Annotated in this window: 62 protein-coding genes, 1 tRNA gene and 2 pseudogenes (1 of these 65 cut by a window edge); 31 read left to right on the forward strand and 34 right to left on the reverse strand. The window is 60.1% G+C overall.

Features of this window, described 5'->3' with window-relative positions:
* The 4 genes from VF436_RS15625 to VF436_RS15640 all read left to right on the forward strand — a co-directional run.
* Positions 1-206 (forward strand): hypothetical protein (locus VF436_RS15625; protein WP_330904956.1); only part of this gene is annotated, 206 nt, incomplete at its 5' end.
* A gap of 40 nt (positions 207-246) precedes the next feature.
* Positions 247-1,383 (forward strand): polysaccharide deacetylase family protein, encoded by a 1,137-nt coding sequence (locus VF436_RS15630; protein WP_330904957.1) that lies wholly within the window; start codon positions 247-249, stop codon positions 1,381-1,383.
* Between the two features lie 140 nt (positions 1,384-1,523).
* Positions 1,524-2,222 carry a DUF4386 domain-containing protein gene (locus VF436_RS15635; protein WP_330904958.1) on the forward strand — a complete coding sequence of 233 codons (699 nt, stop codon included), beginning with the start codon at positions 1,524-1,526 and terminating at the stop codon, positions 2,220-2,222.
* Between the two features lie 22 nt (positions 2,223-2,244).
* Positions 2,245-2,667, forward strand: coding sequence for a DUF6326 family protein (locus VF436_RS15640; RefSeq protein ID WP_330904959.1), 423 nt, complete (start codon positions 2,245-2,247; stop codon positions 2,665-2,667).
* Positions 2,668-2,719: 52 nt separating this feature from the next.
* On the opposite strand, the gene VF436_RS15645 is transcribed toward VF436_RS15640, so the two are convergent.
* Entirely contained in the window at positions 2,720-4,021 is a 1,302-nt protein-coding gene (locus tag VF436_RS15645; protein WP_330904960.1) for a porin, read from the reverse strand.
* Positions 4,021-5,370, reverse strand: a complete 1,350-nt coding sequence (locus tag VF436_RS15650; protein ID WP_330904961.1) for an MFS transporter — start codon at positions 5,368-5,370, stop codon at positions 4,021-4,023. Before VF436_RS15650 ends, VF436_RS15645 begins: the two co-directional genes overlap by 1 nt.
* Positions 5,371-5,616: 246 nt before the next feature.
* Between VF436_RS15650 and VF436_RS15655 the strand changes: the two genes are divergently transcribed.
* From VF436_RS15655 to VF436_RS15680, 6 genes are read left to right on the forward strand one after another with little or no spacing between them, the layout of a single operon-like run.
* Positions 5,617-6,387, forward strand: coding sequence for an IclR family transcriptional regulator (locus VF436_RS15655; protein ID WP_330904962.1), 771 nt, complete (start codon positions 5,617-5,619; stop codon positions 6,385-6,387).
* A 31-nt stretch (positions 6,388-6,418) separates the two neighbouring features.
* Positions 6,419-7,579 carry a CoA transferase gene (locus VF436_RS15660; protein ID WP_330904963.1) on the forward strand — a complete coding sequence of 387 codons (1,161 nt, stop codon included), beginning with the start codon at positions 6,419-6,421 and terminating at the stop codon, positions 7,577-7,579.
* On the forward strand, positions 7,572-8,297 hold the full coding sequence (locus VF436_RS15665) for an enoyl-CoA hydratase/isomerase family protein (RefSeq protein ID WP_330904964.1): 726 nt from the start codon (positions 7,572-7,574) through the stop codon (positions 8,295-8,297). Before VF436_RS15660 ends, VF436_RS15665 begins: the two co-directional genes overlap by 8 nt.
* A gap of 13 nt (positions 8,298-8,310) precedes the next feature.
* Positions 8,311-9,132 carry a CoA transferase subunit A gene (locus VF436_RS15670; RefSeq protein ID WP_330904965.1) on the forward strand — a complete coding sequence of 274 codons (822 nt, stop codon included), beginning with the start codon at positions 8,311-8,313 and terminating at the stop codon, positions 9,130-9,132.
* The gene (locus VF436_RS15675; RefSeq protein ID WP_330904966.1) at positions 9,125-9,874 is read left to right on the forward strand and encodes a CoA-transferase subunit beta; all 750 of its coding nucleotides are present in this window, start codon (positions 9,125-9,127) and stop codon (positions 9,872-9,874) included. Before VF436_RS15670 ends, VF436_RS15675 begins: the two co-directional genes overlap by 8 nt.
* Positions 9,871-11,376: a class I adenylate-forming enzyme family protein gene (locus VF436_RS15680; RefSeq protein ID WP_330904967.1), complete on the forward strand. Its 1,506-nt coding sequence runs from the start codon at positions 9,871-9,873 to the stop codon at positions 11,374-11,376. Before VF436_RS15675 ends, VF436_RS15680 begins: the two co-directional genes overlap by 4 nt.
* 25 nt (positions 11,377-11,401) lie before the next feature.
* Here the strand turns inward: VF436_RS15680 and VF436_RS15685 are convergent, their stop codons facing one another.
* Both VF436_RS15685 and VF436_RS15690 read right to left on the reverse strand, forming a co-directional pair.
* Entirely contained in the window at positions 11,402-12,022 is a 621-nt protein-coding gene (locus VF436_RS15685; protein WP_330905078.1) for a flavin reductase family protein, read from the reverse strand.
* A gap of 128 nt (positions 12,023-12,150) precedes the next feature.
* Complete coding sequence (locus VF436_RS15690) at positions 12,151-12,936, reverse strand: ATP-grasp domain-containing protein (protein WP_330904968.1); 786 nt, start codon at positions 12,934-12,936, stop codon at positions 12,151-12,153.
* A gap of 254 nt (positions 12,937-13,190) precedes the next feature.
* Between VF436_RS15690 and VF436_RS15695 the strand changes: the two genes are divergently transcribed.
* From VF436_RS15695 to VF436_RS15705, 3 genes are read left to right on the forward strand one after another with little or no spacing between them, the layout of a single operon-like run.
* Positions 13,191-13,601: a helix-turn-helix domain-containing protein gene (locus tag VF436_RS15695; RefSeq protein ID WP_330904969.1), complete on the forward strand. Its 411-nt coding sequence runs from the start codon at positions 13,191-13,193 to the stop codon at positions 13,599-13,601.
* Positions 13,598-14,458 carry an alpha/beta fold hydrolase gene (locus tag VF436_RS15700; RefSeq protein WP_330904970.1) on the forward strand — a complete coding sequence of 287 codons (861 nt, stop codon included), beginning with the start codon at positions 13,598-13,600 and terminating at the stop codon, positions 14,456-14,458. Before VF436_RS15695 ends, VF436_RS15700 begins: the two co-directional genes overlap by 4 nt.
* Positions 14,448-14,813 carry a DUF4180 domain-containing protein gene (locus VF436_RS15705; RefSeq protein ID WP_330904971.1) on the forward strand — a complete coding sequence of 122 codons (366 nt, stop codon included), beginning with the start codon at positions 14,448-14,450 and terminating at the stop codon, positions 14,811-14,813. Before VF436_RS15700 ends, VF436_RS15705 begins: the two co-directional genes overlap by 11 nt.
* 105 nt (positions 14,814-14,918) lie before the next feature.
* Here VF436_RS15705 and VF436_RS15710 read toward each other — a convergent pair whose 3' ends face one another.
* Together VF436_RS15710 and VF436_RS15715 are read right to left on the reverse strand one after the other, a co-directional pair.
* Complete coding sequence (locus VF436_RS15710; protein WP_330904972.1) at positions 14,919-15,248, reverse strand: hypothetical protein; 330 nt, start codon at positions 15,246-15,248, stop codon at positions 14,919-14,921.
* Between the two features lie 366 nt (positions 15,249-15,614).
* Positions 15,615-16,220 carry an NUDIX domain-containing protein gene (locus tag VF436_RS15715; RefSeq protein ID WP_330904973.1) on the reverse strand — a complete coding sequence of 202 codons (606 nt, stop codon included), beginning with the start codon at positions 16,218-16,220 and terminating at the stop codon, positions 15,615-15,617.
* Positions 16,221-16,302: 82 nt separating this feature from the next.
* Here VF436_RS15715 and VF436_RS15720 point away from each other — a divergent pair, with 82 nt between their 5' ends.
* Positions 16,303-17,058 carry a DeoR/GlpR family DNA-binding transcription regulator gene (locus tag VF436_RS15720; protein ID WP_330904974.1) on the forward strand — a complete coding sequence of 252 codons (756 nt, stop codon included), beginning with the start codon at positions 16,303-16,305 and terminating at the stop codon, positions 17,056-17,058.
* A gap of 15 nt (positions 17,059-17,073) precedes the next feature.
* Here the strand turns inward: VF436_RS15720 and VF436_RS15725 are convergent, their stop codons facing one another.
* Positions 17,074-17,991, reverse strand: coding sequence for an aldo/keto reductase (locus VF436_RS15725; protein WP_330904975.1), 918 nt, complete (start codon positions 17,989-17,991; stop codon positions 17,074-17,076).
* A gap of 77 nt (positions 17,992-18,068) precedes the next feature.
* Here VF436_RS15725 and VF436_RS15730 point away from each other — a divergent pair, with 77 nt between their 5' ends.
* Positions 18,069-18,641 (forward strand): TetR/AcrR family transcriptional regulator, encoded by a 573-nt coding sequence (locus VF436_RS15730; protein ID WP_330904976.1) that lies wholly within the window; start codon positions 18,069-18,071, stop codon positions 18,639-18,641.
* 427 nt (positions 18,642-19,068) lie between these two features.
* Positions 19,069-20,232: a M23 family metallopeptidase gene (locus VF436_RS15735; protein WP_330904977.1), complete on the forward strand. Its 1,164-nt coding sequence runs from the start codon at positions 19,069-19,071 to the stop codon at positions 20,230-20,232.
* A 968-nt stretch (positions 20,233-21,200) separates the two neighbouring features.
* Here the strand turns inward: VF436_RS15735 and VF436_RS15740 are convergent.
* Entirely contained in the window at positions 21,201-22,115 is a 915-nt protein-coding gene (locus VF436_RS15740; protein WP_330904978.1) for an AraC family transcriptional regulator, read from the reverse strand.
* A 98-nt stretch (positions 22,116-22,213) separates the two neighbouring features.
* On the opposite strand from VF436_RS15740, the gene VF436_RS15745 reads away from it, so the two are divergent.
* On the forward strand, positions 22,214-23,092 hold the full coding sequence (locus VF436_RS15745) for an NAD(P)H-binding protein (protein ID WP_330904979.1): 879 nt from the start codon (positions 22,214-22,216) through the stop codon (positions 23,090-23,092).
* Between the two features lie 84 nt (positions 23,093-23,176).
* Here VF436_RS15745 and VF436_RS15750 read toward each other — a convergent pair.
* Both VF436_RS15750 and VF436_RS15755 read right to left on the reverse strand, forming a co-directional pair.
* Positions 23,177-23,449 (reverse strand): annotated as a pseudogene (locus VF436_RS15750) (IS3 family transposase); the annotation flags it as partial.
* A gap of 25 nt (positions 23,450-23,474) precedes the next feature.
* Complete coding sequence (locus tag VF436_RS15755; RefSeq protein ID WP_330904980.1) at positions 23,475-24,032, reverse strand: helix-turn-helix domain-containing protein; 558 nt, start codon at positions 24,030-24,032, stop codon at positions 23,475-23,477.
* A gap of 96 nt (positions 24,033-24,128) precedes the next feature.
* On the opposite strand from VF436_RS15755, the gene VF436_RS15760 reads away from it, so the two are divergent.
* Entirely contained in the window at positions 24,129-24,869 is a 741-nt protein-coding gene (locus VF436_RS15760) for a glucose 1-dehydrogenase (RefSeq protein WP_330904981.1), read from the forward strand.
* A gap of 199 nt (positions 24,870-25,068) precedes the next feature.
* Positions 25,069-25,191, forward strand: a complete 123-nt coding sequence (locus tag VF436_RS15765; RefSeq protein WP_414649875.1) for a hypothetical protein — start codon at positions 25,069-25,071, stop codon at positions 25,189-25,191.
* A gap of 258 nt (positions 25,192-25,449) precedes the next feature.
* On the opposite strand, the pseudogene VF436_RS15770 reads toward VF436_RS15765, so the two are convergent.
* Positions 25,450-26,187: pseudogene (locus VF436_RS15770) on the reverse strand (DUF3800 domain-containing protein); the annotation flags it as partial.
* Between the two features lie 668 nt (positions 26,188-26,855).
* Between VF436_RS15770 and VF436_RS15775 the strand changes: the two are divergent.
* The 3 genes from VF436_RS15775 (at position 26,856) to VF436_RS15785 (ending at position 29,175) form a co-directional block, all read left to right on the forward strand.
* Entirely contained in the window at positions 26,856-27,068 is a 213-nt protein-coding gene (locus tag VF436_RS15775) for a hypothetical protein (RefSeq protein WP_330904982.1), read from the forward strand.
* Between the two features lie 251 nt (positions 27,069-27,319).
* Positions 27,320-27,952: a hypothetical protein gene (locus tag VF436_RS15780; RefSeq protein ID WP_330904983.1), complete on the forward strand. Its 633-nt coding sequence runs from the start codon at positions 27,320-27,322 to the stop codon at positions 27,950-27,952.
* Between the two features lie 2 nt (positions 27,953-27,954).
* On the forward strand, positions 27,955-29,175 hold the full coding sequence (locus tag VF436_RS15785) for an XRE family transcriptional regulator (protein ID WP_330904984.1): 1,221 nt from the start codon (positions 27,955-27,957) through the stop codon (positions 29,173-29,175).
* Positions 29,176-29,237: 62 nt separating this feature from the next.
* Here the strand turns inward: VF436_RS15785 and VF436_RS15790 are convergent, their stop codons facing one another.
* From VF436_RS15790 to VF436_RS21735, 3 genes are all read right to left on the reverse strand, one after another.
* Positions 29,238-29,987 (reverse strand): hypothetical protein, encoded by a 750-nt coding sequence (locus tag VF436_RS15790; RefSeq protein ID WP_330904985.1) that lies wholly within the window; start codon positions 29,985-29,987, stop codon positions 29,238-29,240.
* A 10-nt stretch (positions 29,988-29,997) separates the two neighbouring features.
* Entirely contained in the window at positions 29,998-30,699 is a 702-nt protein-coding gene (locus VF436_RS15795) for a hypothetical protein (protein WP_330904986.1), read from the reverse strand.
* A gap of 134 nt (positions 30,700-30,833) precedes the next feature.
* Positions 30,834-31,154, reverse strand: a complete 321-nt coding sequence (locus VF436_RS21735) for a helix-turn-helix domain-containing protein (protein ID WP_414649872.1) — start codon at positions 31,152-31,154, stop codon at positions 30,834-30,836.
* 177 nt (positions 31,155-31,331) lie between these two features.
* Between VF436_RS21735 and VF436_RS15800 the strand changes: the two genes are divergently transcribed.
* The 6 genes from VF436_RS15800 (at position 31,332) to VF436_RS15825 (ending at position 36,886) form a co-directional block, all read left to right on the forward strand.
* Positions 31,332-31,679 (forward strand): hypothetical protein, encoded by a 348-nt coding sequence (locus tag VF436_RS15800; RefSeq protein ID WP_330904987.1) that lies wholly within the window; start codon positions 31,332-31,334, stop codon positions 31,677-31,679.
* Positions 31,680-31,689: 10 nt separating this feature from the next.
* Entirely contained in the window at positions 31,690-32,385 is a 696-nt protein-coding gene (locus VF436_RS15805; RefSeq protein ID WP_330904988.1) for a hypothetical protein, read from the forward strand.
* Positions 32,386-32,447: 62 nt separating this feature from the next.
* Complete coding sequence (locus tag VF436_RS15810; protein WP_330904989.1) at positions 32,448-32,828, forward strand: hypothetical protein; 381 nt, start codon at positions 32,448-32,450, stop codon at positions 32,826-32,828.
* Positions 32,829-33,119: 291 nt separating this feature from the next.
* Positions 33,120-34,640 (forward strand): IS21 family transposase, encoded by a 1,521-nt coding sequence (gene istA, locus VF436_RS15815; protein ID WP_330904990.1) that lies wholly within the window; start codon positions 33,120-33,122, stop codon positions 34,638-34,640.
* Complete coding sequence (locus tag VF436_RS15820) at positions 34,634-35,356, forward strand: ATP-binding protein (RefSeq protein ID WP_330904991.1); 723 nt, start codon at positions 34,634-34,636, stop codon at positions 35,354-35,356. Before istA ends, VF436_RS15820 begins: the two co-directional genes overlap by 7 nt.
* A gap of 585 nt (positions 35,357-35,941) precedes the next feature.
* Positions 35,942-36,886, forward strand: coding sequence for a hypothetical protein (locus tag VF436_RS15825; protein WP_330904992.1), 945 nt, complete (start codon positions 35,942-35,944; stop codon positions 36,884-36,886).
* Here VF436_RS15825 and VF436_RS15830 read toward each other — a convergent pair.
* The 4 genes from VF436_RS15830 to VF436_RS15845 form a co-directional block, all read right to left on the reverse strand.
* Positions 36,883-37,380 (reverse strand): hypothetical protein, encoded by a 498-nt coding sequence (locus tag VF436_RS15830; RefSeq protein ID WP_330904993.1) that lies wholly within the window; start codon positions 37,378-37,380, stop codon positions 36,883-36,885. The genes VF436_RS15825 and VF436_RS15830 overlap by 4 nt on opposite strands.
* 4 nt (positions 37,381-37,384) lie before the next feature.
* Entirely contained in the window at positions 37,385-38,434 is a 1,050-nt protein-coding gene (locus tag VF436_RS15835; protein ID WP_330904994.1) for an ImmA/IrrE family metallo-endopeptidase, read from the reverse strand.
* 65 nt (positions 38,435-38,499) lie between these two features.
* Positions 38,500-38,919, reverse strand: coding sequence for a hypothetical protein (locus VF436_RS15840; protein ID WP_330904995.1), 420 nt, complete (start codon positions 38,917-38,919; stop codon positions 38,500-38,502).
* Between the two features lie 291 nt (positions 38,920-39,210).
* Positions 39,211-40,917, reverse strand: a complete 1,707-nt coding sequence (locus VF436_RS15845) for a MobA/MobL family protein (protein ID WP_330904996.1) — start codon at positions 40,915-40,917, stop codon at positions 39,211-39,213.
* A gap of 376 nt (positions 40,918-41,293) precedes the next feature.
* Here VF436_RS15845 and VF436_RS15850 point away from each other — a divergent pair, with 376 nt between their 5' ends.
* Positions 41,294-41,539 (forward strand): hypothetical protein, encoded by a 246-nt coding sequence (locus VF436_RS15850; protein WP_330904997.1) that lies wholly within the window; start codon positions 41,294-41,296, stop codon positions 41,537-41,539.
* Positions 41,540-41,555: 16 nt separating this feature from the next.
* Here VF436_RS15850 and VF436_RS15855 read toward each other — a convergent pair whose 3' ends face one another.
* The 5 genes from VF436_RS15855 to rplM all read right to left on the reverse strand — a co-directional run bounded on the left by VF436_RS15855 (position 41,556) and on the right by rplM (position 44,665).
* Complete coding sequence (locus tag VF436_RS15855) at positions 41,556-42,125, reverse strand: hypothetical protein (RefSeq protein WP_330904998.1); 570 nt, start codon at positions 42,123-42,125, stop codon at positions 41,556-41,558.
* Positions 42,122-43,612, reverse strand: a complete 1,491-nt coding sequence (locus tag VF436_RS15860; RefSeq protein ID WP_330904999.1) for a site-specific integrase — start codon at positions 43,610-43,612, stop codon at positions 42,122-42,124. Before VF436_RS15860 ends, VF436_RS15855 begins: the two co-directional genes overlap by 4 nt.
* Before the next feature lie 79 nt (positions 43,613-43,691).
* A tRNA-Gln gene (locus tag VF436_RS15865) sits at positions 43,692-43,765 on the reverse strand.
* 69 nt (positions 43,766-43,834) lie between these two features.
* Entirely contained in the window at positions 43,835-44,227 is a 393-nt protein-coding gene (gene rpsI, locus VF436_RS15870) for a 30S ribosomal protein S9 (protein ID WP_330905000.1), read from the reverse strand.
* Between the two features lie 9 nt (positions 44,228-44,236).
* Positions 44,237-44,665: a 50S ribosomal protein L13 gene (gene rplM / locus VF436_RS15875; protein ID WP_330905001.1), complete on the reverse strand. Its 429-nt coding sequence runs from the start codon at positions 44,663-44,665 to the stop codon at positions 44,237-44,239.
* Positions 44,666-44,961: 296 nt separating this feature from the next.
* Between rplM and coq7 the strand changes: the two genes are divergently transcribed.
* Positions 44,962-45,606: a 2-polyprenyl-3-methyl-6-methoxy-1,4-benzoquinone monooxygenase gene (gene coq7 / locus VF436_RS15880; protein ID WP_330905002.1), complete on the forward strand. Its 645-nt coding sequence runs from the start codon at positions 44,962-44,964 to the stop codon at positions 45,604-45,606.
* A gap of 209 nt (positions 45,607-45,815) precedes the next feature.
* Here the strand turns inward: coq7 and speD are convergent, their stop codons facing one another.
* Complete coding sequence (gene speD / locus VF436_RS15885) at positions 45,816-46,601, reverse strand: adenosylmethionine decarboxylase (protein ID WP_330905003.1); 786 nt, start codon at positions 46,599-46,601, stop codon at positions 45,816-45,818.
* Positions 46,602-46,887: 286 nt separating this feature from the next.
* Here speD and crp point away from each other — a divergent pair, with 286 nt between their 5' ends.
* The gene (gene crp / locus VF436_RS15890) at positions 46,888-47,583 is read left to right on the forward strand and encodes a cAMP-activated global transcriptional regulator CRP (RefSeq protein ID WP_330905004.1); all 696 of its coding nucleotides are present in this window, start codon (positions 46,888-46,890) and stop codon (positions 47,581-47,583) included.
* 146 nt (positions 47,584-47,729) lie between these two features.
* Here crp and VF436_RS15895 read toward each other — a convergent pair whose 3' ends face one another.
* From VF436_RS15895 to VF436_RS15940, 10 genes are all read right to left on the reverse strand, one after another.
* Complete coding sequence (locus VF436_RS15895; RefSeq protein WP_330905005.1) at positions 47,730-48,194, reverse strand: GNAT family N-acetyltransferase; 465 nt, start codon at positions 48,192-48,194, stop codon at positions 47,730-47,732.
* Between the two features lie 9 nt (positions 48,195-48,203).
* The gene (locus VF436_RS15900; RefSeq protein ID WP_330905006.1) at positions 48,204-48,899 is read right to left on the reverse strand and encodes an HAD family hydrolase; all 696 of its coding nucleotides are present in this window, start codon (positions 48,897-48,899) and stop codon (positions 48,204-48,206) included.
* A gap of 5 nt (positions 48,900-48,904) precedes the next feature.
* On the reverse strand, positions 48,905-49,699 hold the full coding sequence (gene trpC, locus VF436_RS15905; RefSeq protein ID WP_330905007.1) for an indole-3-glycerol phosphate synthase TrpC: 795 nt from the start codon (positions 49,697-49,699) through the stop codon (positions 48,905-48,907).
* A gap of 52 nt (positions 49,700-49,751) precedes the next feature.
* Complete coding sequence (gene trpD / locus VF436_RS15910; RefSeq protein ID WP_330905008.1) at positions 49,752-50,828, reverse strand: anthranilate phosphoribosyltransferase; 1,077 nt, start codon at positions 50,826-50,828, stop codon at positions 49,752-49,754.
* Complete coding sequence (locus VF436_RS15915) at positions 50,825-51,424, reverse strand: aminodeoxychorismate/anthranilate synthase component II (RefSeq protein ID WP_330905009.1); 600 nt, start codon at positions 51,422-51,424, stop codon at positions 50,825-50,827. The genes trpD and VF436_RS15915 overlap by 4 nt, the downstream gene beginning before the upstream one ends.
* Positions 51,425-51,781: 357 nt before the next feature.
* Positions 51,782-52,447, reverse strand: coding sequence for a nucleotidyl transferase AbiEii/AbiGii toxin family protein (locus VF436_RS15920; RefSeq protein ID WP_330905010.1), 666 nt, complete (start codon positions 52,445-52,447; stop codon positions 51,782-51,784).
* The gene (locus tag VF436_RS15925; protein ID WP_330905011.1) at positions 52,444-52,941 is read right to left on the reverse strand and encodes a helix-turn-helix transcriptional regulator; all 498 of its coding nucleotides are present in this window, start codon (positions 52,939-52,941) and stop codon (positions 52,444-52,446) included. Before VF436_RS15925 ends, VF436_RS15920 begins: the two co-directional genes overlap by 4 nt.
* A gap of 193 nt (positions 52,942-53,134) precedes the next feature.
* Complete coding sequence (locus VF436_RS15930; protein ID WP_330905012.1) at positions 53,135-54,448, reverse strand: type II toxin-antitoxin system HipA family toxin; 1,314 nt, start codon at positions 54,446-54,448, stop codon at positions 53,135-53,137.
* Entirely contained in the window at positions 54,448-54,696 is a 249-nt protein-coding gene (locus VF436_RS15935; RefSeq protein ID WP_330905013.1) for a helix-turn-helix transcriptional regulator, read from the reverse strand. Before VF436_RS15935 ends, VF436_RS15930 begins: the two co-directional genes overlap by 1 nt.
* A gap of 151 nt (positions 54,697-54,847) precedes the next feature.
* A protein-coding gene (locus VF436_RS15940) for a hypothetical protein (RefSeq protein ID WP_330905014.1) crosses the window boundary here: on the reverse strand, positions 54,848-55,201 show its 3' portion. The gene runs 168 nt beyond the window's last position; only the last 354 of its 522 coding nucleotides appear in the window; the start codon falls outside the window, past its right edge — the gene reads right to left on this strand; its stop codon occupies positions 54,848-54,850.

Raw genomic sequence — 55,201 nt, forward strand, 5'->3', positions numbered from 1 at the left:
GCGCATTGGTTTCAACGGCAACCACCATCGGCACGGCCAAAGGAGTCCATTGCTGGTTTATGGCCGCCACCAACGCACGAGATGGCGTTCATGGGGATCCGTGGCTTGATGAGGCGAACTGGAAAATCCAAGCCTCGACGAACTATCGTGCTGCCTGCCGCGAGATGGCCACGCCGGCTTGTTACGAGGCCGTGGCGCGCATTTAAGGCCTTGCCTACCCGGCCTGCTCATCGACCAGGATTGTCCATGTACAAAAAAATCTTTCTGATCGGGCTGCTGGTGCTGGCATCCTTGCCCACCCATGCGGCGGGCCCGAGCCGGGTGGCTGCGCCACAAAGCGACCTGTGGCCCGAGTCGGTCAATTCGACGGAGGCTTTTGATCGCGCGTCGCGCGCGCACATCCTGGTCTTCGCTCGCGAACTGGCCGCCAGCGAACTACTAAGCGACAAACAACTGGCGACCACGCTAAAAATCAAGCACGTCGACCACCGACCCCTCGACGCCATCCGCACCAAGTTCTGGCAACGCCTGGCTTCCAACTACGCGATGGCAACCGCCCATTGCCGGGCGGGAGAGGATTTCTGCACCCCGGCAGCCGATGCCGATGCGTTGCGCAAGGTGGCAGCGGCTCTCGACTCACCACCGGCTCCCCGCTACCAGGCCTGGTTCACCGACGCGCAGTCGTTTCATCGCACCTATCTTGATGAATTGCTGCGCCTGGCCGCGCTGTTCCCACGCACCAGCAGTGAAGTAGATACCTTCTCGCTGCGCGAAATCAGTGGCAACGAACTGCCCGATCGCCATTTCCTGCTGACCTTCGACGACGGTCCCACGCGTGCGGGTGGCGATACCGACCAGACCTTGGCGATGCTGCGTGCCCTGCACATGAATGCCATCTTCTTCACGCTCGGTGGCAATTTGCAGGCGCGCCTGCATCAGCGTACACAGGTTGCCACCGCGAACGACTATGCCGGCATGTGCGTAGGTTCGCATGGCTGGGAACACAAGCCGCACAGCACCTGGCCGCAATGGCGCGATTCGGTCACGCGTAGCGTCGCGCAAGTCCGCGACTCGCTTCCCGACAGTTTCACGCCCTTGTTCCGCCCGCCTTATGGCCAGCGGCTACCCGACAGCGGCAGCTTCTTCGACGCGCACGATATACGCGTCACGCTGTGGAACATCGATTCACAGGATTGGAACAGCAAGGTTGATGCCGACCAGGTGAAACAACGAGTACTGGCGTTGATGCTGCTGTGGCGCCACGGCATCGTCCTGTTCCACGATATTCATCCCAAGGCGCAGGTCGCAGTGCCCTGGATCATGGCGCAGACCCGCGATGCCGGCATCCAATGGATCGACTGCCACGGTTTCCCGGCGCCCTGAACAGTCCGGCCACCATGGCGCGGCGCATGCCGAATGGCACACGCGTCCTGGCCCGGGAGTTTGGCCTACTTCGCCCACGGAAAGGAGAATGCGCCAGTGCATTCATCGGCGAGGCATCGCATCTTGGGGGCAAGGATCGGATGGTCAGCGAACAACGGCTCGGTCGAACGGCGGGCGCGCTCTATGTGGTGACGATCATTACCGGCTTGTTCAGTCTTGGCTACGTTCCCGCCCAGCTCAGTGGTCATGGCGATATCCATGTCACCTTGGCGCGCATGGCCGCCGCGCCGGGGCTGTTTCGCTGGGGCCTTGCCTCGTTCGTGATTGAGCAAGTCGCCTTCCTGCTCTTGCCGCTGGTGTTGTTCCAGTTGTTACGAGCTGCCGGACAGCGTGCGGCGGTGGTGATGGTCGTATTGGCCGTGACCGGCGTTCCCCTGGCCTTGATCGCGCTGGCGCATCGCCTGGATCTACTGCCATTGATCGACGCGCAGGCCGGTGGAAATCCGCTGCCACAAGCCGATCAACTCGCCCAACAGGCGCTGGATGCCTATACCCATGCGTTGTTGATGGCCAGCCTGTTCTGGGGCTTGTGGTTGATGCCATTGGGTTACCTGGCCCATGCCAGCCGAGCCTTGCCGCGCATACTCGGCTTTTTGTTGACCCTGGGCGGAGCCAGCTACGTCGCCGATGTCTTCTGCACCCTGCTCGCACCGCATTATGGCGATACCGCGTTGTCGGACTACATGACCACGCCGGCCGCCATCGGCGAGATCGGCACGGGCTTGTGGCTATTGCTGGTCGGCGTGCGGCGCCCGGTACGCCAGGCCGCAGTCGCCTGATCGATTCAACGAGGAACTCCACATGGCCACCCCGCTTCACGACGCTCCTGTCCCGATCCGCCTCAAGCTGGCCGCACTCTGGACCAGCCTGATGTTCTGCTACATCTACGGCGACTATTTCGACCTGTTCCGCCCTGGCAATCTACAGGACATGCTCGCCGGCAATATGGGACCGCTGGGTCCGGTGACGCAGAACATCTTGCTGGGCACCACGGTCCTGCTGGCCATACCGGCCGTGATGATCTTCCTGTGCGTATCGCTGCCGGCCACGTGGAATCGCTGGGTGAACATGCTCCTGGGCGTGCTTTACGCGATGGTCATGGCCGTATCGATGCCCGGATCGTGGCATTTCTACCAGCTACTTGGCGTTATCGAAATCGTGATCTCGCTGCTGATCACCGGCTATGCATTTCGCTGGCCGCGGGCTTCGATCGCGGCCACTTGAGTCCATCCGTCTGACGGGGAGCCGCTCAAACCGGGCCACCTGCCAGACCACCTCAGAACTTGTACGCAATCATCAGGCGATTGTTGACCCATGGCTGGTTGCCTGGGTTGAGATTGTTGCGGCCGCCGACGGTACGTTCCCAACGATCACGCAACTGCAGCCCCTTGAGGATGTAGTCAAGCTTATAGACCACATCGACATACACATCGTGGCTTGCGCCGCGCAGGTCGGTTTCATAATGCGCATACGACGCCGTCAGCTGCAGGGTGTCGTTGAAGAAGCTGTAACTTGCCCTGGCCTTCCAGGCGTGTCCTGGCCCCTGCTCCACCAAGCCGCGGAGCATGGATGTCGTATACAGCGGATCGGTGGCATACGTGTTGGTGTATGGCGAGATGATCGCGCCATCACCCACGGCCCCCGCCGCGCTATCGAGCTTGTTATACGACACATCGTATTTGCCCTTGCCGATGGTGACACCCGCATCAACGCCCCAGGCATTGGCATCAATGCGATGGCCTGCGACCCCGGTGATCTTGGTGCGCGTCTGCACCAGCACGTTGTCGCTGCCACTGGTCTGACGTAGCGCCTGCACGCCCAGGAATGGCTTGATCGCCGAATCGGTGTGAAAGGTGTACATGCCATCCACATAACCCATGCGTGCGAAGTGCTCGAAGTCGTAGAACCATGCCTGCGCCTTCAGCCCGTTGGCGACATAGGTACTGCCAATGGCGGTTGTACCGTCCGCTTCATGGGCATTCAAAGGCAGCGAGCCATTGTTGCCATACATGCGATCGCCGTGATACTTCGATGGGTAATACACGTTGTCGTCGTTGTAACCATCAGACGTGCGGCTTTTCCAGCGCAGTTCGCGAATGGCGTAGATGTCCCAGCCCTTTGCCGGTTTGAAGTCCACCATGCCGGCCTGATACGAGGCAGGAATCACCCGCGAATCGGATTGTCCCATCCACGGCGTGGCCAGGTACTGATCACCGGCCCGCACCGTCACCCATGGATTGGCATATTCCACATAGGCCTGGCTGAAGCCACTGATCGAATTGTTCGGCCCCATCAACGTCGAATCGATACGGGTCGTGTCCCGCGATTGCGTGCCGAACGACTGCGCGGAAAACGCCGTGACACCGACTCCGAAGCCGCCGACATGTCCGCTTTTGAGCGTGAACAGCCCGGCCAGCGAATTGGCGCGCGAGTCATGCGTGGTCGGCGCCTCGTAGTTGCGGTCGAAACGATAGAGGCGCAATTCGCCGTCGAATGTGCCGTCGCGGAAGAAATCGTCGGCATGAGCCGCCCCGGCCACGCATGCCAGCGCAGCCACTATCCAATGACGTGTACTCATCAGTGCACCAGTCGCGCAGTGTGGTTGGTATTGGGCGCCTTCAACCCCGCCCCATCCCGATGACCTTTGCTCACGGGCGCCTTGGTCCCGTGCAGCATCCATACCCCCAGACAGCTGATAATCGCTGAGAGGGCCAACCACGCACCCGGCATCGCCTTGTCGCCCGTGGTGTGGATCAACCAGGTGCTGACCGCTGGCGTGAAGCCCCCGAAGATCGCCTGCGCCAGGCTATAGGCGATGGAGAAGCCCGAAGCACGCACATGGGCCGGCATCATTTCGGTAAGGCTCACCACCATGACGCCCTGGTAGCCGCCATAGAGGAACGACAGCCACAGCAATACCATCAACATGCGCTCGAACGAAGGCTCGGCCACCAGCCATGCCATAGCCGGATAAGCCGTCAGCGCCACCAGCACAGCGAATACGATGAGCGTACGCACACGACCGAAGCGATCGGATACCGCACCCATGACCGGCACGAAGATGAAGTTGGAGATGCCCACGCATACCGTTACCACGAAGGCATCGCGTGCGGTGAGCTTGAGCACTTCCTTGCCATAGGTGGGTGTATAGGCTGTGATCAGGTAGAACATCACGCTGGTGAGCGTTACCAGCAACACCGCATTGAGCACCAGCCGCCAGTGGGTCAGCAGCCCGACGTAGATGTCGCGCAAGCTTGGGGCATGCCCGGTAACGCGCTTCTGGAACGATTCGGTCTCCTGCAGGGTGCGGCGGATATAGAACAACACCGGCACGATCAGCGATCCCACGATGAAGGGAATGCGCCAGCCCCAATCCATGATCTGCTCTTCTGACAGAACCAGGCGCAACACCACGCCCAGCACCGCGGCGAAGATCACGGCGACCTGCTGGCTTGCCGACTGCCAGGCCACATACAGGCCGCGCTTGCCCGGTGGGGCAATCTCGGCCAGATACACCGACACACCACCGGATTCGGCGCCGGCGGAAAAGCCCTGCAACAACCGTCCCACCAATACCAGCAGGGGCGCTGCCATCCCGATGCGCTGATAGGTCGGCGTCAAGGCGATGATCAGAACACCCACCGACATCAGTGCCAGGCTCACGATCAAGCCCTTGCGGCGACCGTGACGATCAATATAGGCGCCAAGCACGAGCGCGCCGATCGGGCGCATCAGGAAACCCACGCCAAAGGTCATCAACGACATCATCAGCGACACGTAGCCGCTGGCGTTGGGAAAAATCGCATGCGCGATGGCCGACGCATAGAAGCCGTAGACCATGAAGTCGAACATCTCAAGGAAGTTGCCGCTGACTACCTTGAAGACCCGACCAAACTTCGTACCACCTCGTTGCTGCACTGTGCTCATGCCGTAATCCCCCGAGGACGTTTGCAGAATGCCACGGTCTGCGCGTGTTCCATATAATGAAACGCCATACCGATATTCAAAACATACAAGCAGATCGTTCGCGAGCACGTCAACAAGAAATTTCGCCCCGTATCAACATGTATGACGTTGATACATAAAGCTTTTTTGACGCATCGCAACATCGCTTGACGGCGATTCGCAGCCGGGTCTAGTGTTATTTAGAACAGCGTTTTGGATATTGGAACGATGGATACCACGCTTTTGAAAGGCCTCAACGTGCTCGAAGCCGTTGCCCGTTCGAGCGGGCCGCGCGGCGTCAGTGAACTGGCGCGCGAACTGGCACTCACCAAGAGCAACGTGCATCGCACCCTGCAGACCCTTGCCACCGCCGGGTACGTTCGTCCCGGCAGCGTGGCGGGTACTTATGAGTGCACGCTCAAGTTGTTCGAAATGGCCAGCGGCATCGTGGCGCGCATTGACGTGCGGCAATCGGCCGATCCGTTCATGCAGCAACTGGCGCGCCTGACCAAGGAAACCATCCATTTGTCGATCCTCGACGGCTTGGATGTCATCTACCTCAACAAGATCGAATCGCCACAACCGGTACGCGCGTATTCCACCATCGGCGGCCGAGCACCAGCGCATTGCGTGGCTTCCGGCAAGGCCTTGCTGGCCTGGCAACGTGATGCCGTGTTGCAGCAACTGCCCGAACGCCTGACGGCGCCCACCGGCCGCTCGTTGGCCACGCGCGATGCCCTGCTCGATGAGCTTGGGCGCATTCGCCGCCAGGGTTTTGCCGTCAATCGCGGCGAATGGCGCGAAGGCGTGGGCGGCATCGCCGCCATCGTGTTCGACGTCACAGGCGCACCGATCGCGGCCATTGGCATTTCCGGTCCGCTGGAACGCCTGCGCCCGGCAAGCATTCGCAAATACAGCCAGCTGGTGATGGAGGCCGCACTCGGCCTGTCACGTGCGCTTGGCTATGCCCGGTCCAGCTATCCGCCGGCCGCGGCCTGACCGCATACCATTTTTACAGGAGTATCAAGCAGTGCAGCCCCTGAAAGGCATTCGAGTCGTTGAATTCTGTAGCGTGGCGGCAGGTCCGTTCTGCGCGATGTTGCTGGCTGACATGGGCGCCGATGTGATCAAGGTCGAGCATCCCGAGGGAGGCGACAGCATGCGTCACTGGCCGCCGATCAACCACGGTTATAGCGAGAACTTCGCCTCGGTCAATCGCAACAAGCGATCGGTGACCCTGGATCTGAAAGACCCTGCCGACAACGCGCGCGCGCGCGAACTGGCAGCCGGTGCCGATGTCGTAGTCGAGAACAATCGTCCTGGCGTGATGGCGCGCCTGGGGTTGGATTTCGCCACACTCTCGGCGCTCAACCCCAAGCTGGTGTATTGCTCCATTTCAGCGTTCGGGCAGGAAGGGCCGCGTGCGCGTGAAGCCGGCTTCGACCTTACCGTGCAGGCGATGGCCGGCGTCATGAGCGTCACCGGCGAAGCCGATGGCGCACCAGTGAAATGCGGTGTACCGCTCTCGGACTTCGCGACCGGCCTGTATGCGGCCTTCGCCATCACCAGTGGATTGCGCGAGGTTACCGTCAACGGCCACGGCATGCATATCGACGCGTCGATGTTTGGCGCCTCGCTCGCCGTAGGCGCGCTACAGACCAGTCAGTACTTCGGCAGCGGCATTGATCCGGAAAAGCTCGGCTCGGCCCATCCGCGCAACGCGCCATACCAGGCGTTCAAGGTTGCCGACGGCTATGTCGCCATGGCGGCCGGCAACAACGCCTTGTTCCGATCGGCCGCCGCAGCGATCGCGCGCGAAGACCTCGCCGACCTCGAACGCTTCGGATCGACCTCTTTGCGGGCGCAGCATCAGGCCGAGCTGAAAGATATCTTCGAGACTGCATTTTCGTCGCTTTCGGTTGCCCAGGTCCTGGCCATGTTCCGCAAGGCAGGCGTGCCTTGCGCCCCCATCAATACCTACTCCCAGGCCCTGGCCGACGAGCAGGTGCAATACATGCAATGGGTGCAACCGCTGGAACTGCCTTGCGGGGCCACCACGCGCACGTTCGTTTCACCGCTGCGCTTCTCCGGCCAAGGCTTCCCCGTCTACCGCCGGCCGCCAGCCCTGGGCGAGCACAACGCGGAAATCTTCGGCCAGGCGTGTGCCCCGATGGAGGCCAGCCATGGATGAACTGATCATCCAGCGTGCGGATGGCGTGCTGGATATGACGCTCAATCGTCCGGCCAAGATGAATGCGCTATCGGCCGATCTCATCGAGGCCCTGCATGCGGAGCTGGACCGGGCCGACGTCGACGGCACACGACTGGTCGTGTTCCGCGGCGAGGGCAAGAACTTCTCCGCCGGCTTCGATTTCGGTGGCTACGAATCGCAAAGCGAAGGCGACCTCGTGCTGCGCTTCGTACGTATCGAACAGCTTCTGCAACGCGTCTACCACGCGTCCTACGACACGTTGGCGTTCGCCCAGGGTCGCAACTTTGGCGCAGGCGTGGATTTATTCGCCGTATGCAATCGCCGCGTGGCCGCGGCCGAAGCCAGCTTCCGCATGCCCGGACTGGGCTTTGGCCTGGTGCTGGGCAGTCGTCGCTTTGCCGGACTGGTCGGCGAAAGCTGGGCGCGCCAGGTGCTGCATGAAGGCGTGACCTTCGATGCGCCCGAAGCGCACGCACGAGGCTTCGTCACCGCTCTCGCATCGACCGACGCATGGCCGTCCGAGCGCGAGCGTGCGCTGCGTGCCATGCACGGCCTGGGTGCCGATGCCACCACGCGGCTGTTCCGCGTGACGCACAGCGACACCCGCGCGGCCGACATGGCCGAACTCGTCGCCTCGGCGGCCCGCCCCGGCCTTTCCGGCCGCCTGCGCGCCTACCGCGAGGCGCTGGGCAAATAACCGGAGCAGTAATGTGACCGATTCAAAAATCATTTCCCTGGATGCATTGACCCGCCTGGTCAATGACGGCAGCTCGCTCGCCCTGGGCGGCAGCTTCCTGCATCGTGGTCCCTTCGCGTTCGTGCGCGAACTGATACGCCAACGCAAGCGCGAGCTGGAAATCATCAAGCAGTCCCCGGGCTACGACATCGACATTCTCTGCCGCGCCGGTTGCGTGGCGAGCACGCGTGCCGGCATCGTTGCGATGGAGGGCAATTTCGGCCTGGCACCGTACTATCGCCGCGCCGTCGAACAGCAACAGATCGTGCTGGAAGAACACGCCTGCGCCAGCCTCACCGCGGGCCTGCGCGCCTCGGCCTTTGGCGTGCCGTTCCAGCCCTGTGGCGGATTGCACGGTTCCGCGCTCCCCGAGCTCAATGGCTGGAAGAAGCTGCCCGACCCTTACGGCAGCGACGAAGAAACCTATGTGATCCCGCGCATCACCCCGGATTTCGCGGTCATCCATGCCAACGAGGTAAGCCCGGAAGGCGACGTACGCGTGTTCGGTACCTCCCACTGGGATCGCATCATGACCCGCGCAGCCAGGCGCGTACTGGTGATCGCCGAACGGGTGGCATCGAGCGAGTCGTTCAGCCGTCAACCGGAGCTGACGCTGGTTCCGCATTTCCTGGTCGAGGCGATCGCCGTCGTGCCGCAGGGTGCTTGGCCGGGATCATGCTGGCCGCATTACGAAGTCGATTATCCCGCCGTCGAAGCCTACCTGCCCGAAGGCGACGACGTGCTCGCCGCCCACCTGGCCCAAGCGCCGGAAGCCAAGGAGACCACCCATGCGTGAGTCCTGGTCGCCCTTTTCCTTCATCGTGACCAACCTGGCCCGGTTCATCCGGCCGGAAGAGATCACCTTCAGCGGCGTCAATTCCACGCTGCCCATGCTCGCCTGCCTGCTGGCCAAGCGTGCTTACGATTTTCCGTTCACCTATATCAACGTGGCAGGGGGTGTGGACCCGAAGCCATCGTCGATTCCGATCTCCAGTTCCGATCCGGTACTGGCCGAAGGCTCGCGCTCGATCTTCGCCAACGAGGATTTCTACGACCTGTGCACGCGTGGACGCATGGACCTGTGTTTCCTCGGTGCCGCCCAGGTCGACGGCCTGGGCCAGACCAATGTGTCCAGCATCGGCGACTGGCACAAGCCCAAAGTGCGCCTGCCCGGCGGCGGCGGCGGTGCCGTCATGCTGCCGACGGCGCGGCGCGCGGTAACGTGGCGCACTGAGCATTCACGCCGCACGATGGTAGAAAAACTCGACTTCCTCACCGCCGCCGGCGGCATGCATGGCGTGGTGACGCCGATTGCGGTGTTCATCAAGCGCGACGGCAGGCTGGCCCTGCAATCGTGGCACCCGGAAAGTTCGCTCGATGAAGTGCGCGCCCGCACCGCGTTCGCGTTCGATGCGCAGGGCGCCAGCGCCTGTGCGCTACCCACCGAACAGGAAAGTCAGGCGCTGCGGTCGCTCGATCCTGCCGGTACGTTCGAGCGCGATGCGGCTATTCGCCTACGCCCGGAGGCAGCCGCATGAGTCAAGACCCCTCATCGCTGACAGCCACACTTCGCGTGGCCTTGCAGCACCATGCATTGGCCGGACGTGTCGCTTTCCTCGAGGGTGACGCATCGATCGACTATGCGCACTTCGCCCAGCGCGTGGATCGCTACGCGGCAGGGTTCGCCAACACGGGCTTGCCGCAAGGGGCGTTCGTCGGCATTGCTTCACCCAAGACCCTCGACTGCGTTGCCGCGTTGTTTGGCGCCATGGTCGCCGGTCTCTGCCCGACGATCATGGAAGCACGCATCTCTCCCTCGGAGCTTGCCAGCCGCATGAGCGCAGTCGGCATGACACTGCTGGCCTGCGCTGATGGCGAGTGGTCGCAAGCGATAGAAGATGCGCTTGCCCTGGTGGGCGCCAGCACGGTCGCACTGACCAGCCTCGACAGCACGCAAGCGGTCACGCTGCCTGCGCTGCAAGCTACAGATCGCGCCCTGTTGCTCTATACCTCCGGCAGCACCGGCCGCCCCAAGGGGGTGGTGCTCTCGCACGGCAACCTGCTGGCCAACGCCCAAGGCGTGCTTGCGCATACGGGCGTGACCGAGGCCGACCGCCTGTTGCACATCATGCCGCTGCATCACACCAACGGCATCAATAACCAGTTGATCGTACCGCTGCTGGCCGGCGCCCAGGTTGCGTTGGTCGAGCGCTTTCGCGCCGACGACATCGTCGACTGCCTGCGCCGCTATCGGCCAACCTACGTGACCGGCGTGCCCACCATGTACTCGCGCATGCTGCCCAAGCTGGAAGCCGGCGAGCGTTTCGAATCGCTGCGCTTCCTGCGCTGTGGATCGGCCCCCATCACACCGGCGCTGCACGAAGCCATCGAAGCGGCGTTCGGCGTACCCCTGGTGGTGTCGTATGGCCTTTCCGAAGCCACCTGCACAACGACCATGAATCCGCCGCACGCACGCAAGGTTGGCAGCATCGGCACCGTCCTCGAAGGGCAGGAACTGGCCCTGTTCCAGCCTGGCGGCGATGAACGCGTTGCCGCCGGGCAGGATGGCGAGATCCGCATTCGCGGCCCGGCGCTGATGCAAGGCTATGTCGGCGCGGATGTGGAATCGCCGATCGTCGATGGTTGGCTGCGCACCGGCGACCTTGGCCGTTTCGACGCCGAGGGCTACGTCACCATCACCGGCCGCATCAAGGACGTCATCATCCGTGGCGGCGAGAATCTCTCGCCAGGCCTGATCGAGAACCAGCTCGCCAAGCACCCCAGCGTCAAGGAATGCTGCGTGGTCGGCGTTGCCGATGCCGACCTCGGCGAGGTGCCGGTCGCCTTCGTCGTGCCGCGTAGCGGCGAAGAACTGCATATCGAGGCATTGCGCGAACATGTCCTGACCGGGCTCTCCCGCGTGTACGTGCCCGCGCGCATCGTCGTGGTCGCTAGCTTGCCCACCAGCCACGTTGGGAAGGTCGATCGCAAGGTGCTGCGGCGCATGGCGGGCGAGCCGTCCACCGAAGCGGCCGCCTGATCGCAGCCGGCATCCGCCCCGGCGCTCAGCCTGGGCGGATCATCTCGAAGATGTTCTCTGGCGCGATGCGTATATAGTCGCCTCGCCCGCCCCAACGCAGGATCGGACGCGCGGCCTGGGCGTTGTAGACGCCGTCGTCAATCAATGCGCGATCGATGTGCACCGCCACCACTTCGCCCAGCACCAGCCAGCTTGGTACGGTTTGACCATCGGCGCCTTGCAGCTGGATCAACTGGCTCAGTCGGCATTCGAAATTCACCGGGCTTTCGAGCACACGTGGCGCGCCGATCTTCCGGCTCTGCGCCGGTGTCAGGCCACTGAACGCAAACTCGTCGTCCTCACGAGGCAACAGTGCGGACGTCAGGTTCATCTGTTGCGCCAAGGCCTCGGTGGCAAGGTTCCAGACAAACTCGCCCGTCTCCTGGATATTGGCCACCGAATCCTTCCAGCCATTGGACGCGAAACCAATGATCGGCGGGGCATAGTTGAAGGCGTTGAAGAAACTGTAAGGCGCCAGGTTTGGATGCCCCTGGCCATCCACCGTCGAGACCCAGCCGATCGGGCGTGGCCCGACGATCGCGTTGAAAGGATCATGCGCCAGGCCATGGCCCGCCGCAGGTTCGTAGTAGTAAGTGGACGTGTGCATCATGGCGACATCTGGCGATAACGATTCTGGTGGCGATGCCATCTGCGATTTGATCGCGGATGGAGTTTATGACGCAGTGAACCGCAACATGCGTGGATGAAGGCGTCAAGCGCCTGATAATGTCACCCTCACGAAGCAAAAATGGCAGCGAACCGATCCAAGTCCCAGCCACGTGGTTCGGACACCTGGCCATCGCCGATTTCCACCACCTTATAGCTTCCCAATGCCTCTGGCATCACGTCGATCGTATAGAAGCTGGCGTCATGACGCAGCGCGGCTTGACGTGCAAGCTTAATCGCTTGCTCTGGAATGCCAGAATGCGGCGCATGAACCGTGCCACCGTATACGAAAAAACGAATCTCGCGGCTCTCATCAAGCTCGGTCCATGGTCGAAATACCACGCCACCTTCTATGAAACCCTTGTACGTACGGATGTCGTCGAGCACACGCCGGAGATCCTCCTCGCAGGACACGCCACTACCCTGCCCCGTCTTTACGGATTTGACGTAATCCTTGACGAAGACACGCTGCATTCCACCAGCTTGTAGCTCACGCAAATGCTCAATGGCAGCCGGCTCTTCTACCCAGGTCGCCGGCAACGTCAGCCCGACGAGTGCCGGATACCAGCGTGGCAGATGATGCGACGACAGATAGGCATCGAGCGTCGTGACCAATCGCCCACCTAGCGCGCGCTGCAACTGCGTGTACTCTTCTTCGGCCAGCATCCATCCGCGATAGATCAACGGCTCGCCATCATCGGCCAGCACAGGAAACGTCTTGGCACCCTGCAAGTTATCCGTGTCGATCAGATAAACCGTATGACCGGCCGCCTTGAATGCCGCGTACTGATCGGCAAAATCGGGATCAACTTCTCGCGGCGAAAACGGCAAGCTGGGAAAAACGAGTCCAGGCATTTCGATTCCTCGAATCATAGATAGCGGGTGCTTGACGTGTTAACGCATCCCCGACTGGCGCGGAAACGTCCACGGGCGACAAGACATGCCCCGCGATATCACCACGATCGCCAGCAACCGCGGCAATAACACGGGTGTTCCCCCTCCCCTGCCGCTGGCGCCCGATAAGCATGGCGACGGGACGCCGGGCAATGACTCCACATTGTTACCTTTAATTTGTACAATAGGTAACAATAAAGACATCACCCCAAGTCATGACCGAAGCCTCCTGGACCGTCGAGCGCGCTGCCAAACGCCTGCAATTACATCCCAAGACCGTGCTGCGCCTGATCCACGAAGGTCGCCTGCGCGGCACGCGCATCGGCAAGGCCTATCGCATCCTGCAATCGGACCTGGATGCCTTCGTGGGCGCCAGCCCATTGCCCACGCCACGCGCCCGCGTCACCAGCATCGTCGATATCAGCCATCTTTCGGACAGCGATGCCAACCGGATCACCACGGCCATGCAAGCGAGCCTGTTGTCGGGCAATCACGCCGACGCCATTCAGCTGAGCACCGCCTACGACACGACGAACGCACTGTTGAAGCTGGTGGTCATTGCGCCCCCTGGCCTCACGGCCGACGTGCTTCGCAGCCTGGACGTCTACCTGGAAGGCTTGTCGTGAGCACCCAGCCACGCATCGTCGCCGCAGGCCTGGAGCAGGAGTACCGCAATGTCCTGGCGCGCTGGCCGGTACCGGCAACACAACAGCGGATCGCCACCCGGGCCGGCGAGACCTTCGTCGTCTCCTGCGGGCCCGAGCATGCAGAGCCGGTGGTGTTGCTGCACGGCGCACTGACGCTTGCGGCCAGTTGGATGTTCGACGCGTCGCACTGGGCGCAGCGGTATCGCGTTCATGCCATCGACCTGCCCGGCGAACCCGGGTTGAGCACGCCCACGTCGCTGCCGTTGATCGGCGATGCCCATGCGCAATGGCTGGACGATGTATTGGATGGATTGCAGATAGCCAACACATCTATGGTCGGCATCTCACTGGGCGCCCGCATGGCGCTGGATTACGCCATCCAGCGTCCCGGACGCATCACCCGGCTTGCCCTGCTTTGTCCATCGGGTATCGGCAGGCAGAAACCTTTCCTGCTGAAGGCGTTGCCCTGGCTGCTGCTGGGCAAGCGCGGCGCGGCGCATGTCCGTGCGATGGTGATGGGACCGCCCCGTCCCATACCGGCACACGCGCAGCCGCTGATGAACCTGCTGGAAAACATTCGTGCACGTGTACGTCCGCGCCCGCGCAAGATTCCCCGGTTCACCGACGCGCAGTTACACAGCGTGCGCGCTTCAACGTTGGTGATCGTAGGAGGTCGTGACGCCATGCTCGACTCACGCCATACCGCGTTACGCATTCAACGCACGATGCCCCGTGCGCAGGTGAAATTCATCGAGGATGCGTATCACTACATCCCCGATCAACGCGAAACGATCTTCCAGTTCCTTGGCGCTACGGAGCACCCCCATGTTGATTGAGTGGCAGGTGACACGAGTCTGGGCACTGGAGCCGCACGGCGATACCTTGTCGAGCGAATCGAACTGGCTGGATGTCCTGGCAGATGCCATGGGACAGCAGGCGGACTGGGTGGCCGTTCCCGCTTCGCGCCTGGGCCAGAATTTCCTGACATTGCGCAGTGGATTGGCGGGCAACATCATTCAGAAATTCGTCAACTATCGCATGGGCATCGCCATCGTAGGCGACATCGAAACCGCACTGGCACAAAGCCGCGCGCTGTGTGACTTCGTACGCGAGGCCAATAGCGGCACGACGTGCTGGTTTGTCGCGGATATGACGGCCTTGAAGGCGCGAGTGATCGCTTCTTGCGAATGAATTGGCTGCTACGTGGCAAGGCTATCGGCCATACCCTGCGACTGAGGGCAAAACCTCCAATCGGGGCGAGCGAGCCATCGCAGCGCTAAATCCCACCACCAACCCTCAATGATTCACCGCCCCATCATCCCCATGCTCAAGTCGCACGATGCGCAAATGCATTGCATCCTCGACCAGGCAACGCAACGCCTGGATGGTTCGTTGCAGCACGATCTGGCTCTGATCGCTTCGACGCGCCGCCTCGATCAACCCCAGCGCATTGACCAGACGTGAGTCCAGCGCCAGATCCAGTTCGATCGGCCCGATCGGTGGCTGCCCTGGACAATGCGCGCACACCTTGGCGCCCAATCTGGCGTGATGCAGCGCGTGCTCAATCACGTTGGTGGGCGTTGCGTAAGACAAGGAAAGATGAGGAGAAGAAATCAGGATGGACATGGCGGCTCCCGCGAAGTCCGCCTCAAGGAGAGGCGGACGTGTCAGGGTGGAAAGCCGGTTTGTGTTGGCACACCGGTAGGACATAAGCCCTCCCGACACGTCCGCCATAAAGCTATCTTATGGCATATGGGCGCCGTAACGCTTACAGACAAACGCCGTAAACGTTACGGCGCTTTTAAGCGCCAACACAAAAGCGGGTTTCCACACCCGGCCACCGTTCATCGGCGGCACGACCAGCATGCGTCGATTCTTCACGCGTATCAAGAGTGACAACTCATTTTTCAAACTATTCCTATGTCGTTACACACTGACCTTCCTTGCAGGCATACGAGATATCTTTTTTGCGCACGATCGACACGCATCCTGTCAGGCCCGAATCGTCGCGGGTGGTCCAAATACGTGTAATGCCGCATGTTGCAACAGCATGATGGTCTTGCCGTCCGCGATGTCACCACGTGCCACCATCGCCATGGCCTCGTCAAAATCGACCTCGAACACTTCGATGTCTTCACCTTCCGATTCAAGGCCACCGCCATCGCTGACACGATCACCGTCATCGTATTCGGCGACAAAGAAGAACAGGCGTTCGGTCACCGAACCCGGACTCATGAACGCCTCGAATACCTTGTCGATGCGGCCGAGGCGATAGCCGGTTTCTTCTTCGACCTCGGCTCGGATGCGCTGCTCTGGCGCGGCTTTCTCCAACAGGCCGGCCGGCGCCTCGATCAGCATGCCGTGATGACCGTTCACGAACGCCGGAAAGCGAAACTGACGCGTCAGCACCACGGTACGCGTGGCAATGCGGTAGAGCAGCAGTACGGCGCCGTCGCCACGGTCATAGGTTTCGCGCTGCTGGCGCTGCCATGAACCATCGGAGCGACGAAAGTCGAAAATCGTGTTCTTCAGCACATACCAGTGATCGGACAACACCTGCGTCTCGATGATGCGGACGCGTTCGGCGACATCGTTCATCGCAACAGCTCCGGGTGGACAAGGACGGGCCGGCACGGTATCGTGCAATTTCGTGCAATGTCAATGAATTTCATGCATAGCCATGCTCACCAGCCAGAGAAAGCAACAGATCCTCCAAGTGCTCAAGCGCGACGGGCAGGTCGTCGCCAAAGCCATGAGCGACGCATTCGGTGTATCGGAAGACACAGTCCGGCGTGACCTGCGAGAGCTGGCGGCCGAGGGGCTGCTGCAACGCGTGCATGGCGGCGCCCTGCCCTCCTCCCCAGCCACAGCCGATTACGCTCACAGGCAAGCGATCAGCGCGGATGCCAAATCCGCCATTGCACGCAAGGCCGCCAGCCTGATCCAGCCCGGGCAGGTCGTCATTCTCGATGGCGGCACCACCTGCGTGGCGATGGCCCGGCACCTGCCCGCCACGCTCAAGGCCACGGTGATCACGCACAGCCCGAGTGTCGCGGTCGAGTTGATGCACCATGACAACATCGACGTCGTGATGATCGGCGGACGACTGTTCAAGCACTCCATGGTGGCCGTTGGCGCTTCGGCCATCGAGGCGATGGCGCATATTCGTGCCGATGTGTTCTTCATGGGCGTCACCGGCATCCACCCCACCGGCGGCCTCAGCACGGGCGATCACGAAGAAGCGCACATCAAACGCGCGCTCGCCGCTCGGGCCGCCGAAACCGTGGTGCTGGCATCCAACGAAAAGTTGAACGCGGCATCCCATTACGTCATCGGGGAAGCCACTATGGCGCATACCGTGATCGTGGACGCCGATGCGCCAAAGGCGGCCACGCACGGCCTCTCGGCGTTGGGCATCCAGGTGGTCAGGGCCTGACCGCCCGGAGCGAATTCAACGCAGATCGTGTTCGGTGTGGGGCACTTCCATCGCATCCAGACGATGCATCATCGCATCGTCGAGCACCACCGAATCCACCGCCATGTTTTCCTCCAGGTGCGCCACACTCGCCGTGCCTGCAATCAGCATCATGTTCGGCGACCGGGCCAGCAGCCACGCCAGACCAACCTGCGCCGGCGTTACCGACAGCGCCTTGGCGATCGAGACCACCTCGGCTTGATCGACCACCTTGGGCATTCTTGCGAATGCCCCGCCTAGCGGGAAAAACGGCACCCATGCAATCGCCTGCGCCACACAGTATTCCAGCATCGCCTCGAACTCACGGGACACCAGGCTGTAAGCATTCTGTACGCATGCCACGCCTGCAGGCTGTGCCTTGCGCAGGCTGTCCAGGTTCACCGCACTCACACCGAACGCGCCAATCTTGCCTTCCTTGCGCATGGCGATCATCGCATCGAGCTGGTCTTCGATCGGAATGACCTGATCGCCCTCGGCACGCACGCCAGGCCCGACATCGGTCCGACGCAGGTTAACCACGGGTATCTGCTCCAGGCCAAGGCTCCGCAGATTGGCCTCCACCGATTGGCGCAGCTGCTCAGGGCGCTGTGCAAGCCTTAATGGAATCGGCCCGTGGGGGTCTGGATCAGCTCCCACCTTGCTGACCACGACGATACCGTCCATGCCATGCATGGCCTCGCGTATGGCTGCGTTGGCGAAACCGTTGCCATAGAACTCGGCGGTGTCGACATGGTTCACGCCAAGCTCGAAACCGCGTCGCAGCAAGGCCACGGCATCAAGCGGATTGGAGCGAAGCCGGTCCAGCTGCATCGCGCCGAAACCGATGCGCGCCACCGACTGGCCCGCCAAGGGGTAGCTACCACCCGGCGCCTGGTTCGAGGGACGAAGGGACATGCGAGGACTCCCATGGTATGTTTGAAGAAGCGGAGGAGCCTCCGCTTTGTGGCCACCTTAACCGGAGGAACCTCCGCTTGTCAAAACCCGTGCCCCAACGCGCAGATGCCGCGCGCAATCGCGAGCGACTGATAGAAGCCGCTCGCGACAGCTTTGCCGCGGGAAACGACAGTGAATCACTGGAAAATATCGCGCGGGCAGCGGGTGTCGGTATTGGAACGCTCTACCGCAATTTCCCGACACGCGAAGCCCTGGTCGAGGCGGTGTATCGATCCGAGCTCGATGCCGTCACTGCCATGGCCGACACCTTGATCGCCAGACACGAAGGCTTCGAAGCGCTGCGGCTGTGGATGGCGCGCTACACCCGCTTTGTCGCCACCAAGCGCGGCATGCTCGATGCGCTCCGCAGCGCCTGGGCATCGGGCAGCATTCCCGCCTCGGAGACGCGCGCGCGCATCACCGAAGCTATCTGCAAGATCCTGCACAAAGGCACCTCTGACGGCAGCATACGCAGCGATATCGCCGCCGAGGATGTCACGGTAAGCATGCTCGCCATGGTCCTGGCCACCAGGACATCCGAAGACAAGGGACAATTGCAGCGCCTGCTTGACCTGTTGCTGGAAGGCTTGCGGGCGCGCGGCAGCGACTAGGCCATTCTGATGGCAAATGCACGCGCCATCGAACCGGCACGAGACTATCGTGATGCCATGACGCGCGCGCAAACCGTCGCGAAGATGATTAGCCCCATTCCCTGGATGAGGGGGCAGCGCGCGAACAGCATCGCTCCGAAACCCGCCCGGGATGGCGGGTTTTCTGTCTCTCGGACTCTCCTGAAACGCCAAGGAGGGACCAACCATGCCTTCCCACCCGAAAAGCGATAAGCCGCGCCGGCACCATGCACGATCCTGATCGGCGAAGGCCACTGGCGTGCCACGCTGTGTCCGCATGAAATCCAGTCCATGGCCGACTACGTTCGTTGCGTCCCACGCTTGAGAAACCTGAGGACAGCACCGGCTCGGGTTACCGCTTCCAGAAACCCGTACTATGGGCCCAGACAGGGACCATGAGGGGAAGTCGATGATGCGCCATCTTCTGGCTGCGGTGACGCTGGCTGCATGTTGTGTTGCACCCGTTCGCTCGCAACAGGCCCTCGCTCCGGTCGAAGCGCGCGTGCCTTTCGCACCGATGGCCTTTGTCGGCAGCGATGGCCTTACGCATCTGGCGTATGAGTTGCACATCACCAACTTCTACGGCGACACCGGCCCACTGAGACCGCAGGGACTGAAGATATTCGCCGATGACGCGAAAACGCCATCGCTGACCTTGGACGAAGAGCAGCTTGCCGACGTGATACGCCCTGCCCCGTCCGGACACGAGCCGATATCGATCGCGCCAGGAAAGCGCTCCATCGTCTTCCTATGGCTTACGTTGCCAAGCGGCTCGGCCGTGCCGCACACGCTGCATCACAGGATGGATCTGCTCACGGACAAGCAACAAACCGTAACGCTCGATGGCGCCGACGTGCAGGTCAGCCAGAAGCAACCCATGATCATAAGTCGCCCCTTGCAAGGTGGCCGATGGCTTGCGCATGAGGGGCCGGGCGCGACGCAATCCCATCACTGGGGCAGCCTAGTGGCCGTCAATGGCCAACTTACCATCCCACAACGTTACGCCCTGGATCTGGTAGGCATCGATGAAACAGGCCATGCCATGCGATCAGGCGTCAAAGACATCCAGAAATCGAAGCACACCGACTGGGTCGGCTACGGCACGAATGTCCTGGCCGTGGCCGATGGCGTGGTACGTAGCGCGCGCGATGGCGAGCAGGAGCACCATCCCCTGGAGCCGCAACCGGAGCCATCATCGCTGACAACCAACGGCTTGTTTGGCAATTACGTCGTGCTGGAACTTCGGCCAGGCATCTACGCTAGCTACGCTCACCTGCGGCGCGGAAGCATCAAGGTCAAGCCGGGCGACCGTGTGCATCGTGGCGAGGTCTTGGGACAACTGGGCCAATCCGGAAATTCAGCGGCGCCGCATCTGCACTTCCAGCTATCCAATGCCCAGACGTTCGAAGGCTCGGAGGGCATACCCTATGCATTCGATCATTTCGACCTGCTCGGCCCCGAATCGGAAGCGCAACTATTCGGGCAGGGAGATCCCTGGAAGCCCACGCACGTCGAACATCGACGAACGCAGCTTCCACTGAACGACGTGGTCGTGGATTTTTCAGCACCCTAACCACCAGGGTTTTGCTGAAATAATCCATCGAGCACCCCTGGCGTAAGCGAGGCTCAAAGCTTGCCGCGTTCTGTAGCCATATGGCGACGTCTGGATCGCGGAGCTATAGCGGGTTCACGTGGCTCAAGGCTCATGGCGACGCGAGTTCGGTTATCCACTTTCAATTCAAGACGGACTTGACCCAAGGGCAGCGGATGCACCGAGCTGTCCTTATCTGCCCGAGACGCGAGCTTCAGATTGCCAAATGGGCTCTCCTGCTGTCATGTGTTTAGCCATCTCGCAAAGCCATTATCAATCGTTTTCAAGAAGCGATTGAGTAAAAGCGAATGGGGAAAATTCCACATACCACTTCACAGCTGAGCGAGCACCTTCGGCCCATCCGATCGCCAGATCGTTGACAAAGCCTGCCGCCCTCTCCTCTGTAAGACCAAGGCCAACGATTGACAACATCATTGGTCCCCGCGAGGTCTCCACTTTACGATGGCATGGTTTTCTGTGGGTGGGTCAACACCGGGAAGACCGTCGGCTCGACAGCGTCGAGTGGCCTGATTTTATCTCCACAAAGGGCGCACCGCCGGCAGGCGTGGGTATCTTCTTCACCCTGGTTGCGAAGAACGGCGCGTTGCCGACCTCATCCTGGCGGCCTTGCTCATTCCCGAAGAGGCCGCCGACTGAATTTGTCCACACATCCGGGTTCTGCGCCCGCAGACGGCGTGTGTCAACGTAGACGCTGCACGCACCAGGCTCGCGTCCGCTACCCGGCGCGTTACCACGGGGCTCCAGACGAGGTGGAATGGGCCGTCATCGTTGACCTGTAGCGGCCAGCCGGACTAAGCAATTTGAGGGGCGCTCATAGCTCAGCTAGACAACGTTACACCCACGAAAGCGGAGGCCGCACGCTCGAATTGCTTCGGGCGAGCCCATCCTCTTGCATTGGCCAGTGACGGCCACGTTGCCAGATAGCCAGCTTACTGGACATCATCCTTCGCATAACGGCGTGGTGAACAACCCATCACGCGCTTGAACGCCGTGTTGAAGGAATTTTCTGAATCGTATCCGATCGAATATGCGATCTTCGACAAGGTTTCCCGGCTCGCCAACAGCATTTCGGTCGCGAGCATCATTCGCCATGCGGTGAGATAGGCAAAAGGTGTGTTGCCTACTGTCTCCCGAAAACGCCTTGCAAAGGTCGAACGTGACAGGCCTGCCTCAATCGCAAGTTCATCGAGAGTCCAGCGATGCGCGGGCTTTGCATGCATTGCCTCTATCGCTCGTCCCACTTGCAGATCGTTCAGACCAGAAAACCAGCTCATACCCTCCGACCGATGAAGGACCAGATGCAAGCGGAACGCCTGGAGCAGCATCAAATGAGCAAGATGATGTGCAGCCAGGGACGCACCGGCGCTCTTCAGTCGCATCTCAGCCATGATCCGCGTAATCGCCCAGCGCAGGATCGCCTGATCCTCAATGTTCTGCAGCAGCATCAAAGGCGGAAGCGGCGCAAGCAACATGGCAGCCCTGCGCGCGTCAACTTCGAAACGGGTGCCAATCAGCGTGATATCTCCGCCGCCGTTATGCCGGACGATGCCACCCGGACTGGCCAAACCCAGGACATCAATGGCAGGGGTGGGCGGGAGCGACAGATCGCTTGCAAGCGTAAACGAGCGCCCATTGGGCAGCACGAAGCAATCGCCCGCCGATAGAAGAGTCGGGGCGTCAAGACCATCGACCTTGAGCCAGCACGTACCCTCTTCGATGGCATAACATTTGACCGCACCGATCCGGTTTTCAGACCGGATCGACCAGCTCCCGCCTGCATCTAGACATGCGGTGACAAAACTGCTCGGCTTCAGAAGGGTTAGCACTTCAGAAAGAACGTCCATGGCAGTTCGATACGATTACGAAGAAATCATGCACGCATAATTATGGTCCGTCCCCAGTGCGCCGTCTATTCTTGAGCAACCCCACTGGAAGGATGCGCATGATCGTCGTCACCACCCCTACTGGCCATATCGGTCAGCATGTCGTTCAATCCTTGCTCGACAGCGAAGAACCGCTACGCCTGATAGCACGCGATCCCGCTAAGCTGGCCTCCACGGTCCTTGACCGAGCGGAGGTCGTTGTCGGGTCGCACGGCGACGCCGAGACGATCGATCGCGCTTTGTGCGGCGCCGATGCCCTATTCTGGCTCTGCCCGCCCACGCCGGTGGCTACGCCAGCGGCGGCAACCGTGGAGTTCACCCGGCCAGCAGCTGCAGCAGTCGCCCGTCACGGCGTGCGCCATGTGGTGGTGGTGACGAATCTGGGGCGCGGCACAGCGTGGCAGGATCGCGCCGGGATGGTGACCGAGTCGATCGCCATGGTCGATCTGCTGCGGGCCACGGGCGCCGCCGTTCGCGGTCTCGCCCTGCCAGCTCTCATGGACAATGCACTTCAGCAGGTCGAGGCGATCCGGAATGGGCAGATGTTTGGCCCGATCGATCCGAATAAACGTTTGCCTCACGTCGCAAGTATGGATGTCGGCAAAGCAGCCGTGCAATTTCTGACAGATCGCTCCTGGGATGGCCAAGAGGATGTTCCGGTGGTCGGCCCAGAAAACTATTCCTATCATGAACTCGCCGCGATTATTTCGGAGGTGCTCGGGACCGAAGTGCACTACCAGCAAACTGCGCTTGACGCTCTGAAAAAACAATTCGTAGCCCATGGAATGGCAGAACCCTTCGCTCAGGGCATGATCGATATGTTCCGGGCCAAGAATGAAGGCATGGACAATGTTGCACTGCCGACATCAGGGATCATCGGACAGACCTCCTTTCACCAATGGGCGCGGGACAGGTTAAAGCATGCTGTAGCCACCTAGGTTCGAACCCTTGCTGGGCGCCATTTCGCCGGTCAGAGTATTTGGAGTTTTATATTGGATTGCCAAGAGTTCTATAGATACGCAAGAGTCGCTTTGCGCGTAGCTCCGTTCGAACTCTACCGGTGAAAGATCTCCGGCGAAATTATTTCGTCAAACTGGGTTGTAAAACATCTCGATGCGGTAGAAGGCATCCGAGGCAGTGGCGGCGCGATTGGGCTAGATGCGTCGCTGGATTCGTTCGCTCTTCAGCAAACTAAAGAGGCTTTCCGCTACGGTATTGTCGTGACAGTTGCCGCGCCCACTCATGCTCGCCATCATGCCATGCGCCCTCAACAAGGCTTGCCAATCGTCAATGGTGAGAAGCGCCACACAAGTTGCTACCCTAACGCTTAGCTTCCAGCCCATCAATGAATAACCCGATGAGGTGAGTAGTCCGACGCTTGGGATTGTTTTCGTCAACCACAGCCATGCAGACCGCTTGAACCACGCACACCAAGTCTTCAAACAAGATATCGCTACGAATCGAGCCTTGCTTCTGGGCAAGGCTGAGTAAACGTTTGCCTTCATCGGCAGTTGCCATACATCCGGGCGTACCAGACGTTAGGATGGTCCCGAGCGAAGAGGCAAGTCCGCGATATATGTTGCTGTGAGTTACCAATTCCTCTAGGTAAACGCGCAATGCGCTTGCTGGCGCAAGCTCATGGCTTCTCCTTTGACTGTCTTCGGCGAACGCCAAAAAGCGAGCACTGTAGGCAGCGGCTAACAGATCGTCTCGGGTAGCAAATCGCCGATAGAGCGTCCCTATACCCACATTGGCCCGTTTTGCTACGTCGTCAAGCGTGGCCTTTGAGCCGCGTTCAAGGAAAACAGCCTCAGCCGCCTCAAGGATTCGCTCCCGATTCCGCTGAGCATCTGCTCGCAATGGGGTGTCGTAGCTCACGGATTGTCTCGAAATGGCACTTGCAAAACGGAGAGTACCTCCGGATCATAAGTGGAGCAACACTCCACTTTTGCGAGTATTCCAATGAATTCGAGTATGAAGCGCTTCTTAGATAAGACTGTAGTAATCACCGGCGGTAGCGAGGGCATAGGCTTGTCCACAGCCAAGCAGTTCGCCAGCGAAGGGGCATGTGTGTATGTGACTGGACGTCGGAAAGAGGCCCTGGAGAATGCTGAAAGGCAGATCGGCCATGGCGCCATTGGCCTTCAAGGTGACGTCGGCAACATAGAGGACCTTGATCGCATATTTGCCCGCGTAGGTCACGAGAGGGGCAAGATCGACATCGTTTTTGCTAATGCGGGGATTTCAGAGTCCGCGACCATCGGTGAGATCGATGAAGCTCATTTTGAGAGGCTATTTACCACCAACGTGAAGGGCGTGGTCTTCACAGTACAAAAGGCCCTACCGCTCATGGGTGACGGTAGCACCATTGTGCTTACTAGCTCGGCCGCAGGCAGCAAGGGGTTTGGTGGCCTATCGATTTATAGCGCAACGAAGGCGGCGATTCGCTCACTCGCACGGACCTGGACTACAGATCTCAAGCATCGCGGTATTCGGGTAAACGTCGTATCTCCCGGCGTGATCATGACTCCTGCATTGCAGGCATACATCGAGCGTAACGAAGGTGCAGAGGAAGCTCTGAAGCAAATGACGCCATTTGGCCGAATTGGTAAACCAGAAGAAGTGGCCGATGCCGTCCTTTTTTTGGCCTCTGACGAAAGTAGCTTTATTGCCGGCGATGAGCTTTTCGTCGATGGCGGCTTTAAGGCGGTCTGAGGGCAGAACGCATTGGGTGCTCGCCATCGGTATGGGCACCCTCCGCGCATCCTCTACGGGTCGGGAGCGGACCTTAGACGTCCTTGATTCACGCGGTCCAGGGCAAGATCACTGCGGCGGCCCCCGGCTTGAGAAGCTTAGTTGGCTGGGGCGCTACCAGCGCGTCACAGACCGGCTTGCCGACTGAAGGAGATTGGCCGTGAAGAAGCGCTTTTCCGAAGAACAGATCATCGGCTTCCTGCGTGAGGCGGATGCCGGCCTGCCGATCAAGGCCCTGCATGCAGGTCGCATGCTATGTGCGCGGCCGAATCTAGTTCTTTGAAGGCGGGTCCGCGTCATAGATGGTGGCGGCGTTTTGCCGCGAATCGGCCAGTCCGGCACGAGGCTCAGCCTGCAATGTCACCCGCACGGCAGACAGGTAATCCATCAAAGTCAGCCACCGAAGGGACTTCCGCTCTTCGATCGGCAATACACCGCAGCTTCTGAGTTGAAGCAAGGTCTCCGGATCCAAATCAAGGATGCCGTTGCTCCTCAGGAACTCGTCAGAAAACGCGCGAGGAATTGGCCTGGGCATGAAAGCTCAAGGGAAGCGGGGTTTGACGGGCGGCAAGATGACGCCCAATCCGCTAGCCGTCGGGAACGGATATTTTTGCTCCGGCGGAGCCGCCAACTGCGCCGCCGTGGCTTCCGAGACAAGCTCATATAACCCAATTTGCTCGCCGTTTGAATGAAAGAAATAGGGCGAGATCAGGTCGAAACCACGAGGGTCCTTGGCTTGGTATCTCCGATAAATCCAGTAGGCCACCATGTCAGCCATCTGGATCATGCGCGAAGCTTTTGAATCGATGAAGAGCGGCACTTCCGCGAAGTTTCTGAGCTTCCCTTTCGCGTGGCCAATGTGTTTGAGCGAGTGGGAAAAGGCCTGGATCGCTCGTTCTTGATCCGACTCATCGAAAATGACGAGGCCCCGTTGCTTTTCGCCATGAACCTGATACCGCAACGCAAGCATGTCATCAAAGGCGCAGGCGACCTGCTCAAAGGCGTGAGACACCAAGTCAGATTTAACCAAAGACTTCTCGATGACGGCAGCAAACACCCTCAACCTCAGGCGCGTGTCACTCAGCAGCTCCAGAATGTCCACCGTTGCCTGCACGCGGTCGGCAGGCTCAAAAGCGTGCCATCCATCGGTTCCGCTGCGCATGGGCTGCGCGTGAAATTCTATGCTCTGCGGATCGAGGGGGTTGAACCGCTTGGCAATCTCCGTCATCGAGGCGTCGAGCCAGTGAGTCTGCCGCTCAAAAATGGCGACTCCTGCGAAGACAAAAAATCGGAATCCTTATCGCTCGGAGAACCCGAGTCATCGAGGTATAGCAAATACATCTGACGCCCTCCCTGCGCAGAGTTGCTAAAAAAACCGCCCTAAAAAGGGCGGTCTTTTTTGAATGGGTGAGCTAGGTGAGGCAATCGCTCGACGCACCGCAAATAGGTCGGTGCTCCCAGCCCATGCGCATATTTTACTCATATTTGATCAACGAACAAGGCGCTCAAAAAACGGCTCATTTTTTCTAGCGCACTTTTCGGAGCACGCCAGAGGACTCCAACCGTTGCCCAATAAGGGCAACATGCAACTATTGGTTGAAATACTGACAAATCGCCCATAAAAAACCCCTGAATAATCAGGGGTTTAGTGACGCATTTAAGCGTCTCAGCTGGCTGGGAGACTTGCCCACCCTGTAACAGGGCCCAAGCCATTGACTGATATGCCCTTGATGCGCGAGACAACTCGGTGGTGTTGACCTCCGATGTTGACCAAGTCCCAGAACCCTATCACACCCAACTTGACGCCAGACTCCGCGCTTTGCTGTGATTGCTCGACAACTGGACGAACCTTGGGGAGTCACTGTGAAAGGAAGGAAGTTTAAGTTTCCTCGCTCAGCAGAGCGGTCACCAGCAGCGCCAGCAGCATTGTGCCCAGCGGATAGAGTGTTGAACCTTTATAACCAAGCCAATGGTGCAGAACGGCAACGGATCACTAAAAAAGTAAAAGAATGGTTTACCGAAACAGCGCATGCTGACGGCTGGGATCAAGTGGGATTCTTGCCCGAGGTCGAATCCGAGCATGGGGCTGGATGCATTCTCTATAAAAGTTTCGGCTCTTCACGGGGCGACAACATAGTCAAAAAACTTAGCAGCGACTAAGCCCAAACAAGCCACGAAGCACTGGGGTAGCTAGATGTCTTAGGTCCGACGTGACGCCTAAGATATGGTCAATGACGAGCGCCGGCGACATCCGGCGCTCGATATTGGTCCACCCGCGTGGGCATATTTAGCCAGGCGTGACACCAAAGCTGGGCACCATTGGGGGCAACGAGCCGAACTTCGGCTTCTATTGACACACGCAACTTTTAAGTGGTGAAATCCGCCTCAACGCAACTCTGCAGGCGCAGTCCTTGGATAAGCCCACCATTCAGCAGTTACTCTTGGCCCACCTGTCCCGCGATTTGGTGCTCAACGTCGAGGAGCTGCTGGAAACCGGTGCGCAGCGTGCCTTTGGCAAGGCCAAAGGGATGAATGATGGGCACCTCCCCAGCGTGGTCGGCCAGCTTCGTCACTTCCACATGAACGAAGGGTTTGCCGCCGCCCTGGAAGGATCGGGCGCTTTTCCCACGCCGATCAAGGGCAACTCGCTGGTTACGGGCCGGGCCGGCATCTTCCAGCTCGGCCGTTTCAACCTCCGGCAGGGGCCTTGGTACAACGCTCGTCGCAGTGCCAAACGGCGTGTGATGGCGCAGGCCAACGCTGCCATTGAACCTCTGGTGCAGGGTGGCCTCTTTGACAGCCAGAAGCCCATCACCACCGGGTCCGTATTCTTTGTCTGCATTTTCAGTGCATCGCTCGAACATGGCGAGAAGCCCATGTCGATCGAGATCGCCGTGCCCAATCAGCATATGACTGACTGGCTTTTTCACGAGCCTGTTTCGCTGTTTGTTCAACGTTACAACGATGTCGCCGTTCAAGATGACCGCGCAGTACCGATGTTGAAGACCCAACAGAAGACGGGCTCAAACCCAGAAGGGACGTAGCCATGACGCGGGGAATTAACGGGTTTCAGCCAGGGCGCTTAGCGCAAATCCTGGCCATAAGGCGTTTGTCGCAGGTGCAGGTCGCCACCATGGTTGGCGTATCCCCCTCCACCATCAGCAAGTGGCGGGTGGGGCCCCAAGCCCCCGAAGCGGACAAGCTAGAAAGGCTGGCCTCGGTGGTCAATGTCCAGCCCGAATGGTTTACGCGGCCAATCCAAGAAAAGACAACCACCCCGCTCTTTCGCAGCAATGCCTCTGCGCACAAAGCTGCGCGTGAAATGCTGGAAGGTCGGTTGGAGTGGGCTCAGGAGATCGCTGCCAGCCTGGAAGAGTTCGTGGACTTCCCCGCAGTGCATTTTCCCGAGAAAACGTTTACAAACCCGGAAGAAATCACCCCGGAAGACATTGAGGCTGCTGCTCAGGACTGCCGTGACCTCTGGCGCCTTGGCTCGGGCCCCATCCCAGATGTCGCCCTTGCGCTTGAGAACGCCGGCGCCATCCTTATCCGGGAGGAAACGGGAGTCGCGCAGATTGAAGGACTTTCCGCGTGGAGCCACCGGCTTCAGCGGCCACTCGTTCTTCTTGCTGCCGACAAAGACAACGGTTTTCGCAGTCGCTTTGACGCCGCCCACGAACTGGGGCATGTGGTCCTCCACAAGCACATCCCAAGGGCCACCGAAAGGCTCCGCCACAACGAAATGGAGAAGCAAGCTCACCGGTTCGCCGGAGCATTTCTCCTACCGGCGGAAAGTTTTTCCGCTGAGATCCGGCTGCCAGTGACACTGGATAGCCTGCTTCTCCTCAAACAGCGTTGGGGGGTCTCTGTTGCTGCCTTGGTGATGCGGCTGGATGCCCTTGGGTTAATTTCAGAAGAGGACAAACTGTCTCTGTTCAAGCGCCGTTCTGCTCGTTGGGGCGTCAAGTCGGAACCAGGTGATGATGGCCGCATCCCAGAAAAACCCAGGCTGCTCAAAAGAACCATCGAACTCTTGCTGTCCTCCAACACGATGCCCGCAGATGGGATCGCTCGCCATTTTGGGCTCTCAGCGCAAGACATCGAAATGCTCGCTGGCTTACCCGAGGGCTTTTTGAGCAACGACAAGGCAGACGTGATCCCGTTGTCGGGCTTGCGCATCAGACAGCAACCCGAGACTGCGGAAGCTGGCATTTCCACTGGCACCGTGCTCGCCTTCCAACGGCGAAGTAAAGGCCGCAAGCCGTAACGACCGGGCCGCCTAGTTAGGCGGCCTTTTATATTTGGCTTTCGCGGCACCACTGCCTTGGTTCATGGCAGGTGTTGCGCGTGGGCCTCCGCGAGCTCCCCTCGTAGAAGCTCCACCATTTCCAGATATTCCTTCCCAGGCTCCTCGCCTCGAAGCACTTGGAGCTGCCCCTGCAAGATGGACATGCGGATGTCACTCAACGCAGCCGCGTATAGCTGCGATGGCGGCGATAACGTGGTCCAGAACGCTCGATCCAAACGCACCACACTGTCCTGTTGGATGATGCCGCCACTGCGTGGCAAGAAGACCAACTGGGGATACACCAGGCACTCAGCCCGCGCGGCGATCGTCACCGTCATGGCTCTCGGCTCCGCTGGTGTCGAAACTGAGTAAGCGGGTGCCACAAGATATGACGGCCGCTGAAAGGCGTTCCTGGCTTTATTCCTCTCGCCAACCGGCAAATGGTTGTCCGGTATGCCATCAGCCACTGCAAGAACGACACACCGCCGGGCTTTTGCTCGAACTGCTAAAAGCTCTTCGCACTCACCAAGCTTCAACCTTAAAATCGGTAGCCGATTTTTGGGTCGGAAATCCTTGGACGGGTCAATCGGACGGATTTCTCCCCCCACCGCGGCATGCCTGTTCTGATCGGCCCGCTCTGCGTCGAACAGTTGCAGGGGATGTCCAAATTCAGGGGTAACAGTCAGAACGAGCTGGCCGACGACAGGAGGCCCCGCGGTCGAGATTGATGTGCCCGAGTGATAAACCGGCAAGATGGCGTGGATGTCAGTTCCGTTGCCGAAGCCCGCCACGCCACACTCCTTAGATCAAACGAGCATCAAATGGGATATGGCCGTTGCCGGTCACATCTTCGGCATCCGCCTCAGCCATGGCACGGGAAAAGGCGCCGTCATAAATCGGACGATGGGCAGCCATGGCCCGAGCCGATGCCCTACCCACCTCGAATTTCTTTCTCATGGCCTCACTCAACTCTAAAAGGCGCATGATCTTGGCTGGGTCTTTGATATGCGTATGACGGTGAGGAGTTTGCTCGCCCTCGATCGCCAATCCATGAAAATCAAGCTGATCCCCGGGAGACGCATCCCGCATGGGCGTCGTTTTGAAATAGACGTAGTCCAACAGTTTGCTCAAATCATTGGCGTATTTGCTGATGTAGCCCGCAAACCGAGACGCCAAAGACCCCGACAAACCCAGATCGGTCGCTCTCGGTCCGACCGGATATTCCCCTAGCCAAAAGAGGGCGAACTCTTTGTTTTTCGACTCGCCCGCCTTGGACTGAATAACTCCCTGGACACCAAGCTCATCAATGGCCGAAGCCAAATCTGTCGCAAATGGCCCATAGTGGTGCAGATACCAGTGGGCACCACTGAGGGTCTGCCCGCCATGTCCCTCGGCATACAGGCAATCCAACAGATACACCAACTTGGTCAAACTGGTTTTAGAAATGCCGCGCACACCCGCCTGTTTGGCCTCCTGTAAGACGGCCAAGACGGCGGAACGCATCGTGGGACTGACGGCAGGCATAGGCGGCAGCTAGGGAATAGAGCTCAACATTATAGCAAGCCCATGTTTGAGGGGAATTTTACCGTCTCTATCCAACCATAAAGCGAGGGTAGAGCAAGTCCTCCTAGCTCGAACTAAGGTCTTGGCTTCATGAGGGCCTTAGCCGGGGTCAGGCCGGCGGCAATCCGACGGTCCAGTTCGACGATCACTGCGGGCCAATCCGCACCGTACAAGTTCACCAGATCGCGGACCACCAAGAGATCCAGCCCCCGAGCAGCATTTTCCATCTCGGACACCCCAGCTTGGGTGATGCCCACGGCCGTGGCGGCCTGAAGCTGGGTCAAGCCGGCCGCTAACCGGAGTTCTCTGAGCAGTTGAGCCACCACACGATGTTCTGGGCGATGGACAGAGGTGGGCTTCGGCTTGGACTTCGGACTGTTGGGCGGACTGACCATACCGCCACGCTACGCAACAGGCGTAGATATTCATTTTTAATATGTTCATACGTTTTTCGTATATTTGGCGTAACGGACTGCAGGGGCGCTGACGGCCTCCCTCTTCCCGACGCCAAAGCTGGGCAGGTGAAGTTTTGGCGCCCCTCCTCCACCTGCCTCGATACAGGGGACCGACACATGAAGTTCGGATGGATGGCAGCTTTCGGCTTGGCTGTGGCCGTAGCTTTGACGGGCTGCGCAACGACGATTGGCAGGGACTATGACCAAAACCGGGTCGGCCAGTTCGTGTCTGGGAAAACGACCCAAGATCAAGTCATCGCCACGCTTGGTCAGCCCCAGGAGCGCGAGATGGAAAGTGATGGCACCACGCGCTGGCATTACCAATACATCGTCAGCAAAAACTCCCTCGGCGATTACGTGCCCTTCGCACCGGTGAAGGCCGACACGTCTGGGAAGGACACGTTCTTGTATTTCGATGCCCAGGGGCGGTTCCTGAGGGCCGAAAACAACCAATCGAACATGTAAGGGATGGCCCATGAAGCGCACCCTTGCTTTGTTCTTGGTCGTTGCATTGGCCGCCTGCTCGAAGTCTCCCGGTGGCGTGTCCATTTCCACCGGCGCCTCCTCGGATCTGCCCACGGCGGATCTCAACACGCCGGACAGCGCCTACGTCCCGATCATTCAGGCGCGTCAGGTCTGGGTGATGTATAACGCGCTCTCCGGAGACAAGCCATCCGACATGATGCTCTGGTCGATCGACCCGAGCATCATGGGTGCCGATGCCTTCCAGAAGCGCGACAAGGAAGCCACGCTCCTCCCCCAGCTCGCCGCAGAAACGGCCGCAGCTAAGGATCACCGCTATATCTCGTGGGTGGACACGACTGGTCGCTTGGACCCTTACGACCTCGACCACCATGCCTTTGGCTTCGGCTCGGCCCTGATGAACCCGCAGGCCGGTGTATCGCACGGGCAAATCGCCGGGGTCAACATGATTGACGTCGCCCCCACGAATCCTGCTGCCTTTCAGTGGCTTCGCGTGCCGGACGAAACTCGGGCCAAGGCGATCCAGGCTCGCATGTCCGCGGGATGGATCCCCCGGGTGAAGGTCTGGGCCTATGTGCAGGGGGGCGAGAAAGTCCGCGGCATCACGCAGACCCTGTGGATCCAGATCACCAAAATCCAGGTGCTCGATCCGCAGGGCCAGGTGGTGCTGGAACAGTCCCAGAAATAAGCCAGCACGCCATGGGCGTGCATTTTTCACCCAAGGCCCTCGGGCCAGAGAGGAGATACATCATGTCTGACGCGATCCAGCTTTCCCCCATGCAGTGGGCTGCGCTTCCCGACATCGCGGATGTGCCGCGGCTGACCGGCGATGACCATGCCGTGCTCGATGCCATCCGGGACGTTCTCATCCGCCACGGAGCTCAGTCCAAGTTCGGGGTTCATCTGCTGCACAAGCACTTCGACTTGGCGGAAGATGAAGTCTTGGTCGAATACACCAACGTCGAAGCGCGCACGCAAGAATGCCGGGTGGAAAAGCGGGTTTCTGATCGCATCGAGCCTCACGACCGGATCGAAACCATGTGGTCGTTCACGCGCCCCGGAGCCTTGCGGGTTTGTGACCAGCAGTGCGTTGTCAACTGGGGCCATGCCAACCGGCATTACCAGCGCTGACTGCGCATCAAGACGCATGGATCCTGTAAGACTTGGGTGTCCCGGAAAATCAGGCGCACGCGCTGATGCACCGCGAACCTAGGGGCCGTCTCCATTGGAGGCGGCCTTTCTTTTTGAGCCACCCTGACACCCATTTGGGCACCCTCGCGTATCGTCAGAGGACCCAGGAAATGCCTTGATGTGATGCAGTTTGCGGGTCCAGGCCATGCCCCGACTCGATTCCAATCTGCTCACTTGACAGCCCTCCAACGCGGACTAAAACAGCGCCCCTTCTTCCCGATGGAGTTGCTGATGCAGACGTTCGATGTGGTTCGCTTGGTCCTGACCACCACCCTGAAAAATCACGAGATCGCCCTGGCGGCCGGCGTCTCGAAAACGACGGTGAGCCGCTACCGGCAACTCGCGCGAGCGAAGGCCTTGGTCTGGGACGAGGTGGCAACACTGGGACCCCAGGCACTGCACGAACGGCTGAACCGGCCGCGTTCGGGGGGCCGGCGCAAAGAAACACCGGACCTCTCGCTGCTCCATGATCAGTTGCACGCCAAGGGCATGACCCTTCAACTGCTGTGGGAAGACTACAAGCGGGAAAACCCCGACACGGCGCTGTCCTATTCTCACCTGGCGGCCCAACTGCGGCGTTACCGCGACACCTTGCCGACGGTGATGCGACAGCACCATGTGCCCGGTGAGCGGGTGTTCGTGGACTACTCGGGTCTGCGACCGCACTACCTCGACCCCGCCGGCAAGAAGGTGCCAGTGGAGTTGTTCGTCGGCGTCTTGGGCGCCAGCTCGCTGATGTTCGCCCTGTGCACGGCGACGCAGCAGGTGCCCGACTTTCTCCGCGCTCACGTGGCGATGTTCGAGTATTTCGGCGGCCTGCCCCAGGTGCTGGTGCCGGACAACTTGAAATCAGCGGTGACCACCGCCGGCAAAACACCAAAGATCCAGCGCGCCTATGCCGACTTGGCCCGACACTATGGCCTAGCGGTGCTGCCCACCCGTCCCTCGCGGCCGCGCGATAAGGCCTCGGTGGAAACCGGGGTGAAGGTCGCCCAGCAACGCATCCTGGCCCGCCTGCGTCACCAGCACTTCTACTCGCTGGCCGAGCTCAACGCCGCCGTGGCGACCTTACTGGATGAGGCCAATGACCGCCCCATGGTCAAGGACAGCCTCAGTCGGCGCCAGCGTTTCGACCAACTGGAACGCGCGGCGCTTCGACCGTTGCCGCCGGAGCCCTATGTCTACGCGGATTGGATCGTCGTGCCGACGGTGCCCAAGGACTACCACATCCCAGTCAACGGACATTTCTATTCGGTGCCACACACCCTGATCGGTGAGCGGGTCGAAGTTCGCCTGACTGAGGACACCGTGGAGGTGCGCCACCGGCAGAAGACCGTGGCCCATCATGCGCGAAGCGGGATGCTGGGGGAACACACCACCGTCAGCACGCATCAACCTGAGGCGCATCGTGCCCAAGCCGGGCGCACGCCGGAAGGCATGGTCACCTGTGCCAAGGATGTCGGCCCTCATGTCCTTCGCTTCGTCAGGCACCAAGTCAACCGTGCCCAACCCTTCCTGGGACTGCCCGCGTGCGATGTGCTGCGATCACTCGTTCGCAAACATGGAACGGCCGCGCTGGATCAGGCCGCCAAAACCACGTTTGAACTGGGCTCGCCCCGGATCACCACGTTGAAACGGGTGCTCGACAACCATGCCGCAGCGCAAGACACACCGCCGGCCTCGGTTCCTAGAACCTCCTACGCGCGCGGTGCCCGTTACCACGCTCAAAAAACCGAGGACACGCCATGTTGAGCGACCAGCAGCGCGCCGTGGCCGCTCTCAAAGCCTTGAAGCTCGGGCCCATGGCTGCGCGATTGGAACAGTGGGCCGAGGATCCGGCAAGCGCGGGCCGATCCCATGCCGACTGCATCCTGGCCCTGGTGGACGCCCAGACCCAGGCCACCGCCACGAAGCGCGCCCAGCGCTTCCTGGCCCAAGCCGATCTGCCGCTACACATCACGCTGGCCGACATCCAGCCCAGCGCTGCGCGCGGGTTGCCCACCCAACTCTTGGCCAACCTCGCCACCGGGGATTGGATTCAGCGAGGACACATCCTCCTGATCACTGGCGAAACCCAAGTCGGTAAAACCTATGTGGCGGCCGCCTTGGCACGGGAGGCCAGCTTGCAGCGACGGTCAGTGTCCTACCGGCGAACGCCGGAACTCCTGGCCGAGTGTGCCATGGAGAAAAAACGCGGCACGTGGCCGGCATTTCTGAAAAAGCTGGGCCGAACGGAACTGTTGGTGTTGGACGACTTTGCCCTCGAACGCGCCGACAGCCAGCAAAGCCATGCCCTGCGAGAAATCCTGGACCTGCGCCGACGCCACGGCAGCGCGGTCCTGATCGCCTCACCGAATGCGCCGGAGGACTGGGACGGGCTCTTCGACGACGCGACCGCCGCAGAGGCCATCTTTGGCCGGGTGCTCGAACGCTCCCAGCGCATCACCCTGGGACGGCCCACCCGCTAGGCCTGCGTGGCTCCGGCTCCGGTTCTCCAAGTCTGGACAAGTTGACTGTCCGGTCTGGTCGAAGGTGGATCGTTCCAGTCCTTCTGTCCGAAGGCCCGAGGCCGCGCCCCGCTTGGCTTCGCGCAGGGTGCGCCTTGCACCATTCTGATGGTCAGGTTGTTGCAGACTGGCAGCCAGCCAGTGCCCCAGTTACCAATAGTTACCCGACCTCTAACCAAGGCCTCGTCGGAAAGCGAAATGGCTGTCTGATGCGATTTGATGGGTAGGCGACCAGTCTGTTTCAGACTGAGCGGCAAGGTAGATCAGAATATCCACCTGGAAAATCTTCAACAGGTCGAGCGTCAGTCTGAGACAGACTGGTCACCATAACGGGACAAGGTGACCGCCCCGGCCAGGGTGCACCCGTCACTCAAAGACCTTTGCTACCCTCGCTGCATGAAATGCCGAATTGTGAACGTAGGAAAGCGGCGCGACGGAGGCTCTCGCTTCTGGTGCGTTGCTCATCATGCCAATGCGACGGCTAAGTATGGAGTTGCTGCCCCGGAGTGTGTGGCGGCCCATGATCCTCCGGTGCTTCCGGAGGAAATGCTTGATCTGGATTTGAAGAAATATCCAGGCGGTGTTGCATTGTGGGGTTCAGTGCCCGCCGTGTATGACACCACCACCCTCCCAGCCGATAGAGGCATTCACGTTCATGCCCGTCAGGATCTTGATGGTGGCAAGGATATTGATCAGACCTTCCGACAGTTGCGTATCCCATTCGAAAAAGATCTTTTATCCGGCCAGTGGTATTCAGTAGACGAGATTGATGCCATCAATTTCATGGTCTCCGGCGTTTTTGGTTTCGACACCATCAGCGTCACCTGCACACATTGTGGCTTCCCGCACCTTGACCGCGACTGGTTCGCTGTCCATAAGCATCGTAAACATCAATGCCACGGCTGTGGCCGGCAGTTTTCAGACACAGTTATTGGTGTGGGCAATCCACTGTCCGAACTTCGACGCGTAATTGAGCTAAGCCCTCGACGACAGGTCAAAGCGCCTCGCAAAATTAAATTAAAGCAAGCGGATTACCCTGGAGGCATACAAATCTGGGGCTCTAATCCAGCCATCGTCTGGACCTCGGACAAGCCAGAGGAAACGGGTATCCATGTTCATGCTCTCAGCGAAGAGCACCAGGACCTACCGGAAATAGATGACACCTATGCGCAGGTGATCATTGACGGCATCGAGCTCAACCCAGAACACGTCCGCCATTACATGGCACAGACCGCCATGCCTCATCTGGAAGGTCGTGTCCTATCTCTGGCGTGCCCAAGATGCGATCACGACCACTTCGATCAAGGTGACCTTGCTTTTACCCCTCACACCGAACATTGCTGCGAGAAGTGCGGGGCCACCTTTCAATCACCTTCGCAACTAAAAAAGACCATCAGCAACCCCTTTGTCGCCACCCGTCAACAGCTGGCAACAAAGACGACACGAACCTTGCGGCATGATCAGCTAGGACTCCGGCCGGAGACCATTTAGGCGTAGTTGCCCGCGAAATCTTCCAAGCCGAGAGCGGGCAAATATCCCCCACGGGAACGCATCAGGTTGTAAGCAGCCAGGGCTTGTTCGGGTGCCATCAAATTCGCCCCACAGAGCCTGCGCAGCAGCCCAATAGATCCTGTCACCCTGCCAGCATCATGAAGCCTTTCCGTTGCTCGCAGTCGGGCCTGATGGTCGTCGCAAGCAATATGGCATCCGAGCTTCTCCGCGGCCAAGATGCATTCGGTTTCTCCATTTCCCAAGCGCATTTCTCGCTTGGCCTGGGCAAATTCGGTCGCTGAGATGATTTCATCGTCAACGTAGCCCAACCGTCCACTCTGGACCGCATGATCCACTGCTTGGGCAATTGATGAAGATTCATCCCTGACCATTGGGCTCACCAAGAATTCGTCATCCGGAAGACCCAAGACCAGTGCAAGCACCTCGCCGTTGACGAGATTGATGAGCGTGCATGCGTCCAGGATCATCAGCACTTGATCAGCCAGAATTGGCAGCAAAGAGCATGTTCACCGGGACGTTGATGAGTTCAGCTGCCTTCCCAGCTGACAGACGTCCATCCCTGACCAAGTTGACCGCCTCTGCCAGGAGTGCTGGCGACGTTTGAATGGGAATATCGCCCCGAGCAGTCAACCCCAGCTCATCTGCCCGGCGCTCTGGGCTGCCAAAATCGTCAGAAATGCGCTGATAGAGTGCGCGGGCACCACGATCCGGGAGGAGCCCAAGATGTTCACAACGCCTTGCAGCAACTTCAAAGCTCACGTTGTAAATGCGCGATAGAGCCAGGATCTCCACGTCGCCAAGCGGCCCGGAAGCCCTGAAATGTTGCCGCACCAGTTCGAGCGTTCTTAGAACACCCGGGCCCGGCAAGAGAAGACATGATGCAAAAGCATCTGCAAAACGCTCTTCGTTTTGGCGGTTGTTCCCACTTTCTCCCCCGACCTCGCTGTCCATGAAGGCAAAATCTTCATTTCGTTGCCCGTGGCGCGCGACCAGATGCCCGGTTTCATGAGCCAGCGTAAAGAGCATCCTTGGCCGGAAAGATCTTGGTGCCAACAAGATGACCGCATGGCCACCGGCGAAAGCCGAGACACCCTCCGTTTGTGGATCACGGCCAAAGGCAATGAGGACACCAAGCTCTTCCAGCGTTTGAGATAAGAAACGAAAAGGCTCGTGGTCGTCCAATTGAGCAAATGCTCGACGGAAGATGGCAGCAAAACTCTCAGCCTGCTCAACATTCGCTTGCAGACCTCTAAAAAGATCAAGCCACCCGTTTTGCGCTGGGATACCGGCGGCCACCTCAAAAACATCCCGAAGTTGCTCCGAGATGATTGCCATAGAAGAAGTGGTGTTGCGCTCCCGCTGATCCAGCGTTTGCCTCAGTAAGACACTGACCCTCTCTTGCCCTTGTTCTTCATCACCTGCAACCAGGGTGGACAAAGGTATTCGCAATGCCTTGGAAAGTTTTCGCATCTCAGCCAACGATGCATCTTCGCCCCCCACGATCTGGGAAAGGCGCGCAACGGGCATATGGGTTCGCCGCGAAACTTCGAGCAGCGAAAGGTGCCTATTGCTCAGATGTTCTGCAAGGCTTATCACCGTCTGGCCTCAGCCTTTATTTGCATGAGGGCCTCGCGCAGTCGGCCCGCTTGCTCGTCGGATAGTTTCCGCATACGTCCAATCACATCCTTAACTCGTCTTGCAGCCGGCTTATCAAAAACACGTGAGAGAATTTCGACGGAGTGCTCGCGTCCCAAGGCGACCTCGCGTTCCGTTTCAAGAACCACAGGGTTTTTTCCGACCAGATAATTTTGTATGCGCCGGTCAAAGTTGCCATGATCATCTCTTGGATCATGTGCACCATCTGCGGTAACGATGATGTTGCCCAACCGTTGGCCCGCTTCATTGAAATGAATTTGATGCTCTGGATACCTTTGAAAGGCAGCCATCTGGTTCGGAAGTTTGTCGTGGACTTCCAGGCCCCCAATGACATATTGGCTAACCAGGCGTCCCATGCTTCCACTCACGACAAATATTTGGTCTCCCAGTTTGACGAGGCGCCGCAAGTCTGGCCGGCAAGTCCCCATGGTTGGCCGCGCGCTCGATAGCGCGGGATCCACTAGGGGGCGCCCCATCCCAGGATCCGATCCAGGGGAAACAAAGATGTAGCTCGACATATCCATCTCCGTGGCAATGCACCTGAGGATCTTGCGCAAGCAACTCACCGGCTGAGACATGGCGTCAGCTCGCCATTGGTCGCATGATTACCACTTGACAAAAAATCTTCAACTTGCCTCTACCCCTCCCTATCGAGGGTAAGTCATGCGGGGCGTGGGAGACGGCTTCGGTTTCGGTGGTGAGGCGTCTTCCACCAGGCGGTGCAGCAAAGGCGCCCCCTGTGGCGCAGCCCCTTCAATTCGCGCCCTTTCCTCATCGTTGACCACCGACATTAGTTTGTCGGCCAGCACCAGGCTTTCCGCCCGGACACGTTCCACGACCTGAGCCAATCGACCCTCCCTCTCCGCTCGTTGCTGCTTCAACACCACGGCTTCCTGATCGAAGGCATCCAGGTGCACCTGATGCCGCCGACGTGACCCTTTGATCTCCTGCACGCGGCGATCCAGCACAGCGGCCTCTTGGTGCAATGCCCGCCATTCCACTGGTTTGCCATCCTCGCTGCCGGATGCCTTGGCTGCCCACATCTTCAAAGGGTGCGCCGCCTCCCACCGGTCTAACTGCTGCCGAGCCGCAGCTCGACGGATGCGGGCCTCGTGGAGCTGAGCGTCGGTGTCCAGCTTGGCCGCCATCCTGCGCCCCCGGTTTTCTTCATGGTCCCGGAACCGGTCCCCGAGCTCAGACAAGGCCCGAAGGATCCGCCCGATGACTTGTACCAACCTGGCCACCCTGCTCAACGCCTGGTGGGCCTCCAAGGTTTCTGGAACCGGGGCTACTGCCCGGAACCGCATGAGCAGCGAACCAGGAGCGTCTTCTGGGAGTGGCGGCCAGGGCATCTCGGGTTCCGAGAACGCCGGAGCCTGTTCCATGGCAACAGCCGGCGACTCCGATGCACCATCGCAGACGGACAAGGGGGCCGGCGTCGCTGTCGGCGGCACCTCGCCGAGCGCGACCGCAGCGTCTAGGGCTTGGTGGCTTCCCGCCTCTCGGGCCACGTCCGCCTGAGCCCGCGCCTGCTGTTCCGCCAGCACCACCGCGTGGGCGGCTTCGTATAGGCGAGACGGCAAGATGATGTCGCCACGCAGAGCGTCACCGCGACGGGTGAAGAAGCCCTTGCGCTCCATGGCCACCGCAGCGGCGCCCAACGTGGGTTGTGGGGTGAGATCCAACTCCATCCGCTTGTAGCTGCGGTGGTCATAGTCAGCGGCCAAGCCAGCCTCGCGGGTGAACTGGTTGGCCAACGATGCCCAGCGCGCGTTGAGCTGATCCACAAAGGCGCTCCCTTCACGCTTGCTCGCCAGCAAAACCAGCTTCGGCCCAAAGGCCCATTCAGAGGTGCCGTCTTCGCCGACCATCTGTTCCAGTGACCGCGTCGGGAAATACAAGTGGGCATGAAACCCGATCTTCTCCTCGGGTTTCGCCTCGCCGACCGCGTCCACGACATTGTCCCGATGCACGCCGATGGAAACGGGAACGCTGAGCTGTTCGACGAGGTAGCGCGCCATGGCTTCGGCCATGTCACCCGCTGCGGTATCCGAAAGCCCCAGAGGGATCGGGATGCGATAGTCCCTGGCCACCGCGGCGTCCTTTCGTTTCTCTGCTGCCTCCGCCCTGGACCAGAGCTCATGAGGATCAGAAGCCCACGCCGGAGCACCAGGCGGCGCGATGGTCAGGGCACGGACGATCTCTTCACCCACCTGGCGCTTTCGATAGTCGTGCCAGATGCCGGTGCGGCGATCGTAAAGACGGAGGCCCAACCGATACGCCACACCCGCGATCGCGGAATGCGTTTTGCTTCGGCTGTGAACTTCGAGGTGGGGGCGAGCATGTGGAACCATTCCTCATCCTTGTGGCTTCGATCCCGTCCCCGGCCGAGAAGCGATCGGTGGTCATCCATGACCGGAAAACACGCAGCGGCTGCCGACCCCATCTGTGCCTGCTCGCCCCCACGCGAACATCAAAGCAGACGGCCAAACGCTGTCAAGCCTGCGGAGAAAACCTACGAATGCATTCTGAGACGCATATCAAGTCTCGAAGGCTTGACGCTCGCGGGGTTGCTCTTAGCTTGGGAGGCAACGCATAGGCGTTGCCTTTGCTCTGAGCGGCGTGTTGAGACAACACATAGACGCGCTCTGCGACCTTGATTTGGACGTCTATTTGCTTCGGCTTGACAGGTGCTGGACTTCGACTAGGTTGCACTCAACCGGAGGCCTCATGAACACCTACCCTTACCTGATCACCCCACACGAACCGACCAAGAAACAGCTGTGGCTTGCTGCGTTCACCTCTTTGCTTTGCCATATGCAGCCAGAAGAGGCGATTAAAGCGGCTGACAAATCACTCGAACTTTGTGACGAGCGATGGGAACATCCGCAATGGATCGAAAGCTGGCAATACACCCATAGCTATCCTGTGGGTCATCGCTTCCGGCACGAATTGCCGAGCAATGGAAAGCCTTAAGAGGGCAAGGGCTGAATCACCTGTGTCGTTGAAACGGATTTAGCCTCCCAGCCTTGCTGTCGCTGCTTGGCTGCATCGTCCCGTCCGGGCTTAAAACAGGGTTGATCTCAGCATCCCAAGTCCTTGCTAGTTCGAGAGCGTCATCCCAGCTTTTGGCAACTTTCATACTGCCATCGGGACCATCAACACGAAAGTGATACACGTGAGGCAGCTCGCGGCCTTCTTCGTCATATTCGACAGAGACTTCGAGCTTTGGAATGCAAGAACCCACCTTGGCCGCATATTGAATGGAATATGTCGTGGGTAGGCGCCCTTTGATTATCTGTGGATCCAAGAGCAAATTGCGTTGTTCTGCCTCTGCGATTGCAGCAGAAAAATGAGATACCCAGTCGATTTCTTTTTGCCCGGTTCGTTGCACGTAGAACTTTTCAACCGCGCGTTGGTTGCCATCCTGATCTTGATAGATCTCAACTTCACACATCGCCAGCCAAGGGCCAGACGCTCGTGCAATTTGATAGCTACCCTTAGCCGCGATCATCTCTTGCTTCGCCACTTCGACCTCCTTAGATCGGTAAGTAATAGTCATGGGTCAATAGACGCCTCAGATCGCCAAGCTTCACGAAACCTTTTCTCATGCAACAAACCCCGGACCTTTTCAAAGTCCAACCAGCAACTCCACGGCAACGCCGGGTGGTAAGCCGCCAACTCTTTGGCCGTCCACGGTCGCATGTAAGCGGCGGCATGAGTATCTGGCGCTGGGCCTCCGGCTTCATGGCCGACCAATGCGCGCCGCCGCTCTGCTGATAGCGATGAACCTTGCAGGGTTTGAATGACCGTCTTGCGCAACGAATGGATGCCCAAGATGCCATGCGCACGTCGCGGTGTGATGCCCAGACCTTTCAGGTAATACCCGAAGCCCTTGGTGATGGAGTTGCCCCGACCTGCCGCGCTGTCAATGCGCATGTGGGGGAACAACCGCTCCGCACCGGCGGCGCGCAACGCATCAACACGTTCCATCAAACCCAGCCGGATCAAATCCGGATGCAGGGGAACCAGGCGCTCCCCTCCTTCACCCGTCTTGATCCCTTGGCCATCACTGTCGGCGCAAATCTTCAAACAAGGCGTGTCGCCATGCGTCACGAAATCCCGCAGGAAGATTTGGGCAATTTCCCCAACACGGGCACCCGTGTAAAGCGCGATGACAGCGCCCCAGCGCACGTGCTCCATCCGTGGCTTTGCCAGATTGGTCGGATCAAAAATGCGTTGGAGTTGCTCGACCTCGAACGGCTCCCACTCGTGCCCCTCGGAGCGCCGCGCGGCCTTCTCCCTCTTCTTAACGACCACCAGCCCCTTCACAGGGTTGGTGGTGAGGTGGCCTTTGTTGACCAGGGCCTCGAACAGTTGAGCCACGTGGCTGACGCAGTTGGCCACGTAACTCTTGCTCTTACCGGAGCGCAGCAAGCCATCGCTCCACACGCTGGCCATGGTGCGCGAGACGGTAGAGACCTGCCGGCGGCCACCGATCACGTCGACAAACCCTTGCAAGGCGCGGGAACGTTGAGCCCAGGTGTTGGGCTTGAGCGTGACCGCTTCCACCTCGGCGTAATCCTTGATGGCGGCGTCCAAAGTCAGCCACCTCGAACCGGTGGATGTCGCGGACCCGGATGATGGGTCACGCCTTTCCAGAATGGCGCGCAAGGCAGCCATCCCATTCTCATGGTCGCCCTGGCTACCATCCGTGCGCACCTTGTGGCCGTCAGGCGTTTCGACTTCCCATTTGCGAACGGTCAGACCGAGACGCTGGGTCAGATCGTCCCCCTCGTCAGGCTCGTCGGCATCGCCGCCCCACGACACACCGCCCATGCCCCGCCCTCCCTGTCCGGCCATGGCGAAGATTTGAGCACACTTGGCGCTGAGGACATAAGACCAGGCCCGGGCCTGGACGGGATCGCGGGTGCGAAGCGATTGCTTGATCAGGCTCCGCCCCAGGGCTTCCCTGAGGCGCCGGGGAACGACCACCCGGAAATACCAGATACCCGACGTGTCCCGCCAAAGATGATGTGCCAAGCGCATGACTTGTACCGACCAAGCCGCCCGAGCACCCAAAACGCAGGCATAAAAAAAGCCCTGCATTCGCAGGGCTTTTTCAGTTTGGCTGGGAGACTAGGATTCGAACCTAGATAAACGGAGTCAGAGTCCGTTGTCCTACCGTTAGACGATCTCCCAATAATCCGCCGATCGATACGCTCTGACGCGTTGTATCGATCAGTTGAAGCGGTTAATTGTACAGAACAATTAACGCTTCGAGAACTGCGTGGCGCGACGTGCCTTGTGCAGACCGACCTTCTTACGCTCGACTTCACGAGCGTCGCGGGTCACGAAGCCGGCCTTGCGGAGCGGCGACTTCAGGCTTTCGTCGTACTCGATCAGTGCGCGAGCAATGCCGAGGCGAATGGCGCCGGCCTGGCCGGTGATGCCACCGCCGGACACGGTGACCATGATGTCGAACTTGTCGACGTTCTCGGTCAGCTCGAGCGGCTGGCGCACGATCATGCGCGAGGTCTCGCGGCCGAAGAACTGGTCAAGGGTCTTGCCGTTGACCGTGATATCGCCCTTGCCCTTGCGCAGGAACACGCGAGCGGCGGAGGTCTTGCGGCGGCCGGTGCCGTAATTCTGCTGGATCGCCATAATGATTCCTTAGATTTCCAGCGCGTGCGGCTGCTGAGCGGTATGCGGATGTTCGGCACCGCCGTACACCTTGAGCTTGCGGTACATCGCACGGCCCAGCGGGTTCTTCGGCAGCATGCCCTTGACGGCGATTTCGATCACGCGCTCCGGGTGCGTGGCCAGCATGTCCTTCAGACTGGTGGTCTTCAGGTTGCCGACGTAGCCGGTGAAGCGGTGATACATCTTGTCGTCCAGCTTCGCACCGGTGACAGCCACCTTTTCGGCGTTGACCACGACGATGTAATCGCCGGTATCGACGTGCGGGGTGAACTCCGGCTTGTGCTTGCCGCGCAGGCGGCGCGCGATCTCGGTGGACAAGCGACCGAGCGTCTTGTCCGTGGCGTCGATCACGAACCAGTCGCGCTTGACGCTTTCCGGCTTGGCGCTGAACGTTTTCATTTCGGAATACCTATAAAGCCGCCACACTCGGCGGTTGGGCATTAATCAGTGAATCAAAGGCGCGGGATGATAGCGGAACTTTCACCTTTAGCGCAAGCCCTACCGGGTCCGGAGAGCTGTGAGTCGGTAAGCTTAGCATGAAGACCGGGGGTCTTGGAAAGCCCCTGGATGCATCTGCTTTTTTACCCGACGTCAGGCAAGACGCTGCGACAGGTTGCCGGCTGGCAACGGAGCTTGCGCTGTCGTCCAATAATACCCGTCGCCGCTCTCGCGGCCACCCTCTCCAAGGAGCTCCCATGCATGCCGCCCGCTCGCTCTCTCCGCTCGACCGCCTGCTTGCCGGCCTTGAGCGCGCCATGGAAGCCGTGGCCGGTGAACCGGAAGCGACCCGCCCCTCGCCAGGCAGGGGCATCACCGAGGCGGACATGGATGACAAGGCTCGCCGGCACGCCGCTGGATTGATGCGCATCAACCACACCGGGGAGGTCTGCGCCCAGGCACTTTATGTGGGGCAGGCGGCGCTGGCACGCACGCCGGAGAACCGCGAGCACCTGCTGCACGCGGCCGCCGAGGAAACCGATCACCTGGCCTGGTGCGCCGAGCGCCTGAAAGAACTCGATAGCCGGCCGAGCCTGCTCAACCCACTTTGGTATGCCGGCAGCTACGCCATCGGGGTGGCCGCCGCGGTGGTGGGCGACCCGATCAGCCTTGGCTTCGTGGTGGAAACCGAGCGCCAGGTAGAAGCCCACCTGGCCGAACACCTCGATAGCTTACCGGCCGCGGACGAGCGCTCGCGGGCGATCCTTACACAGATGCAGGCCGATGAAATCCGCCACGCGGAGAGTGCCCAGGCGCGAGGTGGCATCGATCTACCGATACCGGTGCCGCAGGTGATGAGCCTGATGTCGAAGATCATGAAGACGGTGGCTTATCGGATCTGACGCCCTGGGCTGGCACTGACCGGCTTGGCGATTTGATGCCCCCATGCCAGCACAAGCAGCGCGGCGCGGCGCGACGGAGCGACCGTCCGGCTCCGCGTGGGTCGGCTTTGGCCCGGCAGCTTGCGAGCGCCGGTGATCGAGAGAACCCTCGCCCTCACCGCCCGGCTCCGCCCCCAAAGAAAAACCCCGCCTTTCGGCGGGGTCTTGTTTCACATCAGGTTGCGGCCGTGGAAGAGTTCTTCGATCTCCCGGCGCAGCAGGGATTCGATGCGCTGACGCTCCTTGAAGGACAGGTCGTCGGCGTGGGCCTCGAACAGGTAGGTATCCAGGTCGAAGTCCTTGATGTGCATCTTCGTGTGGAAGATGTTTTCCTGGTACACGTTCACGTCGAACATTTCGTACTTCTGGCGAATGTGGCGCGCCAGGTAGTCTTGCACCGAGTTGATCTTGTGATCGATGAAGTGCTTCTTGCCCTTCACGTCGCGGGTAAAGCCACGCACGCGATAGTCGCAGACCACGATATCTGACTCGAAGCTGTCGATCAGGTAGTTCAAGGCCTTCAGCGGGGAGATCACACCGCATGTGGCCACGTCGATATCCGCGCGGAACGTGGCGATACCATTGTGCGGATGGGTTTCCGGATAGGTATGGACGGTGATGTGGCTCTTGTCCATGTGAGCCACCACCGCGCCGGAGATCGTGTCCCGGCCCAGCTTTTCGACCACCGGCTCCTCGGAGATCAGGATTGTCACCGAAGCACCTTGCGGGTCGTAGTCCTGGCGCGCGATATTGAGAATGTTGGCGCCGATGATCTCGGCCACATCCGTGAGGATCTGGGTCAGGCGATCGGCATCGTACTGTTCGTCGATGTATTCGATATAGCGCTGGCGCTGCTCTTCGGACACCGCGTAGCAGATGTCGTAGATGTTGAAGCTCAGCGCCTTGGTCAGGTTGTTAAAGCCCTGCAGACGCAGGCGCGGGAGTGGTTTCACCACAGCAACTCTCCATGGCCGGATCTTACGGCGATCAGAGGGCGGGTTAGCGACAAGGGTCCCCGCTGGATAATTCGACGTGAAAGTAGTTAGCTTCCACGACCCTTGTGACCGGAAGGCGACACATGAGGCGGTCGCAGTCCGAAAGACTGCGAAGTATGAGGCAAAATTCAGGAAAACAGAACCTGCGGAGAGGGTCGGGACTTTGCCATAATGCAGCCAGGGGACAGTAACGGACGATTTTCCGCCCTTCGGGGCGGTGCTTGGACTCAAATTCTCGGGACAGAACGTGGCGCAACTCAAATACCAACTCCAACAAGCGTTTGAACGCTCTCAAGCACCTTCTGGCTTTGCCCCCGACCCTGCCTCGATGGAGCGCTTCCTGGCGCTATGCCATCGGCGCCGCTATCCCGGCAAGACAGCGATCATTCGACCGGGCGATCCGGCCAACACGCTCTACTACATCATCGATGGCTCGCTGGCGGTCTGCACCGAGGACGAGCAGGGGCGCGAGCTGATCCTGGCGTACCTGAGCCGTGGCCAGTTCATCGGCGAAATGGGTCTTTTCGTGGAACAGGCCCAGCGCGAGTCGATGGTGCGCACCCGCACCGCCTGCGAAATGGCCGAGATCAGCTACGAGCGCCTGTTCCAGTTGCTGGAAGGCCCGCTGCGCGAGGAATGCCCGAAAATCCTGTTCTCCATTGGCGCGCAGCTGACCAATCGCCTGCTGCGGACCTCCCGCCAGGTCAGCCGCATGGCGTTCATGGACGTCACCAATCGCATCTCGCGCACCCTGCTGGACCTGTGCCAGGAGCCGGACGCGATGAGTCACCCGGAAGGCACCCAGATCCGCATCTCCCGCCAGGAGGTCAGCCGGATCGTGGGTTGCTCGCGCGAAATGGTTGGCCGCGTGCTCAAGCAGTTGGAAGAGCAGCGGATGATCGACGTGTCGGGCAAGACCATCGTGGTCCGCGGAACGCGCTGATCGCGAGTGAAGCGGCACAGTGTGCGTGGCGGCCAGCCTGCCGCGCACACTGTAAAGCTGGCAACCGGCTCAGCCATGCCGGGCGCAGGGCTTTATCACCTCTGACTGTTTTCAGTGCGCCAGCCTCGCCGCGCGCTACGGGCGGCTTAGCCCTGATAGACGTAATACACGTCCGCTCGCTCGTAGTGCGAGCCTTCACGGATCGTCGGTTGCTTCACGAAGCCGGACTTCTCGTACATCCGCAGCGCTCGCTCCAGTTTGCTGTTCGACTCCAGGAAGAGCCGGGTACCGCCCATGCGATGAAACTCGGCAATGGCCGCATCGAGCAACTTGCGCCCTGCCCCGTGGCCGTGAAACGCCTCGTCCACGCCCATCTTCGAGAGCTCATAAACGCCCGGCGATTCGCATAGCAACGCACAGGTACCAATGATGTCCTGGCCCAGGCGGGCAAACAGGATCACCCCGCCGGGCGCCAGCACATGGCGCTCCGGGTCAGACAACATCACCTGGTCGATATCTTCGATGCGGAAATGGCGTTGCAACCACTGCGCATTGAGGCGATAGAAGTGCTCCCGCAACTCGGGCGCGTAGGGGATGATCTCGACCGACATGGTAAACCTCTAGAACCAATCCACGCGTATGACCGTACGGCCCAGCGCGCGTTCCACTTTCTTGCAGACCGCAGGCGTGGCGTTGACCAGCACGGCCTCGGTCGCTCCCTTCAACATGGGGATGTCCTTGGCCGAATCGCTATAGGCAACCTGCCAGGTAGCGATGCCATGCGCGGCCAGTTGCCTGGGTTTTTGTCGGCCGATATTGTGCATTTTCACGCGCATGCCGAACATGCCCTGCCGCAATCGGGAGGCGACGACCTCCATGGCACCCAGCCCGAGTTCGGCCAGGATGCTCTCGGCCAATACCTGCTCACAGCCAGTGACCACCACCACGCGATCGCCCGCGGCCTGGTGCCGGCGCAGGGCCTGCAAGGCATCACGATTGAATTGCTTGGGCCGGCGCACCAGCGCGGCGGCAAAGGCACGCGCTGCTAGCACGTAACGGGTTTCGTTCAAGCCAAGCAAACCGATATGCACCATGCTGCGCACCGGCAACCAGCGCGACACCGGCATCTGTATCAGCAGCCATGGCAGCGCCAGCAAGGCGAGCAGGCGACGTGCCCAGGCACGGGCATAACGCTCGCGCATGAATAACGTGAAGGCGTCGCCGTGAATCAGCACGCCATCGAAATCGAACAACACCGTGCGCGTAGCCGCCGTTCCGGCCGCGTCCGGCGCGACCGGAACATCCCCTGTTTGCATGGCAATCAACTACCCGTGAAAAGACGCTTCAGTTCAGCCCCGGGGTCAGCGGCACGCATGAAGGCCTCACCAACGAGGAATGCATTGATGCCCGCATCTTGCAGACGCTCGACGTCCTCGTGCGTATGAATGCCAGACTCGCTGACCAGGACGCGATCGTACTCCATCATCTGCTGCAGCTCGATGGAGGTATCGAGCGTCGTTTCGAAGCTGCGCAAGCTACGATTGTTGACGCCGATCAACGGCACCGGCAGGGCCAGGGCCCGCTCCATTTCCTCGGCATCGTGCACTTCGCACAGGACATCCAGGTCCAGTTCGGCTGCCAGCAGCGAGAGCTCGAGCATGGCAGCATCGCCCAGCGCGGCAACGATCAGCAGGATGCAGTCCGCACCAATGGCGCGCGCCTCGTAGACCTGGTACGGATCGATCACGAAGTCTTTGCGCAGCACCGGCAACTGGCAGGCATTGCGGGCCTGTTGCAGGAAATCTTCGCTACCGTGGAAGAAGTCCTTGTCGGTCAGCACCGACAGACAGGCCGCGCCACCGGCTTCGTAGCTGCGCGCAATCGCGATAGGATCGAAATCCGGCCGAATGATGCCCTTGCTCGGACTAGCCTTCTTTACTTCGGCAATCACCGCCGGTAAGCCAGCTTCGATCTTGGCCTCGATGGCGGCGGCAAAACCGCGCGTATCGGGCAGGTCGGCAACGCGGGCGGAGAGCTCGGCCAGTGGCAGGCGCGCGCTGCGCTCAGCCAGTTCTTCGGTCTTGCGGGCCAGGATGCGAGTCAGGATATCGGCCATGATCTAAAACTTGGGGTGAGTGGGGGACAGGGCTAGGGTATCGCAGGATGCATCAGCCCGGCTGCGCCGAGAGCTGTCGGGTTGTTTCGACAAAGGCATCCAGCTTTTCACGCGCTGCGCCGGAGGCGATCGTCGCCCGCGCCAGCTCGATGCCATCGGAGATGTTGTCGGCGACATTGGCGGCGTACAATGCGGCGCCTGCATTCAGGCAGACGATGTCGTGCGGCACACCGCGATGGCCTTCCAGCGCCTCCAGCAGCATCGCGCGGGATTCGTCGGCATTTTCCACGCGCAGGTTGCGACTGGACGCCATCGCCAAGCCGAAATCTTCTGGCTCCACTTCGTATTCGCGCACCTCGCCATGGTGCAGTTCACCCACCAGGGTAGCCGCGCCCAGGGAGATTTCGTCCATGCCATCGCGGCCCCACACCACCAGCGCATGCTCAGCGCCCAGCGCTTGCAGCACGCGTACCTGGATACCTACCAGGTCAGGATGGAACACGCCCATGAGGATGTTCGGCGCTCCGGCCGGGTTGGTCAGCGGCCCGAGAATGTTGAACAGCGTTCGCACACCCATTTCCTTGCGTACCGGTGCAACCACTTTCATTGCCGGATGGTGGTTGGGCGCGAACATGAAACCAATGTCGGTCTGCTGCATGCACTGCGCCACCTGGGTCGGCTGCAAGTCGATACGCGCGCCGAGCGCCTCCAGCACGTCGGCACTGCCCGACTTGGACGAAACACTGCGGCCACCGTGCTTGGCTACCCGTGCTCCGGCCGCCGCCGCCACGAACATCGATGCAGTGGAAATGTTGAAACTGGATGCGCCATCGCCACCCGTGCCGACGATGTCCAGGAAGTGCGCATGCGGCGGTACTTCCACGCGCGCGGAGAGCTCGCGCATTACGCGCGCCGCTCCGGTGATTTCGCCGACGGTTTCCTTCTTCACACGCAGGCCGGTCATGATCGCCGCCGTCATCAACGGCGTGACCTCGCCGCGCATGATCTGGCGCATCAGTTCGATCATCTCGTCGTGAAAGATCTCGCGATGTTCGATCGTGCGTTGCAGGGCCTCCTGCGGTGTGATGCTGACGCGGCGTCCCACGTCCAACAGACGCTCTAAACTCATGCCGCCAGCTTCCTCAAGGGCAGGCCAATGAAATTGGCCAGCAAGTCATGCCCATGCTGGGTCAGGATGGATTCGGGGTGAAACTGCACGCCTTCGACATTGAGCGTCTTGTGGCGCAAACCCATGATCTCATCGATGGAGCCGTCCGCGTTCTCGGTCCAGGCGGTCACTTCCAGGCAGTCGGGCAACGAGGCCTGCTCGACAACCAGCGAGTGATAACGCGTGGCTTCGAACGGATCCGGCAACCCCGCGAACACGCCCTGCCCGCGATGGCGAACCATGGAGGTCTTGCCGTGCATGATCTGCTTGGCACGCACCACCTTGCCGCCGAACGCCTGACCCATGGCCTGGTGCCCCAGGCACACCCCGAACACCGGAATCTCGCCACTCAGCTGCGCCAAAAGGTCCAACGACACCCCGGCATCATCAGGCGTGCCCGGACCCGGCGAGATCATGATGTGCGAAGGCGCCAGCGCCCGAATACCCGCCACGTCCAGCGCGTCGTTACGCACCACCTTGACTTCCTGCCCCAGCTCACCCAGGTACTGGACGAGGTTGAACGTGAAGGAGTCGTAGTTGTCTATCATCAAAAGCATACGAGGCCTAACCCGTCGAATTGTAAGTGTCGCGCCATTGCTTACACTGAGCATACCCGCAAATGTACCGGCATTTATCTCGGGCCATGCTGCGAAGCCCAGGCAATGCCACCTGCAAGTGTAGCGGCCCCAGGCACTGACCATGCAGCTGCGGGTGTGGAAGACCTGCCCTAGCTGATGCCGGCCGGCGCCATGAAGCACCGGGGAAAATTGAAATGATGCGAGCGGCAGTTCTGGCCATCGTTGACGCTACGGAGGACAAGGCGGATGCATCGGTATCGTTGATCGCAAGTTTGCGCGCCAGACTGATTGCGCGCATCTCGTAAAGCGACAGCCCCCTGGATCGGCAGCTTCGGGTTACAGCCCATCCAGAAAGTGCTCGGCCATCTCGACACAAGCTTCGAAGCTCGGCTTGTAATCCAATGTCGCGATGGCATTGAAGCTCGCCCGCAGGGTGGAATGCGGGTGTCGTACTTGTTCCAGAAAAGCTTGGCGATGACGAACAAGAAAGGGTTCAGCCTGCCGTAACGATGCAGGCTCGCGCTCGATGACCAAGGCCAGGTCGAACAGGTCGCGCGCCGTGGCTCGATTTCCACGGTGATACATCTTCTTGGCAATGATCTCGGCCGCTTTCTCGACCCTCACGACGTGCCCACCGATGTTCCACGTTTCCCACGCATCGTCCAGCAGGTTGGGAGCGGCGACAAAGTCCACCTCCCCCTCTTCAAACTGAAGTTTGACGAACGCATCCGAGGCCTCGGTGTAATCCTCCGTCAAGCTTGCAGCGACGTCACTCAAACGAGGCGAGACAAACCCGAGGTATTGCGGATCGGGGACAAAGATGTCGATGTCTTTGCTCAGGCGGTGTCGGTAGCGAAACATCAGCACGGTGCCACCGCCCAGCGTCCAGAACGGATCGTCAATGCCACCATGCGTGCGGATTTCGGCGATAAGTGTCAGTGCCCGGGGGAACAATGCCTCCCATGCACCGCTCGGCAATGCCGCGCGTGGCAACGAGATCATGCCCATAGATCCTGGCGATGAACTGACAAGGACTTGGCCAGCTTCGCCACATTACGCCACACCTTCCGAGGCGATACATGAGCCGCACTAGCTGCCTCTTCCACAGCCATCACGACTGTCGAGACTGGCGTCTCATCCAGTAGATGAGCCAGATGAGGAATATAGGGTTGAGGCACTTCGCCACTGGCCAACACCTTGCTCAGGATTTCCGGCTTCAATTCACTGGCATAGCTGACGCTGGCGCTCTTGGCAGCCATCCACAGGCCGCGCTTTTTTTTCCGCACCTGCGTGCTTGGCACGGCTACATCCAAGCCCAGCACGGCCAACACCTGCGCTGCCCGGTTCACGCCCAGATCGCTCAAAGTACCGTTCTCGAGCCCAACGAGCGTTTGCCGCGATAAGCCGCTCAGGTGCGACAGTTGCGCCTGCGATAACCCCAGCTCAGCGCGACGGGCGCGAACACTCCGTCCCATGTCTTTGAGGTTCAGATTCATGAATGTGCAAATATGTCAAATATTTTTGACACTTTAACAGGATGATTGTCCAAGTTCACCTGAATGCCGGCCACCCCTGCGCTCATCCTCGGTGGCGGGATAGCTTGCCTCGAATCGGGGATGCCCCTGAGGCTCATCCTGCCTATATGGCCTGGCAATCAGGTTAACTTTCGATGGCGTGATGACCATCCCGTCATGCCTGCCCCATGGACAGCAGCCGCAAACGTCTGCCAATCCCTGCGCTGATCGACGCATGAAGTGCCTGGGGGAAATCGGCTGGGAGCTCGGCCTCCAGCGACGCCAGAGCCCCTTCCATGCGAGCAGCGACGGTCTCGATGGCTTGACGAACAAGAGATTCGGAAATGCCTGCCTTCTGGGCAGTCTGAAAAAAGTGCCTGGGCAGGACCTCGTCGAAACGGAAGTGCCTGCTGTTGCCAATCGACATGGCCAGCTTCATCTGCTTGCGCTCGACCTGGCGCGTATCGAGGCTGGGTTGGGCACTCAGCACGTCATACAGCGGCGTTAGTGCATAGCCTCCCCGGGGATGCAGAAAGATACTGAAATTCTTGGCATGACCATCCGTGGCACCGATGAGCCAGAAGACGAATTGAGCCTGGAACAGGGTGCAATGATCGTCGGCTGGCGAGTCGCTGCCATTGAGCAGGCTGGCAATGGCCAGAATGCCCGGACCACCGTCGCTCTGGTATTTGCGACCCGGCGGCACGGATAGCGCCTGGCAGCAATCCTCCTGGGGAAGGCGGATCAAGTGATGGTTGCTCCATACCCGGTCGAATCGTTCGATGACCAGAGCCTTGGTCTGACCGAACGTCATGATGTCGGCCTGATTGACGGGCATGCCCAGATGCTTGAGCAGGCGCAGGCAGTAGAATTCGTTTTCCACACTGTCAGACAGATCGATGCCATTGGGCAGTCGGCCGATCTGCGTCTTGAACATGTGCGTCGTCGGCGTCGTGCCATGCGGCTTGAACCACTGGCCATCAACCTGGAGCAACGCGGTCTTTTCCTGTGCGCCAGCGATCGAGATCCTGAAATCGTCATCCTTGGACAGCCCTAGCGGCGCTTGCTTCAACGACTTGAGCAGGCGCTCGATAGCCTCCTCGTCGACCGGGTCGCCCGAAACAGGTGCCATGGCATTGGGCTGCGCCGTGTCGTCATCGATGAATTGCAATGCCCCCACGCAATCGCGGCCGATGACGGCTAGCAGGCTATAGGCATCGGACCCTGCGGCCCCCACCTTCTCCGCCACGCGCCTTCGCAACAGTTCCGAATCCGGCAGCAGGTTCTCAAATACCGCGACGACGGGCTCGCCCCGCCACGGTTCGTCGCGCAACGGCAGTGAAAGCGAAACGGGAAAAGCCAGTTCACGGTCCAACCATGTCGAGTCGTAGCGAAACGCGATCGCCCCGCTCGGCTCCTTCAGCAGATGGCCCACCAGTCGATCGTTCTGATAGACATGCAAAGGGGGATGTCGGCGGGTCCTGGCCATCAGCCGATCAGATCCTCGACGCTATGTTGGCGGGTACGCGCGGCCACCTGAAGCTCCAGGTCCAGGGCGGCGAGCAGGGCCAGCAGCGTATCGAGCCGGGTCGCTGGATTGCCGGTTTCGATCAGTGAAATGGTTTCCTGCCGCAATCCTGCGCGTTGACCCAGGGCACCCTGGCTCAATCCCAGTCGTTTTCGCTGGCGGCGCACGAGCGCACCAAGCTGTTTGGGGGTGCGAGCAAGATCAGGCATAGGTGGCCTCCTGGCTCCCACTATGCGCCAATCACCATAAATCGTCCATATCGCTTTCAGCACATAATTTTGCTTTATGCGACACAACACATAATTTCAGATTATGTGAATTAGCACATAAAGTTCCAGCCCTGGCCCCGGATCAGCCGGCTCAAGGATGTCCGGCCGCCGCGTCCGCCATACGGCTGAGCGCTTGGTAGTGCTCGGATTTGGAGGTGATATCCAGGGAGCCATCCGCCACGTGTGCGAGGAACCGATGGCAGGTGGCTGTCTTCTGTTCGTTCGTGCCTGTGACCTCGCTGGCCACTTCGGCCTTGGCTTTTTCGATGGCTGGCCGGCTGGTGGCGGCAAAGAAGGCGTTCCCCGCATCGTCGCCCTGGGTCTGCTCGATGAATTTAAGCGAATCGCCCAGGTACGCCACGGCACCAGCGAAAAGCCGGCCGTTTTCGCCATGGGCACGCCACTGCGCCACCACCGTCTTGTCGAAACCCTCGGGTCGTCCAAG

Source organism: Dyella sp. (assembly GCF_036384435.1).
Classification (GTDB): Bacteria; Pseudomonadota; Gammaproteobacteria; order Xanthomonadales; family Rhodanobacteraceae; genus GSA-30.

What these genes read in the sequence shown, in the direction of transcription:
- VF436_RS15630 (WP_330904957.1), top strand. Translation starts at nt 247, where the DNA reads ATGTACAAAAAAATCTTTCTGATCGGGCTGCTGGTGCTGGCATCCTTG.
- VF436_RS15635 (WP_330904958.1), top strand. Translation starts at nt 1,524, where the DNA reads ATGGTCAGCGAACAACGGCTCGGTCGAACGGCGGGCGCGCTCTATGTG.
- VF436_RS15640 (WP_330904959.1), top strand. Translation starts at nt 2,245, where the DNA reads ATGGCCACCCCGCTTCACGACGCTCCTGTCCCGATCCGCCTCAAGCTG.
- VF436_RS15645 (WP_330904960.1), bottom strand. Translation starts at nt 4,021, where the DNA reads ATGAGTACACGTCATTGGATAGTGGCTGCGCTGGCATGCGTGGCCGGG.
- VF436_RS15650 (WP_330904961.1), bottom strand. Translation starts at nt 5,370, where the DNA reads ATGAGCACAGTGCAGCAACGAGGTGGTACGAAGTTTGGTCGGGTCTTC.
- VF436_RS15655 (WP_330904962.1), top strand. Translation starts at nt 5,617, where the DNA reads ATGGATACCACGCTTTTGAAAGGCCTCAACGTGCTCGAAGCCGTTGCC.
- VF436_RS15665 (WP_330904964.1), top strand. Translation starts at nt 7,572, where the DNA reads ATGGATGAACTGATCATCCAGCGTGCGGATGGCGTGCTGGATATGACG.
- VF436_RS15675 (WP_330904966.1), top strand. Translation starts at nt 9,125, where the DNA reads ATGCGTGAGTCCTGGTCGCCCTTTTCCTTCATCGTGACCAACCTGGCC.
- VF436_RS15680 (WP_330904967.1), top strand. Translation starts at nt 9,871, where the DNA reads ATGAGTCAAGACCCCTCATCGCTGACAGCCACACTTCGCGTGGCCTTG.
- VF436_RS15685 (WP_330905078.1), bottom strand. Translation starts at nt 12,022, where the DNA reads ATGCACACGTCCACTTACTACTACGAACCTGCGGCGGGCCATGGCCTG.
- VF436_RS15690 (WP_330904968.1), bottom strand. Translation starts at nt 12,936, where the DNA reads ATGCCTGGACTCGTTTTTCCCAGCTTGCCGTTTTCGCCGCGAGAAGTT.
- VF436_RS15695 (WP_330904969.1), top strand. Translation starts at nt 13,191, where the DNA reads ATGACCGAAGCCTCCTGGACCGTCGAGCGCGCTGCCAAACGCCTGCAA.
- VF436_RS15705 (WP_330904971.1), top strand. Translation starts at nt 14,448, where the DNA reads ATGTTGATTGAGTGGCAGGTGACACGAGTCTGGGCACTGGAGCCGCAC.
- VF436_RS15710 (WP_330904972.1), bottom strand. Translation starts at nt 15,248, where the DNA reads ATGTCCATCCTGATTTCTTCTCCTCATCTTTCCTTGTCTTACGCAACG.
- VF436_RS15715 (WP_330904973.1), bottom strand. Translation starts at nt 16,220, where the DNA reads ATGAACGATGTCGCCGAACGCGTCCGCATCATCGAGACGCAGGTGTTG.
- VF436_RS15720 (WP_330904974.1), top strand. Translation starts at nt 16,303, where the DNA reads ATGCTCACCAGCCAGAGAAAGCAACAGATCCTCCAAGTGCTCAAGCGC.
- VF436_RS15725 (WP_330904975.1), bottom strand. Translation starts at nt 17,991, where the DNA reads ATGTCCCTTCGTCCCTCGAACCAGGCGCCGGGTGGTAGCTACCCCTTG.
- VF436_RS15735 (WP_330904977.1), top strand. Translation starts at nt 19,069, where the DNA reads ATGATGCGCCATCTTCTGGCTGCGGTGACGCTGGCTGCATGTTGTGTT.
- VF436_RS15740 (WP_330904978.1), bottom strand. Translation starts at nt 22,115, where the DNA reads ATGGACGTTCTTTCTGAAGTGCTAACCCTTCTGAAGCCGAGCAGTTTT.
- VF436_RS15745 (WP_330904979.1), top strand. Translation starts at nt 22,214, where the DNA reads ATGATCGTCGTCACCACCCCTACTGGCCATATCGGTCAGCATGTCGTT.
- VF436_RS15760 (WP_330904981.1), top strand. Translation starts at nt 24,129, where the DNA reads ATGAAGCGCTTCTTAGATAAGACTGTAGTAATCACCGGCGGTAGCGAG.
- VF436_RS15785 (WP_330904984.1), top strand. Translation starts at nt 27,955, where the DNA reads ATGACGCGGGGAATTAACGGGTTTCAGCCAGGGCGCTTAGCGCAAATC.
- VF436_RS15795 (WP_330904986.1), bottom strand. Translation starts at nt 30,699, where the DNA reads ATGCGTTCCGCCGTCTTGGCCGTCTTACAGGAGGCCAAACAGGCGGGT.
- VF436_RS21735 (WP_414649872.1), bottom strand. Translation starts at nt 31,154, where the DNA reads ATGGTCAGTCCGCCCAACAGTCCGAAGTCCAAGCCGAAGCCCACCTCT.
- VF436_RS15800 (WP_330904987.1), top strand. Translation starts at nt 31,332, where the DNA reads ATGAAGTTCGGATGGATGGCAGCTTTCGGCTTGGCTGTGGCCGTAGCT.
- VF436_RS15805 (WP_330904988.1), top strand. Translation starts at nt 31,690, where the DNA reads ATGAAGCGCACCCTTGCTTTGTTCTTGGTCGTTGCATTGGCCGCCTGC.
- VF436_RS15810 (WP_330904989.1), top strand. Translation starts at nt 32,448, where the DNA reads ATGTCTGACGCGATCCAGCTTTCCCCCATGCAGTGGGCTGCGCTTCCC.
- istA (WP_330904990.1), top strand. Translation starts at nt 33,120, where the DNA reads ATGCAGACGTTCGATGTGGTTCGCTTGGTCCTGACCACCACCCTGAAA.
- VF436_RS15820 (WP_330904991.1), top strand. Translation starts at nt 34,634, where the DNA reads ATGTTGAGCGACCAGCAGCGCGCCGTGGCCGCTCTCAAAGCCTTGAAG.
- VF436_RS15825 (WP_330904992.1), top strand. Translation starts at nt 35,942, where the DNA reads ATGCTTGATCTGGATTTGAAGAAATATCCAGGCGGTGTTGCATTGTGG.
- VF436_RS15835 (WP_330904994.1), bottom strand. Translation starts at nt 38,434, where the DNA reads ATGCCCGTTGCGCGCCTTTCCCAGATCGTGGGGGGCGAAGATGCATCG.
- VF436_RS15840 (WP_330904995.1), bottom strand. Translation starts at nt 38,919, where the DNA reads ATGGGACGCCTGGTTAGCCAATATGTCATTGGGGGCCTGGAAGTCCAC.
- VF436_RS15845 (WP_330904996.1), bottom strand. Translation starts at nt 40,917, where the DNA reads ATGGTTCCACATGCTCGCCCCCACCTCGAAGTTCACAGCCGAAGCAAA.
- VF436_RS15850 (WP_330904997.1), top strand. Translation starts at nt 41,294, where the DNA reads ATGAACACCTACCCTTACCTGATCACCCCACACGAACCGACCAAGAAA.
- VF436_RS15855 (WP_330904998.1), bottom strand. Translation starts at nt 42,125, where the DNA reads ATGACTATTACTTACCGATCTAAGGAGGTCGAAGTGGCGAAGCAAGAG.
- VF436_RS15860 (WP_330904999.1), bottom strand. Translation starts at nt 43,612, where the DNA reads ATGCGCTTGGCACATCATCTTTGGCGGGACACGTCGGGTATCTGGTAT.
- rpsI (WP_330905000.1), bottom strand. Translation starts at nt 44,227, where the DNA reads ATGGCGATCCAGCAGAATTACGGCACCGGCCGCCGCAAGACCTCCGCC.
- rplM (WP_330905001.1), bottom strand. Translation starts at nt 44,665, where the DNA reads ATGAAAACGTTCAGCGCCAAGCCGGAAAGCGTCAAGCGCGACTGGTTC.
- coq7 (WP_330905002.1), top strand. Translation starts at nt 44,962, where the DNA reads ATGCATGCCGCCCGCTCGCTCTCTCCGCTCGACCGCCTGCTTGCCGGC.
- VF436_RS15895 (WP_330905005.1), bottom strand. Translation starts at nt 48,194, where the DNA reads ATGTCGGTCGAGATCATCCCCTACGCGCCCGAGTTGCGGGAGCACTTC.
- VF436_RS15900 (WP_330905006.1), bottom strand. Translation starts at nt 48,899, where the DNA reads ATGCAAACAGGGGATGTTCCGGTCGCGCCGGACGCGGCCGGAACGGCG.
- trpC (WP_330905007.1), bottom strand. Translation starts at nt 49,699, where the DNA reads ATGGCCGATATCCTGACTCGCATCCTGGCCCGCAAGACCGAAGAACTG.
- trpD (WP_330905008.1), bottom strand. Translation starts at nt 50,828, where the DNA reads ATGAGTTTAGAGCGTCTGTTGGACGTGGGACGCCGCGTCAGCATCACA.
- VF436_RS15915 (WP_330905009.1), bottom strand. Translation starts at nt 51,424, where the DNA reads ATGCTTTTGATGATAGACAACTACGACTCCTTCACGTTCAACCTCGTC.
- VF436_RS15920 (WP_330905010.1), bottom strand. Translation starts at nt 52,447, where the DNA reads ATGATCTCGTTGCCACGCGCGGCATTGCCGAGCGGTGCATGGGAGGCA.
- VF436_RS15925 (WP_330905011.1), bottom strand. Translation starts at nt 52,941, where the DNA reads ATGAATCTGAACCTCAAAGACATGGGACGGAGTGTTCGCGCCCGTCGC.
- VF436_RS15930 (WP_330905012.1), bottom strand. Translation starts at nt 54,448, where the DNA reads ATGGCCAGGACCCGCCGACATCCCCCTTTGCATGTCTATCAGAACGAT.
- VF436_RS15935 (WP_330905013.1), bottom strand. Translation starts at nt 54,696, where the DNA reads ATGCCTGATCTTGCTCGCACCCCCAAACAGCTTGGTGCGCTCGTGCGC.